General features: G+C 66.7%; 55 protein-coding genes, 2 tRNA genes and 1 pseudogene (1 of these 58 cut by a window edge). 28 read left to right on the top strand and 30 right to left on the bottom strand.

Going from position 1 to position 54964, the window contains the following annotated elements; translation table 11 throughout:
• The first annotated feature begins 41 nt into the window (after positions 1-41).
• The gene (locus M8312_RS12790; RefSeq protein ID WP_250118068.1) at positions 42-2393 is read left to right on the top strand and encodes a PAS domain-containing protein; all 2352 of its coding nucleotides are present in this window, start codon (positions 42-44) and stop codon (positions 2391-2393) included.
• Positions 2394-2443: 50 nt separating this feature from the next.
• Positions 2444-3178, top strand: a complete 735-nt coding sequence (gene aat / locus M8312_RS12785) for a leucyl/phenylalanyl-tRNA--protein transferase (RefSeq protein ID WP_250118067.1) — start codon at positions 2444-2446, stop codon at positions 3176-3178.
• A gap of 35 nt (positions 3179-3213) precedes the next feature.
• Here aat and M8312_RS12780 read toward each other — a convergent pair.
• The 5 genes and pseudogenes from M8312_RS12780 to M8312_RS12760 form a co-directional block, all read right to left on the bottom strand.
• Positions 3214-3429, bottom strand: a pseudogene (locus M8312_RS12780) (DUF2155 domain-containing protein); the annotation flags it as partial.
• Between the two features lie 172 nt (positions 3430-3601).
• Positions 3602-3976, bottom strand: coding sequence for an NADH:ubiquinone oxidoreductase subunit NDUFA12 (locus M8312_RS12775; RefSeq protein WP_250118066.1), 375 nt, complete (start codon positions 3974-3976; stop codon positions 3602-3604).
• A gap of 53 nt (positions 3977-4029) precedes the next feature.
• Positions 4030-4455: a DUF192 domain-containing protein gene (locus tag M8312_RS12770; protein ID WP_250118065.1), complete on the bottom strand. Its 426-nt coding sequence runs from the start codon at positions 4453-4455 to the stop codon at positions 4030-4032.
• A gap of 32 nt (positions 4456-4487) precedes the next feature.
• Positions 4488-5108 carry a cold-shock protein gene (locus M8312_RS12765; RefSeq protein WP_250118064.1) on the bottom strand — a complete coding sequence of 207 codons (621 nt, stop codon included), beginning with the start codon at positions 5106-5108 and terminating at the stop codon, positions 4488-4490.
• Positions 5109-5142: 34 nt separating this feature from the next.
• Complete coding sequence (locus M8312_RS12760) at positions 5143-5694, bottom strand: regulatory protein RecX (protein WP_250118063.1); 552 nt, start codon at positions 5692-5694, stop codon at positions 5143-5145.
• A 96-nt stretch (positions 5695-5790) separates the two neighbouring features.
• Here M8312_RS12760 and M8312_RS12755 point away from each other — a divergent pair, with 96 nt between their 5' ends.
• The 6 genes from M8312_RS12755 (at position 5791) to M8312_RS12730 (ending at position 9629) form a co-directional block, all read left to right on the top strand.
• A complete protein-coding gene (locus M8312_RS12755; RefSeq protein ID WP_250118062.1) occupies positions 5791-7569 on the top strand; it encodes a fatty acyl-AMP ligase in 1779 nt (592 codons plus the stop codon).
• The gene (locus tag M8312_RS12750; RefSeq protein WP_250118061.1) at positions 7569-8285 is read left to right on the top strand and encodes a GNAT family N-acetyltransferase; all 717 of its coding nucleotides are present in this window, start codon (positions 7569-7571) and stop codon (positions 8283-8285) included. Before M8312_RS12755 ends, M8312_RS12750 begins: the two co-directional genes overlap by 1 nt.
• A gap of 15 nt (positions 8286-8300) precedes the next feature.
• Positions 8301-8376, top strand: a tRNA-Trp gene (locus M8312_RS12745).
• Positions 8377-8537: 161 nt separating this feature from the next.
• Entirely contained in the window at positions 8538-8735 is a 198-nt protein-coding gene (gene secE / locus M8312_RS12740; RefSeq protein WP_250118060.1) for a preprotein translocase subunit SecE, read from the top strand.
• 26 nt (positions 8736-8761) lie between these two features.
• Positions 8762-9301: a transcription termination/antitermination protein NusG gene (gene nusG / locus M8312_RS12735; protein ID WP_250118059.1), complete on the top strand. Its 540-nt coding sequence runs from the start codon at positions 8762-8764 to the stop codon at positions 9299-9301.
• A gap of 139 nt (positions 9302-9440) precedes the next feature.
• Positions 9441-9629 (top strand): hypothetical protein, encoded by a 189-nt coding sequence (locus M8312_RS12730; RefSeq protein ID WP_250118058.1) that lies wholly within the window; start codon positions 9441-9443, stop codon positions 9627-9629.
• Positions 9630-9688: 59 nt separating this feature from the next.
• Here the strand turns inward: M8312_RS12730 and rplQ are convergent, their stop codons facing one another.
• Together rplQ and M8312_RS14465 are read right to left on the bottom strand one after the other, a co-directional pair.
• A complete protein-coding gene (gene rplQ, locus M8312_RS12725; protein WP_250118057.1) occupies positions 9689-10114 on the bottom strand; it encodes a 50S ribosomal protein L17 in 426 nt (141 codons plus the stop codon).
• Between the two features lie 203 nt (positions 10115-10317).
• On the bottom strand, positions 10318-11331 hold the full coding sequence (locus M8312_RS14465) for an outer membrane beta-barrel protein (protein ID WP_284070181.1): 1014 nt from the start codon (positions 11329-11331) through the stop codon (positions 10318-10320).
• A 176-nt stretch (positions 11332-11507) separates the two neighbouring features.
• Here M8312_RS14465 and pip point away from each other — a divergent pair, with 176 nt between their 5' ends.
• Complete coding sequence (gene pip, locus M8312_RS12715) at positions 11508-12464, top strand: prolyl aminopeptidase (RefSeq protein WP_250118056.1); 957 nt, start codon at positions 11508-11510, stop codon at positions 12462-12464.
• Here the strand turns inward: pip and ligD are convergent.
• Both ligD and ku read right to left on the bottom strand, forming a co-directional pair.
• On the bottom strand, positions 12461-14965 hold the full coding sequence (gene ligD, locus M8312_RS12710; protein WP_250118055.1) for a DNA ligase D: 2505 nt from the start codon (positions 14963-14965) through the stop codon (positions 12461-12463). The two genes, pip and ligD, sit on opposite strands and share 4 nt — an antisense overlap.
• A gap of 6 nt (positions 14966-14971) precedes the next feature.
• A complete protein-coding gene (ku, locus tag M8312_RS12705; RefSeq protein ID WP_250118054.1) occupies positions 14972-15871 on the bottom strand; it encodes a non-homologous end joining protein Ku in 900 nt (299 codons plus the stop codon).
• Positions 15872-15950: 79 nt separating this feature from the next.
• On the opposite strand from ku, the gene M8312_RS12700 reads away from it, so the two are divergent.
• Positions 15951-17933 carry a TonB-dependent receptor gene (locus M8312_RS12700; protein ID WP_250118053.1) on the top strand — a complete coding sequence of 661 codons (1983 nt, stop codon included), beginning with the start codon at positions 15951-15953 and terminating at the stop codon, positions 17931-17933.
• Between the two features lie 91 nt (positions 17934-18024).
• On the opposite strand, the gene M8312_RS12695 is transcribed toward M8312_RS12700, so the two are convergent.
• The 4 genes from M8312_RS12695 to M8312_RS12680 all read right to left on the bottom strand — a co-directional run bounded on the left by M8312_RS12695 (position 18025) and on the right by M8312_RS12680 (position 22640).
• Positions 18025-18095: transfer RNA gene (locus M8312_RS12695), tRNA-Gly, on the bottom strand.
• Between the two features lie 57 nt (positions 18096-18152).
• The gene (locus M8312_RS12690; protein ID WP_250118052.1) at positions 18153-19604 is read right to left on the bottom strand and encodes a helicase HerA domain-containing protein; all 1452 of its coding nucleotides are present in this window, start codon (positions 19602-19604) and stop codon (positions 18153-18155) included.
• Between the two features lie 1211 nt (positions 19605-20815).
• Complete coding sequence (locus tag M8312_RS12685) at positions 20816-21049, bottom strand: hypothetical protein (RefSeq protein ID WP_250118051.1); 234 nt, start codon at positions 21047-21049, stop codon at positions 20816-20818.
• 352 nt (positions 21050-21401) lie between these two features.
• Positions 21402-22640 carry a chymotrypsin family serine protease gene (locus tag M8312_RS12680; RefSeq protein ID WP_250118050.1) on the bottom strand — a complete coding sequence of 413 codons (1239 nt, stop codon included), beginning with the start codon at positions 22638-22640 and terminating at the stop codon, positions 21402-21404.
• A 72-nt stretch (positions 22641-22712) separates the two neighbouring features.
• Between M8312_RS12680 and M8312_RS12675 the strand changes: the two genes are divergently transcribed.
• Positions 22713-24668 (top strand): ATP-binding protein, encoded by a 1956-nt coding sequence (locus tag M8312_RS12675; RefSeq protein WP_250118049.1) that lies wholly within the window; start codon positions 22713-22715, stop codon positions 24666-24668.
• A gap of 28 nt (positions 24669-24696) precedes the next feature.
• Here M8312_RS12675 and M8312_RS12670 read toward each other — a convergent pair whose 3' ends face one another.
• Complete coding sequence (locus M8312_RS12670) at positions 24697-25830, bottom strand: GNAT family N-acetyltransferase (protein WP_250118048.1); 1134 nt, start codon at positions 25828-25830, stop codon at positions 24697-24699.
• 32 nt (positions 25831-25862) lie between these two features.
• Positions 25863-26219, bottom strand: a complete 357-nt coding sequence (locus M8312_RS12665; protein WP_250118047.1) for a winged helix-turn-helix domain-containing protein — start codon at positions 26217-26219, stop codon at positions 25863-25865.
• Between the two features lie 229 nt (positions 26220-26448).
• Between M8312_RS12665 and M8312_RS12660 the strand changes: the two genes are divergently transcribed.
• Together M8312_RS12660 and M8312_RS12655 are read left to right on the top strand one after the other, a co-directional pair.
• Positions 26449-29202 carry a TonB-dependent receptor gene (locus M8312_RS12660; RefSeq protein WP_250118046.1) on the top strand — a complete coding sequence of 918 codons (2754 nt, stop codon included), beginning with the start codon at positions 26449-26451 and terminating at the stop codon, positions 29200-29202.
• Positions 29203-29384: 182 nt separating this feature from the next.
• Positions 29385-30479 carry a fatty acid desaturase family protein gene (locus M8312_RS12655; protein ID WP_250118045.1) on the top strand — a complete coding sequence of 365 codons (1095 nt, stop codon included), beginning with the start codon at positions 29385-29387 and terminating at the stop codon, positions 30477-30479.
• Positions 30480-30490: 11 nt separating this feature from the next.
• Here the strand turns inward: M8312_RS12655 and M8312_RS12650 are convergent, their stop codons facing one another.
• Genes M8312_RS12650 through lptF form a run of 3 tightly spaced genes read right to left on the bottom strand, consistent with a single transcriptional unit; the run spans position 30491 to position 33419 of the window.
• The gene (locus M8312_RS12650; protein ID WP_250118044.1) at positions 30491-31111 is read right to left on the bottom strand and encodes a DsbA family protein; all 621 of its coding nucleotides are present in this window, start codon (positions 31109-31111) and stop codon (positions 30491-30493) included.
• A gap of 2 nt (positions 31112-31113) precedes the next feature.
• The gene (lptG, locus tag M8312_RS12645; RefSeq protein ID WP_250118043.1) at positions 31114-32211 is read right to left on the bottom strand and encodes an LPS export ABC transporter permease LptG; all 1098 of its coding nucleotides are present in this window, start codon (positions 32209-32211) and stop codon (positions 31114-31116) included.
• Positions 32208-33419: an LPS export ABC transporter permease LptF gene (gene lptF, locus M8312_RS12640; protein ID WP_250118042.1), complete on the bottom strand. Its 1212-nt coding sequence runs from the start codon at positions 33417-33419 to the stop codon at positions 32208-32210. Before lptF ends, lptG begins: the two co-directional genes overlap by 4 nt.
• Before the next feature lie 204 nt (positions 33420-33623).
• Here lptF and M8312_RS12635 point away from each other — a divergent pair, with 204 nt between their 5' ends.
• Positions 33624-34595: a diacylglycerol/lipid kinase family protein gene (locus tag M8312_RS12635; protein ID WP_250118041.1), complete on the top strand. Its 972-nt coding sequence runs from the start codon at positions 33624-33626 to the stop codon at positions 34593-34595.
• 4 nt (positions 34596-34599) lie between these two features.
• Positions 34600-35472 carry a hypothetical protein gene (locus M8312_RS12630; RefSeq protein WP_250118040.1) on the top strand — a complete coding sequence of 291 codons (873 nt, stop codon included), beginning with the start codon at positions 34600-34602 and terminating at the stop codon, positions 35470-35472.
• Here M8312_RS12630 and xth read toward each other — a convergent pair whose 3' ends face one another.
• The 3 genes from xth to M8312_RS12615 are packed head-to-tail and all read right to left on the bottom strand — an operon-like array spanning position 35473 to position 37727.
• The gene (gene xth / locus M8312_RS12625; protein ID WP_250118039.1) at positions 35473-36246 is read right to left on the bottom strand and encodes an exodeoxyribonuclease III; all 774 of its coding nucleotides are present in this window, start codon (positions 36244-36246) and stop codon (positions 35473-35475) included.
• Positions 36247-36292: 46 nt separating this feature from the next.
• A complete protein-coding gene (gene erpA / locus M8312_RS12620) occupies positions 36293-36619 on the bottom strand; it encodes an iron-sulfur cluster insertion protein ErpA (RefSeq protein WP_250118038.1) in 327 nt (108 codons plus the stop codon).
• 37 nt (positions 36620-36656) lie between these two features.
• The gene (locus tag M8312_RS12615) at positions 36657-37727 is read right to left on the bottom strand and encodes a M23 family metallopeptidase (protein WP_250118037.1); all 1071 of its coding nucleotides are present in this window, start codon (positions 37725-37727) and stop codon (positions 36657-36659) included.
• A 388-nt stretch (positions 37728-38115) separates the two neighbouring features.
• Here M8312_RS12615 and M8312_RS12610 point away from each other — a divergent pair, with 388 nt between their 5' ends.
• The 3 genes from M8312_RS12610 to M8312_RS12600 all read left to right on the top strand — a co-directional run bounded on the left by M8312_RS12610 (position 38116) and on the right by M8312_RS12600 (position 41821).
• Entirely contained in the window at positions 38116-39240 is a 1125-nt protein-coding gene (locus M8312_RS12610; RefSeq protein ID WP_250118036.1) for a phosphoserine transaminase, read from the top strand.
• 94 nt (positions 39241-39334) lie between these two features.
• On the top strand, positions 39335-40918 hold the full coding sequence (gene serA, locus M8312_RS12605; protein ID WP_250118035.1) for a phosphoglycerate dehydrogenase: 1584 nt from the start codon (positions 39335-39337) through the stop codon (positions 40916-40918).
• Between the two features lie 63 nt (positions 40919-40981).
• Entirely contained in the window at positions 40982-41821 is an 840-nt protein-coding gene (locus M8312_RS12600; protein WP_250118034.1) for an FkbM family methyltransferase, read from the top strand.
• 10 nt (positions 41822-41831) lie between these two features.
• On the opposite strand, the gene ygiD is transcribed toward M8312_RS12600, so the two are convergent.
• Positions 41832-42689, bottom strand: a complete 858-nt coding sequence (gene ygiD, locus M8312_RS12595; protein WP_250118033.1) for a 4,5-DOPA-extradiol-dioxygenase — start codon at positions 42687-42689, stop codon at positions 41832-41834.
• Positions 42690-42853: 164 nt separating this feature from the next.
• Here ygiD and M8312_RS12590 point away from each other — a divergent pair, with 164 nt between their 5' ends.
• Positions 42854-43354, top strand: a complete 501-nt coding sequence (locus M8312_RS12590) for a PilZ domain-containing protein (RefSeq protein WP_250118032.1) — start codon at positions 42854-42856, stop codon at positions 43352-43354.
• A 16-nt stretch (positions 43355-43370) separates the two neighbouring features.
• Here the strand turns inward: M8312_RS12590 and M8312_RS12585 are convergent, their stop codons facing one another.
• The gene (locus tag M8312_RS12585) at positions 43371-44363 is read right to left on the bottom strand and encodes an alpha/beta hydrolase (protein WP_250118031.1); all 993 of its coding nucleotides are present in this window, start codon (positions 44361-44363) and stop codon (positions 43371-43373) included.
• Between the two features lie 98 nt (positions 44364-44461).
• On the opposite strand from M8312_RS12585, the gene M8312_RS12580 reads away from it, so the two are divergent.
• Both M8312_RS12580 and M8312_RS12575 read left to right on the top strand, forming a co-directional pair.
• Positions 44462-45751 carry an adenylosuccinate synthase gene (locus tag M8312_RS12580; RefSeq protein ID WP_250118030.1) on the top strand — a complete coding sequence of 430 codons (1290 nt, stop codon included), beginning with the start codon at positions 44462-44464 and terminating at the stop codon, positions 45749-45751.
• 3 nt (positions 45752-45754) lie between these two features.
• Positions 45755-45910 (top strand): DUF2256 domain-containing protein, encoded by a 156-nt coding sequence (locus M8312_RS12575; RefSeq protein WP_250118029.1) that lies wholly within the window; start codon positions 45755-45757, stop codon positions 45908-45910.
• Between the two features lies 1 nt (position 45911).
• Here M8312_RS12575 and M8312_RS12570 read toward each other — a convergent pair whose 3' ends face one another.
• From M8312_RS12570 to M8312_RS12555, 4 genes are all read right to left on the bottom strand, one after another.
• Positions 45912-46382, bottom strand: a complete 471-nt coding sequence (locus M8312_RS12570; RefSeq protein WP_250118028.1) for a hypothetical protein — start codon at positions 46380-46382, stop codon at positions 45912-45914.
• A gap of 118 nt (positions 46383-46500) precedes the next feature.
• Positions 46501-47307, bottom strand: a complete 807-nt coding sequence (gene fabI, locus M8312_RS12565) for an enoyl-ACP reductase FabI (RefSeq protein WP_250118027.1) — start codon at positions 47305-47307, stop codon at positions 46501-46503.
• Positions 47304-48362 carry a YihY/virulence factor BrkB family protein gene (locus M8312_RS12560; RefSeq protein WP_250118026.1) on the bottom strand — a complete coding sequence of 353 codons (1059 nt, stop codon included), beginning with the start codon at positions 48360-48362 and terminating at the stop codon, positions 47304-47306. Before M8312_RS12560 ends, fabI begins: the two co-directional genes overlap by 4 nt.
• Before the next feature lie 9 nt (positions 48363-48371).
• A complete protein-coding gene (locus M8312_RS12555) occupies positions 48372-49325 on the bottom strand; it encodes a DnaJ C-terminal domain-containing protein (RefSeq protein ID WP_250118025.1) in 954 nt (317 codons plus the stop codon).
• 90 nt (positions 49326-49415) lie between these two features.
• Between M8312_RS12555 and pdxH the strand changes: the two genes are divergently transcribed.
• The 3 genes from pdxH to M8312_RS12540 are packed head-to-tail and all read left to right on the top strand — an operon-like array spanning position 49416 to position 51693.
• Positions 49416-49997, top strand: coding sequence for a pyridoxamine 5'-phosphate oxidase (gene pdxH, locus M8312_RS12550; protein ID WP_250118024.1), 582 nt, complete (start codon positions 49416-49418; stop codon positions 49995-49997).
• Complete coding sequence (locus M8312_RS12545; RefSeq protein WP_250118023.1) at positions 49994-50920, top strand: cation diffusion facilitator family transporter; 927 nt, start codon at positions 49994-49996, stop codon at positions 50918-50920. Before pdxH ends, M8312_RS12545 begins: the two co-directional genes overlap by 4 nt.
• Entirely contained in the window at positions 50917-51693 is a 777-nt protein-coding gene (locus tag M8312_RS12540; RefSeq protein WP_250118022.1) for a PhzF family phenazine biosynthesis protein, read from the top strand. Before M8312_RS12545 ends, M8312_RS12540 begins: the two co-directional genes overlap by 4 nt.
• Here the strand turns inward: M8312_RS12540 and M8312_RS12535 are convergent.
• Together M8312_RS12535 and mnmA are read right to left on the bottom strand one after the other, a co-directional pair.
• Complete coding sequence (locus M8312_RS12535) at positions 51690-52169, bottom strand: NUDIX hydrolase (protein ID WP_250118021.1); 480 nt, start codon at positions 52167-52169, stop codon at positions 51690-51692. The two genes, M8312_RS12540 and M8312_RS12535, sit on opposite strands and share 4 nt — an antisense overlap.
• Before the next feature lie 30 nt (positions 52170-52199).
• On the bottom strand, positions 52200-53312 hold the full coding sequence (gene mnmA, locus M8312_RS12530) for a tRNA 2-thiouridine(34) synthase MnmA (RefSeq protein ID WP_250118020.1): 1113 nt from the start codon (positions 53310-53312) through the stop codon (positions 52200-52202).
• Positions 53313-53385: 73 nt separating this feature from the next.
• Here mnmA and M8312_RS12525 point away from each other — a divergent pair, with 73 nt between their 5' ends.
• The 4 genes from M8312_RS12525 (at position 53386) to M8312_RS12510 (ending at position 54686) form a co-directional block, all read left to right on the top strand.
• Entirely contained in the window at positions 53386-53559 is a 174-nt protein-coding gene (locus tag M8312_RS12525; RefSeq protein ID WP_250118019.1) for a hypothetical protein, read from the top strand.
• Between the two features lie 89 nt (positions 53560-53648).
• Positions 53649-53948, top strand: a complete 300-nt coding sequence (sciP, locus tag M8312_RS12520; protein ID WP_250118018.1) for a CtrA inhibitor SciP — start codon at positions 53649-53651, stop codon at positions 53946-53948.
• 122 nt (positions 53949-54070) lie between these two features.
• Positions 54071-54328 (top strand): GlsB/YeaQ/YmgE family stress response membrane protein, encoded by a 258-nt coding sequence (locus M8312_RS12515; protein ID WP_250118017.1) that lies wholly within the window; start codon positions 54071-54073, stop codon positions 54326-54328.
• A 76-nt stretch (positions 54329-54404) separates the two neighbouring features.
• Entirely contained in the window at positions 54405-54686 is a 282-nt protein-coding gene (locus M8312_RS12510; RefSeq protein WP_250118016.1) for a hypothetical protein, read from the top strand.
• Between the two features lie 10 nt (positions 54687-54696).
• On the opposite strand, the gene M8312_RS12505 is transcribed toward M8312_RS12510, so the two are convergent.
• Positions 54697-54964, bottom strand: partial view of an SIMPL domain-containing protein gene (locus M8312_RS12505; RefSeq protein ID WP_250118015.1) — the 3' portion only. It continues 446 nt past the right edge of the window; 268 of the gene's 714 nt are visible here — the last part of the coding sequence; the start codon falls outside the window, past its right edge — the gene reads right to left on this strand; the stop codon is at positions 54697-54699.

The raw sequence follows: 54964 nt of genomic DNA, 5'->3' as shown, positions 1-54964 counted from the left end.
CGCATTGCGGCGCGCCGGTTCCGGCATACACTGACGTCACTGTGAACCAAGCCTCGCTTGTTGCGGCCGATCGGGGGCCCGCGCAGCGCGACGGGACGGCTGGGGGTGGTCGGTACCCCTACCCGATTGCCTTCGCCCTGCTGTTCACGAGCTATGCCGTCGCCGCATGGGGCGGGCTTCACTGGGCGACCATAGCCGGCGCCGCCTCGCCGATCTGGCCGGCGTCGGGGATCGCCGTCGCCGGTCTGCTGCTGGCCGGTCGGCGCCTGTTCCCGGCTATCTTCCTGGCCGTGCTTGTGGCGATCCAGGTGAGCGGCGCCCAGCATTCCTGGTTGAGCCAGTTGATCATCGCGGCCGGCAATGCGGCCGGGGCAGTCGCGGCGGTGACACTGATCCGGCGCGTCGCCGAGCCGGGCTTTGACCGCCTGGCGACCATCCGCGACGTTCTGCTCCTCATTGCCGCCGCCGCCCTCGCCAGCGCCATCTCGACTTTCGCGGGGGTGGGCGCATTGCTCGGCACCGGCGTGCTTGCCCCGCCGGAGCTGTTTGCAGCGAGCGAAACCTGGTTCTTCGGCGATGCGGTCGGGATACTAACGGTCACGGCGCTGGTCCTGAGCACGCTTGGCACCAGCGACGACGACCTCCCCGGGAGAGCCTCGTTCATTCACTTGTGCGCCGCCCTGCTGATCCTCGCGGCACTCTGCGTAATGGTCTTCTTTGGGGACTCGACCTCGCGTTCCTGGGCCGTCTACCCGGCCCTGGTCTGGCTGGCGCTGGCCTTTCGGGTGCGGGGCGCGGCGTTGGCCCTGCTGCTGCTCAGCACCCTTGCCTGCGTGGGGACGATCAAGGGTTATGGCCCGTTCGTTCCCGAACCGGAGAAAGGGGGCCTCATCCTCCTTCAGCAATATCTGGCGGTAACGGCGGTCACGACCTTGCTGCTGGCCGCGGCGATGGACGAGCGGAACACGCAGAGCCGCCTCCGCCAGATCGCCGCCGAAGAGCTCGCCACCCGTCGCAAGCTCCAGCGGACGACCTCGCTCCTCAACCTGATCGGCGATGCCGCGCCCAGCCTCATCTATGCCAAGGACCTTGAGGGGCGGTTCATCTATGGCAATCGCGCCCTGCTCACCCTCTATGAGCGGACGGCTGAGGAAGTGCTCGGCCGGACCGATCTGGAATTGACGTCCACCGAACAGGCGGAAAATTTCCGCGCCAACGACCGCATGGTCGTGGCGACGGGCGAGCCGACGGAGGTCGAGGAAGATCTCACCGTCGATGGCAAGGTCCGGACCTACTTCTCGGTCAAGGCGCCGCTGCGGCAGAGCGACGGCGAGATCGCGGGCATCGTCGGCATCTCTACCGACGTCACTGAACGGCGCGAGCAGGAGAAGGAGCTGCAGCGGCTCGCCCGACGGGCGGAGATCGCCCAGCGCGGGGCGCGCTCGTCCCTATACGAATTTGACCTCGTCACCGGCGAGGTCGTGCGCGATCCCGTGATGTCCGAGCTGTGTGGCCTCAAGCCGGACGGTCTGGCCCCCACCAAGGAAGGCTGGGAGACGCACCTCCACCCCGCCGACCTGCCCCAGTTCCGCCAGACGATTGCCAGCGCGCTTGCCGGCTATGAGCGATTTGCGCTGGAATATCGCGTCGTCGGGGACGACGGGCGGATCACCTGGGTGTCGGACACCGGCACCATCCTGCGCGACGAGGCTGGACAGCCGATAGAGGTCATCGGGCTGGTCACCGACGTCACTGCCCAGAAGATCGCGGAGGAGCGGGAGCGCCTGCTGGCGCGCGAGGTCGACCATCGCGCCAAGAACCTGCTGGCCGTGGTGCAATCCGTGGTTCAGCTGACCCGGGCTGAGGACAGTGAACAGCTCAAGGCGGGCATCATCGGCCGCATCCAGTCGCTGGCACGCGCCCACAGCCTGCTTGCCGACGCGCGCTGGGAGGGCGTCGAGCTCACTGGCCTCGCCCGTGAGGAGGTCGCCCCTTATGCCGAGGAACAGGACGCGCGCGTGACGCTCGACGGCCCGCCGCTGCTGCTCCGCCCGGCGGCAGCGCAGAGTATCGCGCTGGTGCTCCACGAACTTGCCACCAACGCCGCCAAATATGGTGCCCTGGCGTCGAGCAACGGCCAGCTGGAGCTTTCCTGGTCGATCGGAGACGACGGCCGGTTGCTGCTGGTGTGGCAGGAGCGCGGCGGTTCAGCCAGTCGCGACAAGCCACCGACTCGCTCGGGCTTCGGCTCGCGGTTGATCAAGGCCAGCATCGAGCGACAGCTGCGGGGAACGGTTTCCTACGACTGGGCCGCGCCGGGGCTCACCGTCAACATGACCATCGCCCCCGAATATTTCTCACTTGGCGAGCGGGACGGCATCACCCCGGCCTGAACTTCACCGGAAGCCATCTTGTCCCGCCTGCGTTTGAGCCCAACAACTTCATGACCGTGCTCGACCTCCGCCTCGTCCTTCAGGGCTACGCCACCGGCATTTTCCCGATGGCCGAGAGCCGCGACAGCGAGGACCTGTTCTGGGTCGAGCCGCGCGAACGGGCGATCCTGCCACTGCAGCGCTTCCATGTGTCGCGATCGCTCGCGCGGCGAATGCGCTCCGGTCAATTCACGGTCACTCGCGACCGCGACTTCGCCGGCGTGCTCGAAGGTTGCGCGGACCGGCCGGAGACGTGGATCAATCCGCCGATCGCCAACGCCATGACCGACCTCCACCGGCTCGGCCGCGCCCATAGCATTGAGGTGTGGGAGGGCGGCGCACTGGTCGGCGGTGTCTATGGTGTTCGCCTGGGTCGCGCCTTCTTCGGCGAAAGCATGTTCAGTCGAACGCGGGACGCATCCAAGGTCGCGCTGGCCTGGCTGGTGGCGCGGCTTCGCGCCGGCGGCTTCACCTTGCTCGATTGCCAGTTCATCACCGACCACCTCGCCTCGCTGGGTGCGGAGGTGGTCAGCCGCGACGATTACGTCGCGTTGCTGTCGGCGGCCGTGGGCGTATCCGTGACCGGCGCGTCGTCGGCCGGCTCATCGGCTGACGGTTCAGCCGCCGCCGTGCCGCGCGAGGGCGACTTTGCAGCGCTGGAGGCATTGCTCGACGCTGCTGGGGTTGCTGGCGAGGATGGTCCTTCGGGGAAGTTCATCACGCAATTCTTGACCCAGACGTCATAGACGGGGTGTTCGACGACGTTGAGTGACGGCGACTCCTTGTAGAGCCAGCCGGAGAAGATCCGCTTCCACGTTCCACTGGGCTGCTGCACATCAAGCTGCACGAAGGCGCCGGTCAGCTTGTCGAACTCCCACGGCGGCGTCGTCTCGCACGCGCCGACCCGGACCACCGCATCCTTGATCCGAACCGCCTGGCCCGGTTTCAGCGTCAGTTCCTGGCTGATCCCGTTGCGCTTGTTGAGGAAGCCCAGCACCGCGATCCGCTCGCGCAGGGGCGTAGTGCCCGCCGGCAATTGCTCGTTCCCGCTGGTGACCACATTGGCGGTCTGGACGTTGGCGCCGTCGGCGGCGTTGCCGCCGGATGCGCCATTGCAGCCCGCGAGCAGCAGGACCAGCGAGGCCGCGGTTAGCGCTCGCCTGCTCACCTTATTCGGGGGTCCAGGCCTGATAATCGCCCGTTGCCGCCGCCCGCTTCCCGCCACGGCTCAGCGAACCGGCCGGGCGATAGGTCTCGCCCGTTCCCGTGAGGTTCGGCTGCGCCGGCGTCTGGAAAGCGCGGCGCGGCCCCAGCGCCTTCTCAGGCACGTCGTCGATCTGGCCACGCAGCCAGCTCTGCCACTCGGGCGGCACCCGGCTGGCGTCATTGCTGCCGGCGTAGATCACCATGCGGCGGGCGCCGGCGGTGAAGTAGAGGTTGCCGAGATCGTCCTTGCCGACCTGCGTGCCGTGGCGACGCATGAACAGCGACGTGCCGATCGTCGCTCCGTTCCACCAGGTGAAGATGCTGCCGAGGATTCCCATGGCGCGGCTCCTGCCCGCTCAACGCCGCCGGTGCAAGCACCGGCGATGAGCGCCTACCAGCTGACCCGGTCGCCGACCTTGATGCCCAGCTCCGCCGCGCGGCCACCGGGAATCTCGACCACCAGGGTGACCGGCTCGAGGCTCGGCACCGGCTCCAGGTTCAGCGGCACGGCGGTGTCGATCTTGGCGATCGTCCCGTCGGCGCGGACGAACAGCATGTCGAGCGGGATGAAGGTGTTCTTCATCCAGTAGCTGACCGGCTGCGGCGTCTCATACGGGAAAATCATGCCGCGATCGGGCGCCAGGCTCTGCCGGTTCATCAGGCCCTGCTGCTGCTCTTCCTCCGAGCGCGCGACCTCCACCGTGAACTTGTGCAGCTGCCCCGAAGCGGTGCGAATGGTGAGGATCTTCTGCTCAAGGCCCGAGGGCGCCTTGCCCAGGCCCTGTTCACTGGTGCTCGGCTGGCAGGCCGCGGCCATGAGCGGCAGCGGCAGCAGCAGCGCCAGGGCGATCAGTCTTGTCCGGGCTCGCGCAGACTGACGGCCGTCAGTCCCTTCTTGCCCTCCGCGATTCGGGCTTCCAGCACCTGACCCGGTTCCAGTTCGCCGAGCGCGGCCCGACGCACCGTTTCCATGTGCAGGAATATGTCGTTCGAGGAATCGCCGACGCGATTCAAGAACCCATAGCCTTTGACGCGATTGAACCACTTGACCTCCACCGGCTCGAACGGACCCGCTTCGTCGAGCAGCGCCTGCCGGTCGGCACGTTCGGCCGTGCTGACGGCGGGCACGGCCCGCGGGATCAGCGCGTCGGAGAGGTCGATCGACAGGACGCGGCTCGCCTGTAGGCCGCGGTCTTGCCGCACCACCTCGACTTCCACAAGCGCTCCTTCGGGGAGGCTCCGGCGGTTATGCTCCTTGAGCACGGTGAAATGGAGGAGGATGTCGCCTTCGAGTTCGTCGCAGACGACGAAGCCGAAGCCGCGTGTCGCATCGAACCACTTGACCCGGCCGCGCAGACGGGAGGTCCCTTCGGTCAAAGCGTGATCCGCCTCGCCGTCCTGTGACATTTCCCCTAACGCACTATCCCGTTGCACCGAGCAACCATAGCACGAGGAAGCGAACAAAGCCAAAGCTGTTCCGCCGCTGTCATGAATAAATCAAAAATTAATCTTCGAAGTTAAGTTCTTCACCTGGTTCGGCATCGACGATCTTCCGGGCCAGGGCGAATCCGTGCCCGGCGCGGATCATGCTGGCCAGAGCCTTCTCGCGGGCAGGCTGATCGGCCTTGGTGGTCGCAAAGGGGCCAATCCGCTTGCGCCTGGCGAACCGCAGGGCGCTTTCGCCGGCCTGCTCGTCCGCCAGTTGCATTCCGCCTTCGGCGTCGCCCTCGTCGACGCCGGCCTGGTGCAAGGCCTGCCGCACGCGCCGCCCACCGAGGCCACGAGCGGTGAGTGATCCCGCCTTGGCGAGCGCGAAAACCCGGTCGTCGACATAGCCCAATTCACCGATCCGCTCGACCAGTGCGGCCACATCGGGCGGGCGCTCGCCAGCCCAGCCGCGCTCCCGCAGCTTGCGCTCGCAATAGGCTTTGAGCTTGGCCCGGGTGGTCGCGAACCGGCCGACATAATGCAGCGCCAATTCGCGCAGCCGTTCCTCATCGAGCGGCTTCGCCTTTCGCCGCTCACGCCGGCCCGTTGGCTGCGCTGCCTCATCCACGCCATGTTTGTGCCACACTGTCCGGCTTGAAGCTACGATATGCCTACAGTTCGGGTTAATGCGTGACCCGGCAGCTCGGAACCAAGCTTTCATCCAATGCAGGACATCGGCGTGCTCGACCGCAATTCCGCTTCGACTCTCCTCGCCCCTCCGGGCGCGACCCCCACCATCGACGCCTTGCCGCGGCGGATCGCCGACTTCGCGACGCTCGGCGAAGCGCTCGATTATGCGGCGCAGGGCGCGCGCGGGCTCAACTTCCATGACGCCCGCGGCAATCTCGCGCGGGCGTATCCGTTCGCCGAACTGCGGGTCGATGCGCTGGCCCACGCCCGCCGCTTCCTCGCGCTTGGGCTCAGCAAGGGCGACCGGCTTGCCCTGGTGGCGGAGACCGGCGCTGATTTCGCCGCCTGCTTCTTCGGCGCCATCTACGCCGGCCTGTGGCCCGTGCCGCTGCCCCTGCCGACCAGCTTTGGCGGGCGTGAGGCCTATGTCGAACAGCTGACCGTGATGCTGACCAGCAGCGACCCCAAGCTGTTCCTCTATCCGGCCGAGCTTGCCGACTTCGCGAGCGACGCGGCAGCCAAGCGCTCGGTCGAGGCGCGTTCGTGGGAAAGCCTGGCGGACGTTGCTCCCGACGCCGACGCCGAGCTTCCGGCCGCCGATCCGCAGGAAATCGCCTACCTGCAATATTCCAGCGGTTCGACCCGCTTCCCGCACGGGGTCGCCGTCACGCACCACGCGCTGCTCGACAACCTCCACGCCCACGGCATCGGCCTGCAGGTGCTGGAAACCGACCGCTGCGTCAGCTGGCTGCCGTGGTACCATGACATGGGCCTGGTCGGCTGCCTGCTCTCGCCGCTGTCGCAGCAGATTTCGGTCGATTACATGAAGACCGAGGATTTCGCCCGCCGTCCGCTCGCCTGGCTCGACCTCATCAGCCGCAATCCCGGAACCACTGTCAGCTACTCGCCGACCTTCGGCTACGACATCTGCTCGCGGCGGATCTCATCCCAGACCCGTGCGTCCGACCGCTTCGACCTGTCGCGCTGGCGGGTGGCGGGCAATGGCGCAGACATGATCCGTCCGGACGTGATGCAGGCGTTCGTCGACGCCTTCGCCGATGCCGGCTTCAAGGCCCAGTCCTTCTGCCCCAGCTACGGCCTGGCCGAAGCGACCCTCGCGGTCAGCCTGATGCCCCCGGGCGAGGGCATCCGGGTCGAGCTGGTGGAGGAAAGCGAACTCGCCGGCGCCGGCACCCCCGCTCAGGAGCGGCCGCGCCGCTATCGGGCGATCGTCAATTGCGGCAAGCCCGTGAAGGGCATGACCATCGAGATCCGCGACGCGGATGGTGCGTTGGTGGCCGACCGCCAGATCGGCAAGGTCTGGGTCAAGGGCGCCAGCCTGATGGTCGGTTATTACCGCGACGAGGAATCGACCGACGCCTGCATGAAGGACGGTTGGCTCGACACCGGCGACATGGGTTATCTGTCCGGCGGCTACATCTTCATCGTTGGCCGAGCCAAGGACATGATCATCATCAACGGCCGCAACCACTGGCCGCAGGACATCGAGTGGGCGGTGGAGCAGCTGCCGGGCTTCAAGTCGGGCGACATCGCCGCCTTCGCCATCACCGGTCCCAGCGGTGAGGAGCAGCCGGCCGTGCTGGTCCACTGCCGCGTTTCCGACCCGCAGGAGCGCGGCCGCCTGCGCGACGACATCCGCGAGCGCGTCCGTGCCATTACCGGCATCAACCCGGTGGTGGAGCTGGTGCCGCCGCGCAGCCTGCCGCGCACCAGTTCGGGCAAGCTGTCGCGCACCAAGGCCCGCAACCTCTACCTGTCAGGGGAGATCGTCCCCTTCGACATCGCGGCCTGATGACGGCGGGCGGCGATCCGCTCGCGGCCTTGCTTGACCGGCCGATCTACTCGGCCCTGACCACGCGTCAGGCGCACTTCGCCATTGGTGAACCGCCCGCGCTGCGTTTCCGGCCTGAGGTCGAGCCGTTCATTGCGGCCGCCGACGACAGCCCGGCCGCACTCGCCGCGCTCACCGCCCTGGTGTCACCGGGCGAGCAGCTGGTGATGCTGCAGGCGAAGCCAACCTCCATCCCCGACGGGCTGGTCGAACTATCCTGCCGCGACGCCGTGCAGATGATCGCGACGGAGGTTCATCCCGCGGAACCGCCGCCCGGCGCCGTCCCCTTGGGCGAAGCCGACTCGGCCGAGATGCAGGCCTTGGCGGAGGTGACCGCTCCCGGCCCGTTCCGTGCCGAGACCTGGCGGCTGGGCGGATTCTGGGGCGTGCGCGAGCGTGGCCGGCTGATCGCCATGGCGGGCGAGCGGCTGGCACTGCCCGGCTGGACCGAGCTTAGCGGAGTCTGCACCCATCCCGACGCGCGCGGCCGCGGCCTCGCCCGCGCCCTCTCGGCCTGGAAACTTCATGACATCAGCAGCCGGGGCGAGCACGTCTTCCTGCACGCCTACGCCAACAACCTTGCCGCCATCCTGCTGTACGAGGATCTCGGCTTCACCCTGCGATCCACCATGGCTGCCCAGTTTGTCGCCCTTGCGCCGGGCGGGCCCCGGGGTTAGTGCCCCACCCGGCCTAGGGGTATAGCTCAGTTGGTAGAGCATCGGTCTCCAAAACCGAGGGTCGTGGGTTCGAGTCCCTCTGCCCCTGCCAGGCCGGAGCAAGGCGCGTAGCAGCGACTGACGTCACGGGACTCGCTCCCGTGACGGCCGCCTTGAACCTTCTGCACCACCGCGCTACATCGCCGGTCGTATCGAGGTCCGGCGGGGTGTCCGCGGACCTCGTTTTTCTATCGCGAAGAGGTGTTCACGCCCGTGGCCAAGACGTCCCCCGGAGAATTCGCCCGCCAGGTCCGGGCCGAAGCCCGCAAGGTGGTGTGGCCGACCGGCAAGGAAACCTGGATGACCGCCGTGATGGTGGCCATCATGACCAGCATCCTTGCCATCTTCTTCTTCGGCGTCGACAGCGTCTTCGCCTTCATTGTCCAGAGGCTGCTCGGCCTTCTCGGCTGACCCTCCGCCCGAACAAGGTACGCCCCATGTCCCGCTGGTACATCATTCACGCTTACTCCGGCTTCGAGAACAAGGTCCGCGAGTCGATCATGTCCGAAGCGAAGCGCCTCGGCCTCGAGCAGCTCGTCGAATCGGTTGAGGTTCCGACCGAGAAGGTGACCGAGATCCGCCGCGGGAAGAAGGTCACCAGCGACCGCAAGTTCTTCCCCGGCTACGTGCTCGCCAAGCTGGGCATGAACGACGACGTCTATCACCTGGTGAAGAACACCCCCAAGGTGACCGGCTTCCTCGGCCCCAACGGCAAGCCGCAGGCGATCAGCGAGGCGGAAGCCGCCCGCATCCTCAACACCAAGGAAGAAGCCGCCGCCGCTGCGCCCAAGCAGAAGGTCAGCGTCGACTATGAGATCGGCGATGCGGTGAAGGTGCTGGACGGTCCGTTCGCCAGCTTCAACGGCGTGGTCGAGGAACTCGATTTCGACCGCGGCCGGGTCAAGGTGGGCGTTTCCATCTTCGGTCGCGCCACCCCGGTCGAGCTCGAATTCGAGCAAGTTGAACTGGTTAAGTAACGCGCTGGTCCGCGCCTGACGCGGACTCCCCCTGTGGTTAAGCTTGACGTATCCTGCGTGCCGCGACTCGGGTGGCGGCGGGCTTCCGTCCTCGTGGTCGCGCTCGCTGCACAGCGCCACCTGGGGAGGGGCTATAAGCATGGAAGCGGATATTCGTTACTACTGGCGCCGGGCGGTTGAGGAGTTCGCCGCCACTCGCCGGTCGATCACCGGCCCCGCGCGCGAGCGGCACCGGAACTTCGCCTTGCTCTACCTCGAAAAGCTGAGCGAACTGGGCGCGAACTTGCCGTTCGAGCCGACCGAACTGGCTGACGCCAAGGCGGCCTGACACAAAGAAAAAGGCCGCCCGCAGCGCGGACGGCCCTTTCTTTACCCAGTCGAGACCGCTTACGCGGCCTGCTGATCGTCCTCGTCGTCGACCATCACCGGACCCGAGTCCTGACCCTTGGCCGAGACGTCACGGTCGACGAATTCGATGATCGCCATCGGCGCCGCGTCCGAGAAGCGGATGCCGGCCTTGACGACGCGGGTGTAGCCGCCGTTGCGGCCGGCGTAACGCTCGGCCAGCACGTCAAACAGCTTGGTCAGCTGCGCGTCGTCGAGCAGCCGGCCGTGCGCCAGGCGGCGGTTCGACAGGCCGCCCTTCTTGGCGAGCGTGATCAGCTTCTCGGTGTAGGGCCGCAGTTCCTTGGCCTTGGCGAGGGTGGTGGTGATCTGCTCGTGCTTGATGAGCGCGGCGGCCATGTTCCGGAACAGGGCGGCGCGGTGAGCCGAGGTGCGCTGAAGCTTACGTCCGCCAACACGATGGCGCATGAGACATTCCTTTCGTTCGTCGGGGACCCGTATGAGGTAGTCCCAGCCAGGCAGCGGTAAGGGGTGCTGCCCATCCCCCAATGGAAACGGCGAGCCGAAGCCCGCCGAGGTCGTGCGCTCTCAAGCGGATGCGCACGCCAGAGTCAAGAAAAAGGGCCGCTCCCGCAGGAGCGACCCTCTTCCTTCAGCTTGAGGCCTTCGCCTTAGCCACGCTCGGGAGCGGGCGGCGGCGGGGGCGGCGGCGGCGGGGGCGCCGGGCAGGTGTCCGTCGCAAGCACCACCGACCCATCCGGGCAGGTCTGAGTCGCCGGAGCCGGGGGCGGCGGGGGCGGCGGCGGCGGCGGGGGCGGCGGCGGCGGAGCGGCTTCGCGCGGCGCGCCGAAGTTGAAGATCAACGACGCCAGGAGCGAGTGGCTGACGAACCGGTTGTTGAAGTCCGTCGTCACGACCGCATTGGTGGTGCGCACGATCGGCGTCGCAACGCCGTTCACGAGAACCGTGGTCGCGTCGGCGTTACCGGCGAGCGCGGCCGTCGTGTCGTCGACGATGTTCAGGCGACCGGTCCGGAAGTAGCGATACTTCAGGCCCAGATCGATGTTGTCGCTAAGCGCGAAACGCACGCCCGCGATGCCCTGGAACGCCCAGGCCGAGTCCTTGATGCCCGCGAACTTCACGCGCGCCCGGCCAGCACCACCGCCAACGTAGAAGTTGACGTTGTCGCTGCCGAAATCGACCAGCCCGTTGACCATGCCCGAGAGCACCCGGGTGCGCTCGTTCAGCGAGAAGCTGCCGGCGGTCAGGGCGGGGTTGCCCGGAACGACGGGATCGCCGGCGGTGGCCGGGCGGTTCAGCGCGGTGTTGAGGCCGGTGACAAACGCCGGATCAACGTTCAGGCTCTTCACCCGGGTGCGCTTGTAGCCAAGCTCACCTTCGAGGCGGAACATGCCGAAGTCGTAACCGACGATGGCGTCGGCATCGATGCCGCGCTTGTTCTTGAACGAATAAGCGTTGTTGTAGGTGACGTCGGCCGGGCCAACGAACAGCGGGTTCGTGATCGGCGTCTGCGTCGTGGTGTAGTCGACGAAGGTGTTGGCATGAGCCTTCTTCGCGAACAGCACGCCGCCTTCGATGCCGACGTATGGGCTGCCGTCGCGAGCTGCGGCCGGGCTGGCCAGGAACGCCGCACCGAGTGCGGTCGCCAATAGGATGCGCTTCATAGATGTCCCCTTCTGTGTGGGTTTGCGCGTTGGTAAGGTGACCTGAAGTCCCGAACCCCTGCTGCGGTTGCGAACAAAACGCACTGTGGACCCCGGTGAGTGTTAATGTGTGTCTTCCACGCCACACTTCACCGACCCGGCTGGACGCCGCTGCTCGTGTGATTAGGATCATCGGCATGACGGACCTTCGAACGCTTTACGCGCCGATCGAACCCTATGAGAGCGGCATGCTGCCGGTCGGTAACGGCCACCAGCTATACTGGGAAAAGTGCGGAAATCCCAGCGGAAAGCCGGTCGTCTTCCTGCATGGCGGACCTGGCGGGGGTGCCGGCCCGAACCATCGCCGGCAGTTTGATCCCGAACGCTACAACATCCTTGTCTTCGACCAGCGTGGCTGCGGACGCTCGACACCGTTCGCCAGCCTGGAAGCGAACACCACGCAGCACCTCGTCGCCGATATCGAGCGGCTGCGCACGGAAGTGATGGGCTGCGAGCGCTGGCAGGTGTTCGGCGGGAGCTGGGGATCGACCCTGTCGCTGGCCTATGCCGAAGCCCATCCCGACCGCGTTACCGAGCTCGTGCTGCGCGGCGTGTTCCTGTTCGGCCAGTCCGAGGTGGACTGGCTTTATCGAGAGGGCGGCGCGTCGAGCATCTATCCCGACGGCTGGGAGGAGTTCGTTTCCGTCATCCCCGAAGGCGAGCGCGGCGACCTTCTCGAAGCCTATCACCGCCGCCTGACCAGCGAGGACGAAGCCGTCCAGCTGCAGGCCGCGAAGGCGTGGAGCAAGTGGGAGGGCGTCACCGTCACCCTCCTCCCCAGCCCCGAGACGCTGGAAGACTTCACCGAACCCAGGAAGGCAATCGCGGTGGCGCGGATCGAGAACCACTACATGCGCCACGGCGGCTGGCTCGAGGAAGGGCAGCTGCTCCGGGGCGTCGAGCGCATCCGCCACATCCCCTGCATCATCGTTCAGGGCCGCCACGACAGCTGCACGCCGCCGGTCGCGGCCTGGGCGCTCCATCGCGCCTGGCCGGAAGCCGAGCTGCAGATCATGGCCGACGGCGGCCACCTGTACAGTGAACCCGGCATCCTCGATGGCCTGATCCGCGCCACCGACCGGTTCGCAAGCTAGAAGTCCGGCAGCGCCTGCTTGGCACGGCCCCATCCGGCCAGCAGCTTGCCGCCAGCCCGCTCCAGCAAGACCGACGCATCCCGGATCGAATAGATGTTGGCCGCGTCGATACCGTCCAGCTCTTCCCACGCGACGGGCACTGCCACGGGCGCCCCCTCCCGCGCGCGCGCCGAATAGGGCATCACCGCCGTCGCGCCGCGCTGGTTGCGCAGCCAGTCGAGGAAGATCCGCCCCTTGCGCTGGACCTTGCGGATGTTGGCGGTGAACAGCTCCGGCTCGGCCTCGCCGATCGCCCGGCTGAACCGCTCGGCGAAGCTCTTCACCGCGGGCCAGTCGCGGCTCTGGTCCAGCGGCGCTATGACGTGAATGCCCTTGCCGCCCGACAGCATCGGAAAGGTTTCAAGGCCCAGGTCGCCAAGCAGCGCGCGAAGCCGCAGTGCCGCCTCCTTCACTTTCGCGAAGTCGAGGCCGACGTCGGGATCGAGGTCGAACACCAGCCGGTCGGGCTTCTCCAGCGGATCGATCCGGCTGCCCCAGCCGTGGAATTCGATCGTGTTCATCTGAACGCATTCGAGCGCGCCGATGGCATCGGACACGTAGAGATAGTCCTGCGTCTCGCCCTTGTTTTCGGTGACCGGCACATGGTGGACGTGCTCGCCCATCGTGCCGCTGTCATGCTTCTGGAAGAAGCAATGCTTGGCCCGGCCCTGTGGACAGCGGATCAGGGTCATCGGCCGATCGCGCAGGTCGATCAGCAGCAGCTCGGCGACCGCCGCATAATAATTGGCAAGATCGCCCTTGGTCAGCTCATCGCCCGGAAACACCACGCGCTCGGGTGAGGTGAGCTTGAGTCCGAGGCTCTCGTAAGTGGCGAGGTCGGCTTTCTTGCCCTTGGGCTTGGGCGCGGCCGCGGTCCTGGCTGGAGTCTCCCGCACCACATCCTTCGCGCTCTTGTCCGACCGCAAGCCGATGAAGCTCGGATGCCGCAGCACGCCGTCGCTGGTGAACTCGGTGAAGGCGACCTCGGCGACCAGCGTCGGCTCGATCCAGGTCGAGCCCCGCCGCATCGCGCGGGGCACTTCCAGTGCCGGCTCGTCGCGCGCCAGCGGCGCCATGGTCGCGCTCAATTCCTCGATCATCTTGGTGTCGAAGCCGGTCCCGACCTTCCCGACATAGCGCAGCTGCCCGTCTTCCCGAACTGCCAGGTGCAGCGAGCGAAAGCCGCGCCGCTTGTCGCTCGCCTGCCAGCCGACGATCACGAACTCCTGCCGCTGGATGCACTTGATCTTCAGCCAACAGCGGCTGCGGGTGCCCCGATAGGGCGCGCTGGCCTTCTTGGAGATGATCCCCTCGCCGCCATCCTTGCAGATCGCCTCGAACAGTTTCTCGCCGCGCCCGACGACATGATCGCCGTAGATCAGTGGTGCCGGCACGCCCTTGAGCAGCGCCGCCAGCCGCTCCTTCCGCTCCAGGTTGGGCAGCCCGCGAATGTCCTCACCGCGGTCCACCAGCAGGTCGAACGCGTAATAAGCAAGCTCAGGCTTGCCACCCTTCAGAGTGGACTGGAGCAGCTGAAAGTTGGGCTTGCCCTTGTCATCCAGCGCCACCGCCTCGCCATCGAGCAGGCATCCGGGCGGCAGCTTGGCGGCGGCTTTCACCAGCGGCGCGAAATGATCGCTCCAATCCTTGCCGTTGCGCGTCCAGGCCAGCACGCTGCCGTCGCCCACGCTGAGCAGCAGCCGGTAGCCATCATATTTATACTCGTGCAGCCAATCGTTGCCGGTCGGAACCGTGTCGACCAGCGTCGCCAGTTGCGGTTCCGCGAAGGGCGGCGGCGGCGTAGCCACCTTGCGCTTGGTCCGCCCACCCTTTTTCCCGCCCCGGTTCGACTCCCACACATCCTCGCCGGCGGCGATCTCGGCCATGGTCCGCGCCGTCGTGACACTGGTCAGGCAGTCGTCCACCAGCGCATCGCCCTGGTCGGGCTTGGCCTGCTCGTCGGTCACCTTCTTGAGCATCCAGGCTTCCCCCTTGTCGCCCGGCTTGCCCTTCAGGCGGAACATCACCCACTCACCCTTCATCCGCTCACCCTCGAGCGTGAAGTGCAGATGTCCCTCCTCGATTGTCTTGCGCGGATCCTTGCCGGGGTGCGGAATCCAGCGGCCGCGATCCCACAGCATCACCGTGCCGCCGCCATATTCGCCCTTGGGGATGATCCCCTCGAACGTGCCGTAGTCGAGCGGATGGTCCTCGGTCCGCATGGCCAGCCGATTGGTCCTGGGATCAAGGCTCGGGCCCCGCGGGACCGCCCAGCTCTTCAGCACGCCGTCCAACTCAAGCCGAAAGTCCCAGTGCAGCCGGGTCGCGTCATGCTTCTGCACCACGAAGCTGTCGCCCTTGCCCTTGAGCTTGCGTCCCTTGGGCTCGGCGGTCTTCGCGAAGTCGCGCTTGGCATTGTAGGTCTCGATGTCGTGACCCTTGGGGCGGGGTGTCCTCGCCACCGGCGACTACCGCTTCCGCCCGCCGGCGGCCGCCTTCTTCGGCGCTGCCTCGGCCTTCTTCGGCGCGGCCTTCTTCGCCGCCGGCTTCTTGGCCGGGGCGGCGGCATTGTCGTTGCCGGCATCGTCGCCAAGGCTCTTCTTGAGCGCCGCCATCAGGTCGATGACGTTGCTCTTCTGCGGCTTGTCGCCTTCCGGATCCTGGATGACCAGCTCGCCCTTGTTCTTGCGCTTCTCCTCGATGAGGCTGCGAAGCGCATCGACGTAGCGGTTGTGGAACTCTTCCGGCGCGAACTCGCCGCTCTTCTTCTCGATCAGCGTTCCGGCAAGGTCGAGCAGGTCGGGGTCGGGCTTCGCGTCCTCGATCTCGCGGAAGTAACTCGCCGCCTTGTTGACCTCGTCGGCGTAGCGCAGTGTCTCCAGCAGCATGCCCCGTCCGCACGGCTTCAGCGCGACGACATATTCCTGGCCGCGCATGGCCAGCTGCCCGATGCCGATCTTGCGCGCCGCCCGAAGCGCGTCGCGCACCACGATGTAGGCTTCTTCGGCGAGGTCGTCGGCCGGGACCACGAAGTAGGGCTTGTCATAGTAGATGGCGTCCACGTCGCCGATGTCGACGAACTGGACGAGGTCCAGCGTCTTGCGGCTCTCCAGCTTGACGCTCTCGATCTCCTCGGGCTCCAGCAGGACATATTCGCCCTTGCTGACCTCATAGCCTTTGACGACGTCGTCGGTGTTCACCGGGCCGATGCCGGGTACCACTTTCTCATATTTGATCCTTTTGCCGCTCGGCTCATGGATCTGGTGAAAGGCGATGGCCGCGCCGGACTTGGTCGCCGGGTAGATTTCCACCGGGATGGACACCAGCGCCAGCTTGATCTGTCCGCGCCAGGCGGGGCGTGCGGCCATTGAAGGGCTCCTGCTCGTTTCGTTGCTACACCGATTCAATCACTGGGCGGGCCAAGCGTTCCGGACTAGGGAGCCGCCGATGATCGATCAGCCACCTGCCCCCGTCGAGATTGTCGTGACAGGCCGATCGCTCGAAGCCACCCGCGGGGAGCGGCTGCTGCGGCCGACGGTGATCGGCCCGGCCGAGCTTGCCCAGACTCCGGTCAGCGGGCTCGACCAGCTGCTGACGGCCGAGGCTGGTGTGCAGCTTTTCCGCCGCTCGGACGCGCGCTCGGCCAATCCGACCAGCCAGGGCATCACCCTGCGTGCGCTGGGCGGCAACGCCGCCAGCCGCACCTTGCTGATCCTCGACGGCGTTCCGCAGACCGATCCGTTCGGCGGCTGGGCGCCGTGGCCGGCCTTCGACCCGGCAGGCCTGGCCGAAGTGCGGATCACGCGCGGGGGCGGCAGCGTGACCGCCGGCCCGGGTGCCCTCGCCGGCGTGATCGACCTCACCAGCCGGAGCGATGAGCGCCTGCGCGCCGAGGTCGAGGGCGGCAGCCGGGGTTCGCTGCAGGGAGCGCTTGGGGTGGGCGCAGCGGTCGGCGGCGGTCGGCTCGCCCTGTCCGGAAACGCCGCACGCGGTGACGGCTTCGTACCGATCGTGGCCCAGGACCGTGGCCCGGCCGATCGCGCCGCCCCCTACCGCAATGCCGCCGCCCGCCTGCGTTATCTCGTCCCCGTCGGAAGTGCGGAGCTTCAGGCCAGCGTGTCGGGCTTCACCGACCGGCGCGACCGGGGGGTCGACTATAGCGCCAACCTGTCGCGCGGCGCCGACGCCTCGCTGCGACTGGTCGGCCGTGGTGCCCTGCCCTTCGTCCTGCTCGGCTACGGCCAGTGGCGCGGGTTCGAGAATGGCTCGGCGGCAGTCAGCCGAGGACGCACCGTCGCCACGCCCGCCGCCCTGCAATATGACGTGCCCTCGCACGCCTTTGGCGGAAGCGCCGAACTGCGGCCCCGCCTGCTGCCCGGAGTGGAAGTGCGCGTCGGTACCGACCTGCGCGCCATGGCGGGCCGGTCGCTTGAATATGGCAGCTACACGGCCGCGCTCACCCCGACGCGCGACCGCCGCTCGGGCGGGCACAGCGGCACCGCCGGCCTGTTCGGCGAGGCCAGCACCACGCTCGGGCCGATCGACCTCAGCGCCGCCGCCCGCCTCGACCGCTGGTGGATCGGCGGCGGCTTCTTCCAGGACCGCACGATCACCACGGCCATGCTCAACCAGGACCTCCGCTACGCCGGGCGCCGCGGCTGGCGCCCGACCGCCCGGGTTGCCGGTGCCCTCGCCCTTGGGTCCGGCGTGACCCTCAGCAGCGCCGCCTACCTTGGCTGGCGCCTGCCCACGCTCAACGAACTCTTCCGCCCCTTCCGGGCCGGCAGTGACGCCACCGCCGCCAATCCCATGCTCAAGCCAGAGCGGCTGCGCGGCGCCGAAGCGGCGCTGGCATGGCAGCGGGGCGGCTGGTCGGCATCGGCCACCGCCTTCACCAACCGCCTGCTCGATCCCGTCGCCAACGTCACGCTCGCGACCGGTCCCGGCACCTTTCCGCAAGTCGGCTTCGTCGCAGCCGGCGGAGCCTATCGCCAGCGCCAGAACCTTCCGGCCATCCGCAGCCAGGGCGTCGAACTGGCCGGCGGCTGGAGCGGCGGACCATGGCGGGCGCGCCTGTCGGCCAGCGTCACGGACGCCCGCGTACGTGCGCCCGGGCTGGACGGCCTCCGCCCGGCCCAGACGCCCCGCACCGCCGTCGGCGCCAGCGTCGGCTGGAGCGACCGCGACCGCTTCGCCGCCCTCACCCTCACCCGCACGGGCGCGCAGTATGAGGACGATCTCAATACCCAGCGCCTGCCAGCCGCTACGGTCGTGGGCCTGAGCGGCGGAGTGCCCATCAGCCCGCATCTCGCGGTGACCGCACGCGCCGAGAACCTGCTCAATGAGACGGTGCTGGCAGGCATCAGTGGTAATGGCGTGCGGGAACGGGCGACGCCACGGACGCTGTGGGTGGGGTTGCGGTGGCGGTGAGAGGTTGCGCCACCCAGTCGCCGCACGGCTGAACTGCCCCCGGCAGTTCAGCTTATCGTGCGCGCTCCAATTTGCGCCTTGCGCAAAACGGAGCGGGTGAAGGGAATCGAACCCTCGTCGTAAGCTTGGAAGGCTTCTGCTCTACCATTGAGCTACACCCGCACGCCTTGCGCGCGCTGGCCGCTTGCCACGGTCGCCGCCCGCCGGTCAACCGCCTCGTCAGGCCGCGGTCGGCGCCGTGCTCAGCCCCAGCGCCGGAATGCCGATCGACCGGCGCCCGCCGAAATCGGTCCGCAGAACGATCAGCCCGAGCTTCTCCAGATGCTCGATCAGACGCCGGATCCGTCCGGGCGAGCTGGTGCCGTAGATCTGCGCCAGGCGCCCGTCGTCGGGGCAATCCTCTCCCAGCTGCGCCGCCCGCGCGATCAGCAGATAAGGGCCGAGCAGGTCGTCCGGCACCGCCGCCGCCGAGCGCAACACCGCGTCCCACTGCGGATCCGCCGGGTCGGCGATCCCCGCCGCCGCCATGGCGAAGCGGCGCCGGAATGCGTCAAGGTCGAGCTCGCGCCCGGTCAGCCCCTTCATCCGCGCCCGCACGGAAAAGTCCTGGTACAGCGACGGCAGCGGCTGAAAGGTGCTCCCCTCCTCCGCCGCCATGTCGGCGAGGATGGCGGCCAGCGCTTCGCCATGGTCGGGCGCGAACAGGTCGGGCTCGGGCTCGACAGTCGCCGGAACGGCCTGCCCGGCAATCTGCTCGATCAGCACTTCCGCGGAGGGCGGCGGTGGGTCGGGAGCCCGGATGACCGGCTCAGCCTCTGGCTCGGCCGCCAGCAGCAGCGCCTGCATGTCATTCTTCGCGACGTCGGGCAGCGGCATCAGCGCATGGGCCCCGCCCCTTGTCGCCGTTCTCACCGTCCCGATCCGCACTGCGACCGGGCGCCGGCTGACCGCCGGACCCAGTCCCAGGAAGTGGCCCCGCTCAAGATCGCGGATCTGCTCCGCCTGGCGCCGCTCCATGCCGAGCAGGTCGGCCGCCCGCGCCATGTCGATGTCGAGGAAGGTCCGGCCCATCAGGAAGTTGGAGGCCTCGGCGGCGACATTCTTGGCGAGCTTCGCCAGCCGCTGGGTCGCGATCACGCCGGCCAGCCCGCGCTTGCGGCCCCGGCACATCAGGTTGGTCATCGCCGCCAGCGAGACCCGCCGCGCATCGTCGCTGACCTCGCCCGCCGCCGCCGGCGCGAACAGCTGCGCCTCGTCGACCACCACCATGGCGGGATACCATTGCTCGCGCGGGGCATCGAACAGCCCCGCCAGGAACCGCGCGGCGCAGCGCATCTGGTTGTCGACTTCCAGCCCGTCGAGCGCCAGCACCACCGACACGCGATGCTGCCGAACGCGCGCGGCGATGCTGCTGACCTCCGCATCGCTGAGGCCCGCGCCGTCGACCACCACATGGCCGAACGGCTCGGCCAGGGTAACGAAATCGCCCTCCGGATCGATCACGATCTGTTGCACCAGCCCGGCGCTCTCCTCGAGCAGCCGGCGCAGCAGGTGCGACTTGCCCGACCCGCTATTGCCCTGGACGAGCAAGCGGGTGGCCAGCAGTTCCTCGATGTCGACGGTGACGTCGGCGCCGCTGGGCGTCGCCCCGATCACGATGGATGCACTCACCGGCCAAGCTCATACCCGCACCGGCCCAACCCGCAACCCGCCCCGCCGAACTTCTGGCGGTCGCCCGCCCAGCCATGCGCGCGACCTCGTTCAAGCCAGGAGCCTTAATGTCTGCTATCGACCCATTGCGGACATTCACGCGACGAAAGTAGCCCCGTTCCAGACCAGGAGGCGGGGCTTCTTCGATCTGCACAAAACCTGTGGCAATGCGCTGTGTTGATGATCTGAATACAAGTCATTGCGAAGCTTTAACGATTGAGGGATAGTCGCGCCTAGTTGCCGGAGTCGCACGTAGGGTACCTCACTCTTCAAAGGGAGATGGATCATGACGTTTACGCGGGTCAGGGTTGCTATCGGAGCATCGATAGCTCTTAGCGTTCTGCCACTAGGATTAGCTTTAAGCGCGCCTGTCATTGCTCAGCCGCTCCCTAGTGGACCGTACACCTGCAAAGCAGGACTAGTTTGGCGAGAGGCATTTCCGCAGGACTTTGTTTGCGTCTCACTTAAGAGACGACAAGCCGTCAAAACGGAAAACGATCTACAAGCTACGCGTAGGCAACCGGGTGGCGGAAACTACGGGGCCGACACCTGCCGCTCCCCCTTCGTCTGGCGTGAAGCGAGACCTTCCGATCACGTCTGCGTCTCTGGCACCAGCCGAGACACGGCACGCGACGAAAATGGCAAAGCCGTGCTCGGGTTAGTCAAACCGTCGGGACTTCCGACGGGCGAAGTAGATGTTTGGACCGATAGGGCTAATCAACTCGAGAAGCGGATGCGCGCTCAACTTCGCGGCTTCTCTCCTAATGCCCTTGTTTCATTCTGGGTGTCGAGCCCTGACTATTACAATTCTCATCCGATCCGACTGGGCGATCTCACGACGAATTCAGCGGGAGCCATACCCGCGATGACTCAGGTGGCGCAGCTCACCTGCCTTAGCCCGAACGCTCCAACGATTGTCGTTGCCCAAGATCACAAGTCGGGGAGAGTGGTCCGCGCAGCTCAGGAGAGCGACATCATCCGGTGCTGACGCTACTGTCTTCGAAGTATTCGACACGGGAAGCGATAAGCCTGTCAGTCAAAAGCCGCTGAGCTTCAAGCGCAAGACTGTCAGCTTGCCAGCAAAAAGCCCCCGCTTCCAGATCAAGGACGCGGGGGCTTTTCCTTATCACAGCGCGCCACAGCGAATGTCTGCTTTCGACCCATTGCGGACATTAGCGCGTCGTTGGATCAGCCCTCAGCTTAGTAAGCAGAAAATCGCACGCTTCAGTTTCGCTACCGAACGTCCGCGTGTCCTGCTCCATCCCGCGCTCGCTGTAGAACACGGACCAGCCGAACGGCTCCTCTCGAAGCACGTAGGCCTCGCTCTTGCCTTCGCCCGACAAGTCGCAGGCATCGGGTCGGATGCCCTCCGCTTGCAACGCCGCCCGAAGTTCTGATCCATCCATCTCGCGACCGTCGCATACCGAACGTCTGCTTTCCACCCAAAGCAGACATTCAAATAGCCCTTGAACAATAGGATTACGGTTGCTTCGCTGCCGTTGCGGGCCGTCCGGGTCTTTGACAATCGCATTCCCCTGAAGGGCCGCAAACGAGCACTCGCGGCGCTCCGGGCGAGGGTCACAGGAGGGAAACTTGGAAACTTCGGCGCTGAGGCGCGCGATTGGCGCAAATCAGGCGAAAAGTTCCTTGCCGTCGTCCCCGGAAACGGGCCTCACCATGGAAACTTCGTGACCCGGACCATCCGCCTTTTCATCTGACGCCGGCAGGTGCCCCCTTCCGGCCAGACTGTCGCAACGACTACGGAGTCGTCCCGCCGCTCGCCACTGCCGGCGTGAGCGCGTCGGGCGCGTCGGGCGCGCTGCGCACCACGCGCCACTCGCCGGGCAGATAATCCAGGCTCATGTAATAATAGAAGGCGCAGCCGTTGTTCTCGACAAAGGCGCCGCCCTTGAGCAGGCCCAGGGCGGTGGTGCCGATGAATACCGGCGCGCCGCTGTCGCCCTTGCTGCACACCGGCCCCTGCACGGTTACCCAGCTGGCGGAGCAGAGCCCGCCGCACAGCTCCCCGGGCGGCGCGAAGTCGGTCAGCTCGACCTCGGCGCAGCTCGCGCCCGACAATTCGCCGCGCTTGCACACCCAGTCGCCCGCGCGAGTCATCGGCCGGGTCAGCCACCCGCTCACCGGCCGGGCGATCGTCTTGGCGGTGTCGGCGAAGAACAGGGCCGAGCCGGGTCCGCTGCCGGCCATCACCTGCACGTCGCGGGCGCCGGCGCCCCAGCTGCCGACCATGGTCAGCAACCGCTCCTCGCCGTCCGGTCCGCGATAGGTCAACTGGTCGGGGCAGTGCGCCGCCGTGGTGATGGCGCGGTTGTTGCCCGCAGTGACCACGAAGCCGGTGGTGCAGACGTAATTGTGCCCGCCCTGAGGACCGACCACCCGCCCGCCGCCGTTGGCCGAGGCGTTGGCGATGGTCCCGCTGATCAGCCTGACCCGCACCGGAACGCCGGCGATGGCAGTCAGCCGCGCTTCCGTCGCCGCCACGGGCTCGACCGCATTCGCGGCGCGCTGGAACACCAGCAGCGTGCCGTTGCGCGGATCCGCGCCCATTCCGCGAATGCCTGGAACCGCCGTCGACAGGGCGCTGCGGTGGGCATCGAGCGCCGCCAGCACTGCCGCGCGGGTCGCGCCAGCGCCGCCACGCAGCTCGACGGGGACCTGCATTCCTCCCGACGGCATCAGCAGCCGGGTCGACGGCATCTCTCCGGTCAGCAGCACCACCAGGTGCCAGTCGGGCTGGTGCTCGACGAACAGGCCCGCCAGACGGTCGGCAAACTGGACCCGCAGGCGGTCGGCTGCTCCAATGCTCGCCAATTGCAGCCGCAGTCGGCGCAATCCTTCGTCAGGACTGACCTGGTGCGCAGTGGCGTAGCTCGCCGCATCGAACGCAAGTGCCTCTGCCGGGCTTTGCACGTGCGGGTCGGCGGCAAGCGCCGGCACCGCCAGCATCGCCAGGATCAGTAGCAAAATCGTGCGCATCGCCGCTGTTTAGCACCTTCTGGCTGAACGGAGGGGTAGCGCAGGCGAGTCGTGCCGCCTAGAGTCGGCTGCATGACGCCTGAGGGGAATGGCTTCGACTGGCGCCGGGGCGGTATCGCGGCGGGAGCACTGATCGCCACGCTGATCCTGCTCGGCATGGTGCTGCTCGTCACTCTCGCCAACCAGGCGCGCGACACGGCCCTTGCCGGTGAGCGCCACGCCTATGACGTGACCCTGCTGGTCCGCTCGCTCGACGCGACCCTTTCGCGGTCGGAGGCCGCGCTTGGCCGGTTCGTGCTCGACGAAGACACGTCCGACCAGGGCACGGGCGCCATCTACGCCGACCAGTGGCGACTTGCGGGCTATCAGCTCAGCCAGCTTCACAGCCTGGTGAAGCGGGACCCCGAGCAACGGATCCGAGTGACGGAGCTGGAGGCGCTGTACAATGAGCGCGGACTGGAACTGGGCGCCGCCGCCAAGGCCGCCTCTGCCAAGCAGGAGCAGGGCGGCGTTCCGCTTTATTATGCGGCCAGCCGCTCCGCCACCGGCCCCGAACTGCGCGCCAAGCTGGCCGAAATCGCCACGGCGGAGCGCAACGTCCTCCGCAGGTCGATGCGCCAGACCCAGATCTTCTCTGGCCGCGCCGACCGGCTGACCGACTATCTGTCATGGCTCGGGATTTTCGGCGGGATCATGGCGATCACGCTGGGGCTGCTCGCCACCCAGATCTGGCGCGAGAACCTGCGGGCCCGCCGCGAAGCCGACACGCTCGAGGACGCGGTCGCGCTGCGCACGCAGGAGTTGAGCGCGGCCTATCAGGCACTGAAAGCCGAGGCTGAAGAGCGCGAAGCCGCCGAGGCCCAGCTTCGCCAAGTGCAAAAGATGGAGGCGGTCGGCCAGCTCACGGGCGGGATCGCGCACGACTTCAACAACATGCTCGCGGTGGTGGTCGGCGGCCTCGACCTCGCGCGGCGCCGGCTGAACGGCCCTCGCAGCGAGGTGCTGCTGCACCTCACCAACGCCATGGAAGGCGCCACCCGCGCCGCCGCATTGACCCGCCGCCTGCTGTCCTTCGCCCGCGCCGAGCCGTTGCTGCCGGTCCGGGTCGACGCGGGCGAGCTGGTGTCCGGGATGTCCGACCTGCTCGACCGCACGCTTGGCGAGCGCATCCGGGTGAAGGTCGAAACCGTGGCGGGCGGCTCGCCCGTTTTCGTCGACCCGCACCAGCTGGAGAATGCGATCCTCAATCTCGCGGTCAATGGCCGTGATGCGATGGAGGGTGTCGGAGACCTCACCATCAGGACGGAGAATGTCTCGCTTGGCGCCGGGGAAGTCGGTGAACTCCCGGCGGGCGACTATGTCCGTTTCTCCGTCACGGACACCGGCAGCGGCATGACACCCGAGGTGATCGAGCGCGCGTTCGAGCCCTTTTTCACGACGAAAGAAGTTGGAAAGGGTACCGGCCTAGGCTTGTCGCAGATCTTCGGCTTTGCCCATCAGTCGGGCGGGGAAGTGACGATCGACAGCGTCGTAGGCGTGGGCACGACCGTCGCCATCCTCCTGCCCAGGGCAGCCGGAGCGTCGGCCGAGGTAAGGATGCACCCGGCGATGAACCAGCGCGACTCGGTCGATCCCAGCGTTCCGGGCGCTCGCATCCTGCTGGTAGAGGACGACCCACGGGTGCGCGCCGCGACCATGGGCGCGCTCGAGGACCTGGGTTACGAACCGGTGGCCTGCGAGGGCGGGGCCGACGCCATTCGCCTGTTCGACAGCCAGCCGTTCGACCTCGTCATCTCCGACGTGATCATGCCCGAGATGACCGGGCCCGAACTGGTCCGCGAGATCAAATCGCGCTGCCAGCGGACCGCCATCCTGTTCGTCACGGGATACGTTGGTGAGGGCGAGAGCGAGGACCTCGTCGGCCATGAGCTGCTGCGCAAGCCGTTCACCGTCAGCGGCCTCGCGCAGGCGGTTGCCACCGCCCTCCAGCGCAACCCGCCGCAGCACGATCAGGGTCAGGCAGCGTAAGCTAAGGAGGCCGGGTCTACGCCGGCACCTACAGCGCCTTTTCGTAGATCCGGTAGATCTTGTTGACCCATGCGCCCGGCAACTGCGCGATCGAGATCATGCCCTGGTTGTCATCCAGCACCCAGCCGAACTCGCCGTGTGTCGCGCCATAGACGTTGACGCTGGCCTGGCGGCAGTGCTCGATCATCATGAAGGCCAGCTGGCCGGCCTGGCGGCTGCCCTGCAGGTCCCGGGTCACGCCCATCAACGGAACGCGCATCCGCTTCACTCGCGGCTTTCTGAGGCGCCACAGCAGCTTGGCCCAACCGAACGGGAACAGCCGGCCGTCCAGGTCGCGGATCAGCTCGTTGATGTCGGGGATGGTGATCATGAACGCCTTGGGCACGCCGTCCACCTCCGCCACCACCACCAGGTCCTCGAAGATGATCGGCTTCAATTTCTTGCCGGCGTAGGCGATCTCGGCCGGGGTGAGGGGCACGAAGCCCCAATTGTCCGACCAGGCGTCGTTCAGAAGATTGAGGATCAGCCTAGCCTCCTCGTCGAACCGACTCTTGTCGACTTGGCGCAGCCGGATCCGCGGATTGCGCTTCCCGCTGTCGATCAGGCGATTGAGGATCGGCGGATATTCGATCCGGATGTCGAGCTCGTAGGTGTAGAGGTCCTTGGCCTTCCCGTAGCCGGCCGCTTCCCACCAGCCCTTATACTCGCGACGGTGATGGCCCATCATCGCGGTCGGCGCCTCGTCATAGCCCTCGACCAGCAGGCCAGGCTGGTCCCAGATTGACAGGCTGATCGGGCCCAGCGCGCGGGTCATGCCCTTGTCGCGCAGCCACTGCTCCGCCGTTTGCAGAAGCTTGGCCCCAGCCTCTTGCTCCAGCGTCTCGTACATCCCGATCTGGCCGGTGCCCGCGCCCATATGGTCGAGCACCAGCTGGTCGACCTGGGCGCTCACCCGCCCGACCACCTTGCCGTCGCGTTCCGCCAGCCACAACGCGGCTTCGGCATGCTCGAACCAGGGGTTCTTCTTGGGGTCGATCAGCCCGAGTTCCTCGTCCTTGAGGGGCGGCACCCAGAAAGGGTCGTCCTTGTAGACGTCCCACAGGAAGTCGACGAAGCGGCGGCGGTCGGCGGTAGTGGTCACCGGACGGATGGCAAGGGTCATTGCGCCTGCGTAGCGGGCGCGTGCGCAGTCGCCTAGAGCGCGCTCTCGGCGGCGCTCAGCGCGTAGCCCTGCTGACGAACATTACAAATGAGCTCGCTTTCCCCCGGTGCGTTGAGCGCGTGTCGCAGGCGGCGAAAGCAGGTCCGCAGGTTCGCCATCTCCAGCGTACGGCCCTGCCACAGTGTCTGCTCCAGTTCCTCGCGGCTGAAGACATGGGTTGGCCGCGCCATCATCAACGTCAGCAATTGCACCTGCAGTGCGCTAAGCAGGATCGTTCGTCCGTTGCGCCAGGCCTTGAAGCGGGTGGGATCCATCAACAGGTCGCCATAGCGGAGCATCGCCGGCGAATCATCATGATCATTGTCGGGCGCGAAATCGGAGGTCGACATGGGGGCGGCTTGAAGCAAGCCGTCAAGTCAACCGCGCTTCCGCAGCATGATGTTTTTATGACAGACCGGTCCACTCATTTACCGTGACTTGATTATGACGAGACTATTACTTGCATGACGCAAGTTCGATTCTCTTTCTCTTCGCGCAACTGCAACATTTCTGACGCGACTCCTTTCTAAAGGGCTTTCAACCACCGCACAGTGGTGGGGGGTCAAGGAAAGCTATAACATGTCGAAATTCGCTCGGGCCGGCGCCAGCGCTCCGTCCGCCCTTCGCCACACCATGGTCGCGTTGCTGCTCGCCGGGACGGCCACTCCCGTGTTCGCGCAGGCCGATCAGACCACCGCCCCGGGCTCGGGTACTCCGGCCGGCATTCCCTCCACTTCCGGCGAGGCTCCGCGCAGCGATGCAGCGCTGGCCGACCAGGCGAGCCGTGACCGCGCTTCGCGACCGGCCAACGGCGGCCTGACCGAGATCGTGGTCACCGCGACCAAGCGCGAGACCAATCTCCAGAAGACCCCGATCGCCATCTCGGTCGTCGACACCAAGGCGATCCAGGACCGCCACATCCAGAGCCTGATCAACCTGGCCGACGGCTCGGTTCCGAGCCTCCGGGTGGCAACCTTCGAAGCGCGGCAGTCCGCGCTGACCATCGGCATCCGCGGCATCGTTCCTTTCGACCAGAACCAGACCGCCCGCGAACCGGGCGTCGGCGTCTACGTGGACGGCGTTTACCTCGGTCGCTCGCAGGGCCTCAACGCCGCGCTGTTCGACGTCGAGCGCATCGAGGTCCTTCGTGGTCCTCAAGGAACGCTTTTCGGTCGCAACACCGAAGGCGGCGCGCTGAGCATCGTCACCGCCGCCCCAACCGGGGTATTCTCCGGGAGGGTCCTCGCCGGTGTCGGCAATTACGGCGGACGCGAGGGAGAGATGCACATCAATCTCCCGTCATTCGCCAATATCGCGATCAAGGTGGATGCGGTTTACCAGCACCAGGATCCGACCACCAGGAACCCGGCGTCAGGCCAATATGGCTGGAACTATTACAACCGGGTCGGCGGGCGGGTCGCGGCCCGTTGGAAGCCGGTCGATGGGCTGACCGTGGATCTCGCCTACGATCAGGCAAAGGACGAGAACACGCCCTTCTACAGCCAGCTGATCGACTATAACCCGCTTGGCCGGACGGTAGGCCAATATGTGCTCAATCCCACCACCAACCGCTATGTGCTGGTAGCCCCGGGCACTCCGGCCGGAACGTTCACCGCCTGCACCAGCTGCATCGCACCCTTGTCACCGCTGGTGCAGGTCAGCGGCGACCACCGCATGTCGGAAGCCGATCTGGGCGTCATCCAGCAGCCGAGCGTCGACCAGACGCACGGCTTTACCGGCGCGATCCGCTACAAGCTGACGCCCGGCCTCGAACTTCGCTCGATCACCGCATGGCGCGGCGTCGAGACCCACCAGTGGGACGGTTCGGCCGGTGCCCACCGCAGCGCGTTCGTGCCGAACGGTCAATTCGGCCGCTACAGCCTGTCGGAACTGTTCCAGCATCAGTTCAGTCAGGAATTCCAGATCGTCGGCAGCCTGCCGCAGCTCGATTACGTGCTCGGCGCCAACTACTTCAACGAGCATGTCTCGGAAGCGGCCGCCACTCCGAACCCGCAACAGTGGAACGCCACTGGCACGGCCTACACCTTCGTCAACCAGGTCGCGCCCAACCCGCTCGCGCCGATCACGTCCAGCAATCAGGGCTGGGACCGTCGCGACTGGTTCATCCAGCGTGACAGCCAGGCCGTCGGCAAGAGCTGGGGCGTGTTCGGTCAGGCGACCTACACGCCCGCCGGCCTCGACATCCTCCACATCACCGCCGGTGGCCGCTACTCGCACGACAAGCGTGACGGCTCACTCTTCGTCCTGAATGGCACGCCGGTTCCCTACCAGCTTCACTACAAGAACGGTCGGTTCGATCCGCTCGCGATCGTCTCTCTGGATGCGGCGCCCAGCGTCAACCTGTACGCCAAATACTCGAGCGGCTTCCGGGCCGGCGGCGCGAATGCCCGTTCGGCGACGTTCCGGGCCTTCGACCCTGAGTCGGTCAAAGCTTATGAGGTCGGCGCCAAGGCCGACTTCTTCGATCATCGAGCCCGGCTCAACGTCGCGGCTTACCTGATGAACCGCAAGAACACGCAGATCGACTTCGACTTCGTCGACACCACTCAGTTCCTGCCGAACGGCACGCCCAGCCCGACTTTCAACCTCCACACGGAGGAAACGGTCAACGTTCCGGGCAAGTCGAAGATCAAGGGGGTTGAGGTCGAACTCACCGTCAAGCCAGTCGAGGGCGTGACCCTCGGAGCGTCCTACTCCTACACCGACATCAAGGTGCCGGCGACGCCCAACCCGCTGGCAGGTCCGAACTTCGGCCAGATCACGCAGGTGTTCACTGTCTATACCCCGAAGCACGCGGGCTCGGCCTACGCCAATTGGGATCTGCCGCTGACTCCGGGCGACTATCGCGGTGCCAAGGTCCGGCTGCACCTCGACGGCAACTGGGCTGGCCCGCAGTACAGCTTCCAGGCCGAGAACGTGAAGACCGACAAGAGCTTCATCATGAACGGCAGCCTGGCGCTGGCGGATGTTCCGCTCTCGCCGGGGGTCAAGGGCACCTTGAACCTGTGGGCCCGCAACCTGCTCAACGAAGATCACATCTATCGCCGTTCAAACGCCAATGCGGCCGTGATCGGCGACTATGCGAACTTCAATGCGCCGAGGACCTTCGGCCTGCAGGGCATCGTCAGCTTCGCGCCGCCGCCGCCCATGCCGGTGGTCGCTGCCCCGCCGCCGCCGCCACCGCCGTCGCCCCCCGCACCGGCTCCGGCGACCCAGACCTGCGCTGACGGCTCGGTGATCCTGGCGACCGAGGCCTGCCCGTCGCCGCCGCCTCCGCCTCTGCCGCCGCCGCCCGCTCCCGAGCGCGGCTAAGCGAACGGGCTGGGCGCCGGTCCAGCCAACCAGGACAAGGGCTCCGAAGCACCGCTTTGGAGCCCTTTTCATGTACGCCGCGGCTTGTGCCCGGCTGCAATTGATCTGCATCATTCATTGTCGCGCCACATGCCGGCCACTATTTCCCACTATGTCCTTTCTCCAAGGACCCGGGATTTCACATGACCAACGCGACACTCAGCACTGGCGGCTTCGCCCGCGCCACCGACAGCGTTTCGGGCGCGCGCCGCTCCGTGCCCGCCGACGACAAGGCGATGCTCAAGGCAGCCGCCAACCTGACGCGCGATCTCAACACGCCGGACGCGCGGATCTACTGGGCCGACCTGATCGGCTCCGCTCTGCTGGGCTATCTGACGCTGGCCGGTGCCCTCATTGCGCATGGGTGGGAAGCATGGGCCAGCGGCCTCGTCGCCATTCTCGCGCTCTATCGCGCCGGCAGCTTCATTCACGAAGTCAGCCATATCAAGCACAGCCAGCTGCCCGGCTTCCGCACCGCCTGGAATGCCGTCGTCGGCGTGCCGCTACTGGCGCCCTCATTCCTGTACGAAGGCGTCCACAACCAGCATCACGCCAAGACTTATTACGGCACGGTCGACGATCCTGAATATCTGCCGCTTGCGCTGATGAAGCCCTGGACCCTGCCGGTCTTCCTCATCGTCGCCGCGCTCGCGCCGATCGGAATGCTGATCCGCTTCGGCATTCTCGCGCCGCTGTCACTGCTCTCGCCGAGGCTCCGCGACCTTGTCGTGGGCCGGCTATCCGGCCTGCAGATCAACCCCGAATTCCGGCGCAAGCGCCCGGAAGGCGACTTCGCGCGCCTGTGGGCCCGGCTCGAGATCGCCAGCAGCATCTGGGCGCTCACCCTCATCGCGCTGGCTGCCACCGGCGTCATTCCGGTCCGCGCTTTCCTGATCGTGCTGGGCGTGATGAGCGGGGTCATGTTCCTGAACCAGGTCCGCACCCTCGTCGCGCACCTGTGGGAGAATGACGGCGAGCCGATGAGCGTCACCGCCCAATATCTCGACAGCGTCAACGTCCCGCCGCCGGGCACCCTCCCGGCGCTGTGGGCGCCGGTTGGCCTGCGCTACCATGCGCTTCACCATCTGCTTCCGGGCGTGCCCTACCACAATCTGGGGGAGGCACACCGGCGGCTGGCCGCGGCGCTGGACGGCGATAGCGCCTATCATGTGACCAATCATTGCGGTCTGTTCCCGCTGGTCGCGCGGCTTGCCCGCTCGACCATGCGCCACCGCTAGGATCGCATTTCCTACTTCAGCTTGTCGGCCACGTCGTCGAAGCTGGTGAACTGAACACGCTGGCCATTGAGCTCGAACGTCGGGGTGCCCGTCACCCCGGCGCCCTGCGCCTTTTCCAGCGCGGCGTTCACCCACGCCATGCCCTTGGCGTCCGACACACAGCGATCCACCGCGGCGCCGGTCAGCCCGAAGCGCGCGGCCAGCGGCTTCATGCCGGTGACTGCCACCAGCTGACGGTTGAGCTCCGCATCGCCCTTCTGGCCGGCGGCCTCCAGCGCCGTCCGGTCCGCCGCCTGCAGCTTGTCGGTGAAGCCGCGCGTCGCTTGGTAATAGGCATCCACGAACTGGAAGCGCCGGCTCACCGGCACGCAGCGGGCGATCAGCGTGGCGGCGACATCGTGCGGAAAGATGATGAACGGGCGATATTCGAATCGGACCCGCCCGGCCCTCACCGCCTTCATGATCGTGGGCCCGGCCAGCTTGTTGAATTCGGCGCAATGGGGGCAGTTCAGCGCGCCATATTCGACCAGCGTCTTGGGCGCGTTGCGGCGGCCGATCTGCCAGCCGACGGGCGTGTCGTTGACCGGCATCATCGCCGGTGCGGCAGCCGCCGCCATCAGGGTCAGGATCATGATCACTCCTCGGAGCGGACCAGCACGGTCTCGCCAATCAACAGAAACAGCAGGAATGGTGCCCAGGCGGCGAGCAGCGGCGGGTATGCGCCGACATTACCCATCGCCAGGGCGAAATTGTCCGCGACGAAATAGGCAAAGCCCAGCGCCATGCCGATCGCCGCGCGGGCAAGCACCTGGCCCGATCGCGCAAGCCCGAACGCCGCCACCGCGGCCAGCAACGGCATGAGGATCGTCGACAGCGGCTCGGAAATCTTGTGCCACAGGCCCGTCTCGACTGCGTCGGTCTGCCTCCCGGCGGCCCGCAGTTCGGCGATATTGTCCCGCAGCCGACCGAGGCTGCGGGTCTCGGGATCGATCTTGGCCAAGGTAAAGCGGCCCGGCTCGACCCCAACCAGTTCACGCAGAGTGGGCAGCTTGCGGATCATGTTCTGGCCCGAATCGTAGACGGTCACATTCTGCAGCTGCCATGCGCCGGGCACCTGCACCGCACGCTCGGCCTTGATGATGCGCGCGATGCTGTTGCCCTGCCGGTCGTAAAGCCTGACGCCCTGCAGGCGGGTTGCTGCGCCGCGTCCGATCACGAGGTCGGCGCGGACCATGTCATCGCCGTTGGTGACCCACACGTTGCTGGTCACCAGGCTTTCCGGCGGCAATGGCTTGTAGTCGTTGCCGTCCCACGCCGACAGTTCGGCCGTCGCCTTGGTCACCACATATTCGTCGAACGCGAACGAAACGCCGGCCAGCACCACGCTGACCAGGATCAGGGGAGCAATCACCTGATGCGCCGACAGCCCTGCGGCCTTCATTGCGATCACTTCGCTGTTCTGGTTTAGCGTGACGAACACGATCAACGTGCCCAGCAGGAACGAGAAGGGGAAAGCGAAGGCCACGATCTGCGGCAGTCGAAGCGCGACATAGTGCCACACTTCGGCGTTGGTATTGCCGGGCACCGCCAGGATCTTGCTGCTTTCGCTGAGCAGGTTCAGCATCATCAGCACGAGGCTGAGGCTGAACAGCACCGCGATCCCGCGGGTGAGGAACAGCTTGCCGGTATAGAACGCCAGCCGCCTGGACGGGAAGAAGTTGAAGTTGATCATGCCGCCGCCTCGGTCTCGCGCCCGAACTGCGGCAGCAGCCGCCGGATGGACGAGGCGAGCTTGGCGAAGGCACGTTCCAGCGCGCCGATCGGCTGGCCGCCAGGCTTGCTCGACAGGGTCCGATACATCCAGATGATCAGCGCGGCGAACAGGACGAACGGGATCCACAACGCCACTTCAGGGATCAGCCGTCCCTGCGACCCCGCGCCCTGGGCCCATTGATTGATCTTGTGGTAGCTGACCACGATCACGATCCCGATGAAGATGCCGAGCGACGATGACGAGCGCTTGGGCGGGACCGCCAGCGACACCGCCAGCAACGGCAGCAGCAGCATCATCACCACCTCGACCATCCGGAACTGCAAGTTGGCGCGCGCCGCCAGGTTCGCCTGCCCGCTGGTTCCGCCGCCATAAGCGTCGTGCGACAGCTCGGGCAGCGTCTTTTCCTCCACCGAATTGCCCTCGGCGCCGCGGGCGCGGAAGCTGTCCACCCGGGGCAGGGCGATTGGCAGGTCGTAGCTCTGGAACGCCAGGGTGCGTGGCGTGATGAATTTGGGATTGTCCTGGATGAGCTTGCCCCGCTCCAGCCGGAACAGGATGGTGTCGGGGTCGTCGGTCGACAGGAATCGGCCATGCTCGGCGGTGGCGACGACGCTGTTGCCCTTCTTGTCGTCGACCTGGACGAAGATGCCGTGAAGCTGCGTGCCATTCCGCTCCGACCGGTCGATGCGCAGCGTCAGCCGCCGCGACAGGGTGTTGAACTCCCCGACCTTGAGGCTCGCCCCCAGCGCGCCCGACCGCAAGTCGAAGCGCAGGCGCTCATAGCCATAATGTGTCCAGGGCTGCAGCCAGCCGACAATGAACAGGTTCAGCAGCAGCAGGCCGACCGCATAGGCATAAGGCACCCTCAGCAGCCGCCCGAACCCCGCGCCGATCCCGCGCAGGGCATCCAGCTCGCTGCTGGTCGCCAGCTTGCGAAAGGCGAGCAGGATGCCGAGCAGCAGGCCAATCGGGATCCCCAGCGCGAAATATTCCGGAAGCAGGTTGGCAAGCATCCGCCACACCACGCTGACCGGCCCGCCCGCGTTCACCACGAAGTCGAACAAGCGCAGCATCTTGTCGAGGACGAGCAGCATGGCGGCGAGCAGCAGCGTGCCGAGCAGCGGTACCGCCACCGAACGGCTGATGTAGCGATCAATCAGGGACATTCGCTGCGCACGCCGTTTATCTGCCTGGCACCATTATTTGGCCGCAAAGCCGCGCCATAACGGCATTGTTGGTCTGGGGCTATTCCCGGCCGCGTCTGAATGCCAGCTTATCATGCACGCACGAGACAAGGGTAAGAGCAGCTCGCGGCACCCGATTTCGGGTCGCATGATCGTGCGCGCCGGATGTGGGTGGGCGGAGTAGATATGGCTGTCCGCATCGCCCTCCTGTCCAACCCCAAGTCGACCGGCAACCTCAGCAAGCTGCCGCGCATCCGCGCCTTCTGCGCCGAGCATCCCGACATCTTCCATTACGAGGTCGAGCAGGCCAGCCAGATCGGTGAGGCGATGAAGACCATTGCCCGGGTCCGGCCCTGCCTGCTGGTCATCAACGGCGGCGATGGCACTGTCCAGGCCGCCCTCACCGAACTGCACAATGGTGGCCACTTCGGCACGGATGTTCCGCCCGTCGCGGTGCTGCCCAACGGCAAGACCAACCTCATCGCTCTCGACCTCGGCGCGCACGGCGATCCGGTAGTCGCGCTCGGCCGGCTCCTTGAAATTGCGCGCAACGATCTTGCGGGCCACGTCGTGGCGCGCGAGCTCATCGCCCTTCGCTGCGGCACCGGCGAGCAGCGTCCGGTGATCGGAATGTTCCTGGGCGGCGCCGGCCTGGCCGACACCATGCTCTACTGCCGCAACCGCATCTACCCGCTGGGTCTGCCCAATGGGATCAGCCACGGCATCACGGCTGCCGCCGTCATCTTCCGGGCCTTGTTCGGTCTCAAGGCAGGCTTTCTCCCGCCCGAGCCCTCGCCGCTCCAGGTGTCGGTCTCGCGCGACGGCAAGATCAGCGGCCGCTTCGCGCTGCTGGCGGTCACCACGCTCGAAAAGTTGCTGCTCGGCACCGGCATGCGCACCGAGGGTGCCGGCCGGCTCAAGCTGCTGGCGATCGAGCAGCGCCCTGCGTCCATGCTTCGCGGCATCTTCGCAATGCTTTCCAGCACCCTCGTCAAGGGCAAGCTAAGGGGCGTCCATGTTGAGCAGGCGGACGAGATTCAGATCGACGGCGATCGCTCCAGCGTCATCCTCGATGGCGAGACCTTCGAGGCGCGCACCGGTCGCCCCATCCACCTCAGCCGGGCGCAGCCGCTCTCCTTCGTCCGGCTCGCCGCCTGATTCCTTGAGCCAGCTGTTCGAACTGGTTCGGGCCGAGCTCGAACAGCCGGTCGACCCGCGCGTGTCCGCCATGGCCGCGGCGATTGCCGGGCGGCACGGCAAGGCTGCCCGCGCCGTGCTCTTTTACGGCTCGTGCCTGCGGGAAAGTCAGCTCGATGGGCTGATGCTCGACTTCTACCTGATCGTGTCGGACTATCGCGCGGCCTACGACCGGCGCTGGCTGGCGACCGCTAACCGGCTGATCCCGCCCAACGTCTTTCCGTTCGAGCATGACGGCCTCACCGCCAAATATGCGGTGCTGAGCGAGGCCGACTTCCACCGCCTCAACGGCCCGGAAACCCGCAATCCGTCCGTCTGGGCGCGCTTTGCCCAGCCTTCGCGCCTCGTATGGTCTTCCGACGTCGCCGCGGCCGGGCGGGCCGTCGCGGCCGTCGCCCGCGCTGCCCCCACCCTGCTCAGCGCCGCGCTGGCCGAATTGCCCAACGACCAGCCGCCGCTGGACCTGTGGCGCGGCGCTTTTGCTCTGACCTACTCGGCTGAGCTCCGGGCCGAGAAGAAGAGCAAGGGCGTGTCGGTCGTTGACGCCGACCGCGCGCGCTACGAGCGGTTCACCGCGCCCGCGCTTGCCGCCGCCCGCGCCGAGGGCCGCCGCCGCCACGCCAGCTGGCGCCGCCGCCGGCTGGAGGGAAAGGCCCTGTCCGTCCTCCGCCTCGCCAAGGCCAGCGCCACCTTCGCCGGCGGCGCCGAATATATCGCATGGAAGATCAATCGCCATGCGGGCACGGACATTGTGCTCAAGCCGTGGCAACGGCGGCATCCCCTGCTGGCCGCGATCAGCCTCGCGCCCAAGCTCCTGCGCAGCAAGGCGATCCGCTAGCTAATCGAGCACCACCCAGGTGGGCGCATGGTCGCTGGCCTTCTCCTCCCCGCGCACCCACTTGTCGACGCCGGCAGCGACCAGCCGATCGGTCGCCGCCGGGCTCAGAAGCAGGTGGTCGATCCGGAAGCCCGCGTCGCGCTGCCAGCAGCCGGCCGTATAGTCCCAGAAGGTCCAGAGCTTATCTTCGCGGGGGTGAAGCGCGCGCAGAGCGTCGGTCCAGCCCTGGAACAGCAGCTTGCGCCACGCGACCCGCGTGTCAGGCTGAAGCAGCGCGTCATGCGCCATCCTCTCCGCCGACCAGACGTCGCGGTCCTCGGCCACGACGTTATAATCTCCCGCCATCACCACCGACCGCTCACTGGTCAGCAGCTCGGCCGCATGGTCGCGCAGCCGCTCCATCCAACGCAGCTTGTAGTCGAACTTCTCGGTTCCGATCGGATTGCCGTTGGGGAGGTAAAGCGACGCGATCACCACGCCGCCGACGTCCGCCTCGATATAGCGGCTGTGGCTGTCGTCGGGATCGCCCGGCAGGCCAACCCGCCGCAATTCCGGAGTCGCGCCCCGGGCCAGGATGGCGACTCCGTTGAAGCCCTTCTGCCCGTGCCAGACGGCGCCATAACCGGCCGCCTCGATGTCCCCCACGGGCAGCGCTTCGTCGGCGCATTTGAGCTCCTGCAGGCAGGCGACGTCCGGCTGCTCACGCTGCAGCCACTCGATCAGGCGCGGCAGCCGGGCGCGGATGCCGTTGATGTTGAACGTCGCGATCTTCATGGGGCCGGCTTAGCCAAGCCTGTTCAGCATTGCGAGCGCAGCGCAGCTAGACCGAGAAGCTGCTTCCGCACCCGCACCCGCTGGCCGCGTTGGGGTTGAGTACCTTGAACGCCGATCCGCCAAGGTCCTCAACGAAATCGACCTCGCTTCCATCGAGCAAACCCAGGCTCACACTATCGACCACCAATTTGACGCCCTCCGTCTCGGCCACGGTATCGTCGGCCTCGACGCTCTCGGCCAAGCCGAACTTATAGGAGAAACCGGCACAACCGCCGCCATCGACCGAGAGCCGCAGAACCGCGGGCTTGGCTTGGCGCTCGGCAATCCAGGCGACACGCTTCGCGGCGGAAGGGGTAAGGGTCAGGCTGGTCACGGTGGCGAGATAAGAAGCCTCGCCCGGGCTCACAAGCTTAGCGGGCGCGGCTGTTGGCCGGTCCGCCCAGAGCGACCTGGTCCATCGACGAGCCGCCGCCGCTGCTGCGCAGGGCCATGATGTAGTCGGTCGACTTCATGAAGGGGATCGGGTTGACCGCACGGCCGTCGATCCGGACTTCATAGTGAAGGTGACTGCCGGTGGAGCGGCCGGTCGAACCCATGCGGGCGATGAGGTCGCCGCGCTTCACTCGCTGGCCGTCGTGCACGAGCACTTGGCTCAAGTGGCCGTAGCGGGTCTCGATGCCGCGGCCGTGGTCGATCTTGATGAGGTTGCCGTAGCCGCCGTTGTTCCAGCCGGCCGTCTCGACCGTTCCGTCGGCGGTGGCATAGATTGGCGTCCCGATCGGCCCGGCCAGGTCGATCCCAGCGTGCATCGCCGCGCGGCCCTGGAACGGGTCGGAGCGGACGCCATAGCTGGAGGTAAAGGCGGCGGTCCGGACCGGCTTGTCACTCGGCACCGCGAACACGCCGTCCTGCAAGGTGTCGAGGCGCTTCCAGCTGGTAAACAGCGCCTTGAACGTCGGGTCGGCCCCGCCCCGCAGGGAGTCCAGCGGGCCACCGCGGCCTTCGGCGCCCACGCGCGCCGGCGTGAGGCCAAGCTTCTTCAACTCGCCGGCGGTGACCTGGTAGCGGACGTCCAGCGCCTTGGCGACGAGTGCCGCCTGCTCGGCCTGCAGGCTCTCGAGCTTGGCAAGCTCACCTTTCACGGCCGGCCCCGCAGCCTTGGTCACGGTGGCGAGCAAGGCCGGATCGACATTGCGACCGACCAGCAACGCCTCGATCACGGCCTGCCGCTGCTCGATCAGCCGGGCGCGGGCTTCGATCGTGCTCGACGGCGCCGACGGCGAGGCGGCGATCACGGCCGGCTTGGCACTCATCAGGCGGGTGGTGGCGAACGCCGACCAACCCACCAGCAATGCTGCAAGGGCAAGAAGGATCAACTGGAACGGAGCGGAAAGGCGAATACGACGGAGGCGGGCACCATCATGGACGAACAGGTCGCGGCTGCGCAGCAGTCCGTTCGTCATCGTCAGGGCATGCGCCATCGGCTCGTTCGCTCCACGTCTCGACAGTTTCGGACCACGCCCGATCTGGCGCAGTCCGTGGCTGCAATACTAAGGTTCGGGAGCTCCCCAGCCCCGTCGCCGCACGCCCGGATTGCCCCTCCGGCCATGTTGCAATCGGGAAAAGACCTAGGTTGGTTAAGCAATTCAACCTTTGTTGCCGCTCCACGGGACGAGTTGCGACGGTTCAGCGACGAAACGATGATTGGTGCTGATCTTTGTTTCGGGTGGCGGTTTCATCCGCCGACTTCTCCACAGCTTAGCTCCGATTCGATTTTTCCGGCTTGCGCCCGTCGCAATGCTCGCTACAGCCGCCGACGGGCCACGCCGTCCCAACGCGGCGCGTGCTCTCTGCAAGGAGAGTTTTGTGATGACGACCCCAATGCCCGACGTGCGTCCCGCGCGTCCGTTCTTCTCCTCCGGTCCTTGCGCCAAGCCGCCGGGCTGGAATCCCGACAAACTCGCTGTTCACAGCCTCGGCCGCTCGCATCGCAGCAAGCTGGGCAAGCAGCGCCTTAGCTATTGCATCGACCTGATGCGTGAGCTTCTGCAGCTTCCCGACACTCACCGCATCGGCATCGTTCCCGGCTCCGACACCGGCGCCTTCGAGATGGCGATGTGGACCATGCTCGGGGCACGCGGCGTCACCACTTTAGCCTGGGAAAGCTTCGGCGAGGGCTGGGTCACCGACGCGGTCAAGCAGCTGAAGCTCGATCCCACCGTCATCCGTGCCAACTATGGCCAACTGCCCGACCTCACCCAGGTCGACTGGTCCAATGACGTCCTGTTCACCTGGAACGGGACCACCAGCGGCGTCCGAGTGCCCGATGGCGACTGGATCGCGGCCGATCGCGAGGGCCTGAGCTTCGCCGACGCGACCAGCGCGGTCTTCGCCTACGACATTCCCTGGGAAAAGGTCGATGTCGCCACCTTCAGCTGGCAGAAGGTGCTCGGCGGCGAAGGCGCGCACGGGGTTCTGATCCTGGGGCCCCGAGCGGTCGAGCGGCTGGAGAGCTACACTCCCGCTTGGCCCCTGCCCAAGCTGTTCCGTCTCGTCTCCAAGGGCAAGCTCAGCGAAGGCATCTTCAAGGGCGAGACCATCAACACGCCCTCCATGCTGGCCGTGGAAGACGCGATCTTCAGCCTCGAATGGGCCAGGGGCATCGGTGGTCTCGCTGGAATGATCGCGCGCACCCAGGCCAACGCCGCCGCGCTCGACCGTATCGTCGAACAGCGCGACTGGCTCCACCACCTGGCCGCCGACCCGGCCTGCCGGTCGACGACCAGCGTCTGCCTGACCCTGGACAACGCCGACGAGGCCCGGATCAAGGCGATGACCGCGTTGCTCGAGAAGGAGGGCGCGGCCTTCGACATCGCCGGGTACCGCGACGCCCCGCCTGGCCTGCGTATCTGGTGCGGCGCCACGGTCGACGCCGCGGATATCGAGGCGCTCGGCCCCTGGCTCGACTGGGCCTGGGCGCAAACCTCCGCCTGATCCGCGTGCGCTCCCGCGAAGGCGGGTGCCCCATCCTTCTTAAGAACCCCTAGGCTCCCGCCTTCGCGCGAGCACAGCCCCAGGACCAAGCTCCATGACCCAACCCAAAGTTCTCATCTCCGACAAGATGGACCCGAAGGCCGCCGCCATCTTCCGCGAGCGCGGGATCCAGGTGGATGAAATCACCGGCAAGACGCCTGACGAACTCGCCGCCATCATCGGCGACTATGACGGGCTCGCCATCCGCAGCTCGACCAAGGTCACGCCCAAGATCCTGGCGGCCGCAACCAGGCTCAAGGTGGTCGGCCGGGCTGGAATCGGGGTCGACAATGTCGATATCCCCGCTGCCACCGCGCGCGGCGTGGTCGTGATGAACACCCCCTTCGGCAATTCCATCACCACCGCCGAGCATGCCATCGCCCTGATGTTCGCTCTCGCCCGCCAGCTGCCCGAGGCCGACGCCTCCACCCAGGCCGGCAAGTGGGAAAAGAACCGCTTCATGGGCGTGGAGCTGACGGCCAAGACCCTCGGCCTGATCGGCGCCGGCAACATCGGCTCCATCGTCGCCAGCCGGGCGCTCGGCCTTAAGATGAAGGTCATCGCCTTCGATCCCTTCCTCACCCCCGAGCGTGCGCTCGAAATGGGGGTCGAGAAGGTCGAACTCGACGACCTGCTCCGCCGCGCCGACTTCATCACCCTTCACACGCCGCTGACCGACCAGACCCGCAACATTCTCAGCCGCGAGGCACTGGCCAAGACCAAGCACGGCGTCCGAATCATCAACTGCGCGCGCGGCGGCCTGATCGACGAAGCCGCGCTCAAGGACGCGCTCGACAGCGGCCAGGTCGCCGGCGCGGCGCTCGACGTGTTCGAGACGGAGCCCGCCACCGCTTCGCCCCTGTTCGGCACGCCCGGCTTCATCTCGACGCCGCACCTCGGCGCCTCGACCAGCGAAGCGCAGGTCAACGTCGCCATCCAGGTGGCCGAGCAGATGAGCGACTTCCTGATCGCGGGCGGCGTCACCAACGCCATCAACATGCCCTCGCTCAGCGCCGAGGAAGCGCCGCGCCTGAAGCCATACATGACGCTGGCCGAGAAGCTGGGCCGGCTGGTCGGCCAGGTGCTTGGGGACACGGTCCGGAGCGTCGCCATTGAAGTGGAGGGCGCGGCCGCCGAACTGAACCAGAAGCCGATCACCGGCGCCGTGCTCGCCGGCCTGATGGGTACCTACAGCCAGACGGTGAACATGGTGAACGCGCCGTTCCTCGCGAAGGAACGCGGGCTCGACGTGCGCGAGGTCAGGCACGAGCGCGAGGGCGACTATCATACCCTCGTTCGCGTGACGGTCGGCACCGACGCCGGCGAGCGGACCGTCGCGGGCACCCTGTTCGGCAACAGCGGGCCGCGCCTGGTCGACATCTTCGGCGTTCCGGTCGAGGCCGAGCTCAGCGGTGCGATGCTCTACATCGTCAACAACGACGCGCCCGGCTTCATCGGCAAGCTCGGCACGACGCTGGGCAGCGCGGGCCTCAACATCGCGACCTTCAACCTGGGGCGCCGCGCCGCTGGCGGTGAAGCGGTGGCGCTGGTCGCCGTTGACGAGCCGGTACCCGCGCCCGTGGTGCAGCAGCTGTGCGCGCTGGAAGGCGTTCGCGAGGTGGTGCCGCTGACGTTTTGAGAGCCGTTCGGACGGGCAGAGTTGGTCGTTGAAGTGATTCCGCGGCCGACCTAAGCGCCGTCGATGGAAGAGACCGCCATGGATATCACCGGCCGAACCTTTACCGCCAAGGAGGTCGTTGCAGCCCTGTATCGCGCTGCGCTTGGCAGGGATGCCGATGCGTCTGGCCTTGCCTACTTCAGCGACATGCTGGCTCGAGCAAGCAACGAGCCGGCGTTCGTCGCCGACTATTTGTTTCAGTCGCCAGAGCGCAAGAGTTTGAGCGCATCGGGCCTTTCCGACCACACCCAGTTCGGAGAGCTGAAGCTGTTACTGCGGCACCTGGTCAGGTCGGGCTCCCGTCACCAGCTCATTGTCGACGTCGGCGCGCGGGGCAGGGAGCGGTCGAACTCCTTCGACCTGCTTTCCGACTTCGGCTGGCGGGGGCTGCTGGTCGAGGCCAATCCGCAGCTGATCGATGGGATCAACGCCGAATTCCAGGGTCTGGATTACGCGCTGGAGAGTTGTGCCGTCGGGCCGGTGGAAGGCACGCTGCCCTTCTACATCGGCGCCAATGACGATGTGTCGTCCCTCAAGCGCTCGGCCGCGGCCGGGTGGGGCGAACTGAAGGGAGAGATTGAGGTTCCCGTCTTCCGACTGGTGTCGCTGCTCGAGAAACACCAGGTACCCGCCGACTTCGATCTGCTGAGCCTCGACATCGAAGGGCTGGACGTGGACGTTCTCAACGACCTCATCGACAATTCGCCCTACCGGCCCGCGATCATCATCATCGAAGCATCCTACGGCGGACAGACCAAGCGGCTGGAAGAGGTGAACTGCTCGGAAGCGGTATGCCGCGACTATGAGATCGCCGACACAACCTACGCCAACCTGATCCTCACTCGCCGCCAGTCCGGGAGCTGACGGGCCGCCGTCAGATGTTGCTCTGGTCCGCCGGGACTGCCGCCGGGATGCCGGCCGCCCCTTCCGCCTCGACCGGGCATTCCTCCTCGACGCCCACCCCGTAGCAGGTCATGGACAGCGACCCCATCGCATAGCCGCGGACCATTGCCCGCGCGCCTTCGCCTGCGGCCGCCAGCCCCGCCGTGTAGAGCAACGGCACGAAGTGGTCCGGGGTCGGGACCGCACGCGCGTAATCCGGATGGTCGAGCAGCCGCAGCACCGCTCCGGGATCCTCCACCAATTGCTGCTCGGTCGCCTCGTCGAACCGCTGGTTCCAGTCGAACGCGTGCGTGGGATCGCGCCACTGCACCTCGCGCAGGTTATGCACCACATTGCCGCTCGACAGGATCATCACGCCCCGCTCGCGCAATCCGGCCAGCTTCGCGCCAAGCTCCAGGTGATAGTCCAGCGGCTTCAGCGCGTTGATCGACAATTGAACCACCGGCACGTCCGCCTCCGGATAAAGGTGCGCCAGCACGCTCCACGTTCCATGGTCCAGCCCCCACTGGTCGTGATCCAGCCCGACCCACGTCGGCTTGACCTCCTCGGCCACCTCCGCCGCCAACTCCGGCAGGCCGGGCGCCGGATAGTCGAATTCGTTGAGGGCCGGTGGGAAGCCATAGAAGTCGTGGATCGTCCGGGGACGCGCCATCGCGGTCACTGCCGTCGCACCGATGAACCAGTGCGCCGAGACCACCAGCACCGCCCTCGGGCGCGGCAGCTCGCGCCCCATCCCGGCCCAAGCGCGGGTGAAACCGTTGCTCTCCAGCGTGTTCATCGGGCTTCCATGACCGATGAACAGGGCGGGCGTGCGATCGGACTGGGTCATGTCGGCTCCTGGAGACTCGAACGACGCCGTCCTAGCACGCTGGCGGGAGTTCGGCCTGCTCCATACCCTGCAGCGGTTGGTGCAGACCCCGTTTCCGCAGCGTGCTTGACCAACTGTTAACACCTTGCCGCCACGGTCTCAGCAAAGAGGGGACGAAAGCTTTCATGCCAACCGCCGTACAGACCGCCCTGCCCCTGGAGAGCGACAATCGACGCTATGCGTCCCGTCGTGCGCTTCGGCTCGGCTCCACGCTGACGGACTCCGGGGTCGAGGTACTGATCCACGACCTCTCGCCAACCGGCCTGCTGATAGAGACCGCTCAGTCGCTCGCCGCCGGAGAGACGCTGTTCGTCGATCTGCCAGAACGCGGGCCCACGGCGGCGACCGTGGTGTGGAGCGGAGGCAACTTCCATGGCTGCGCGTTCGAGCTGAGCATCCCCGCCGCCGCCGTCAGTGCGGCCCTGCTACGCAGCCCGGCTCTTGCCCGCAAGCAGGCGCCGGACGGGCAAATGGACGTTGCGCAGTTGCAGGCACTTGCCGCCGAGGCCGACTCCTTTCAGCCGGCAGACGAGCGTTATTCGCTGCGCACTCGCGGCCTGGTGCTCGTCGCGCTCCTCGGCCTGAGCTGGGGCGCGATCGCCTGGGCGGTCTCCGCCATCCTCTGACCCGCTCGGCGGGCACTCAGCGGAGGCCCGCGAGGAAGCGATCGACCACGACCGTGCTGGGATCGCCGGCATCGCCCAGTTCGCGGTTCAGGGTCATGTGCGTCTTGGCTGGCTGCGGCACCACCTGCACGGTGGCACCCGCCGCCTTCAGCTTGGCGGCCAGTTCCTGGCTCTGCGCGACTGAATCAGCTCGCCGCTCAACCGGCAGGATCAGCCAGTTCGAGGCATTGGGTGCTGCCGCATGGCGGGTGGGCGACAGCGCCTCCTGCCGCGCCCGATCGCTTCCGAACGCCTGCACGTACATGCTCTGAACGGGATTGCGGGGCGCCGCCATTTGCTGCGCCACGTCATAGCCAGCGCCGTCCAGCAGCACGACGCCCTGCACCGCCGACAGCGGCACGCCAGCGGCCTTCAGGTAGGTTGGGTCGGTCCCGACCAGCGCCGCCAGATGTGCTCCGGCGCTATGCCCCATCAGCACGATGCGGTCGGGATCGACGTCCGGCTGCCGCCGCGCCCAGGCGATGGCGCTGGCGACGTCCTGCGCCTGCTGCTCGACCGTCGCCTGCGGCACCAGCCGATAGTTGGCACTGGCAAAGGCCCAGCCCTCACCCACGAAATGCGCGCCCTTCTTGCCGGCATCCATTCGCTTGTCGCCGATCGACCAGCCGCCGCCATGGACGAAGAGCACAAGCGGCGCCTTTCGCACTCCCGGGGGTGCCACCCAGTCCACCTTCTGCAGCGGGTCCGGGCCATAGGCGTCCTCGCGCCACCCGGCCGGCAAGGCACCGGCCCTGCTCGCCGCCCGCGCACTGATTGCCTTGCGGCAGCTGTCCGGCATCCCCTGCATGGCGCCCAACACGCACAGTTGTCGGTCCGCGCTCAGCAGGCACTGCCGCAGCGCCGTCGTCCGGCATTCGGAGGGCAATTGCTGCGCCAGCACGCCATGCCCCGCCACCAGCGCACTTGCCGCCAGCAGTCCAAGCCCCAGCCCGGTTCGGCTGATCCCCATTGTTCGTCTCCAACTGGACGTTGCGGGCGGCAATCAATAGGAGCGCCGCTGAACCGCGACTGATCGCGCCGTTCAGCCAAACAGCAGGATTGTTTCGGATGGGTAACGTCACCGTCATCGGCGGGCAGTGGGGCGACGAGGGCAAGGGCAAGATCGTCGACTGGCTCGCCAGCCGGGCCGACCTGGTCGTGCGCTTTCAGGGTGGCCACAACGCGGGCCACACGCTGGTCGTCGGGGGCGAGGTCTACAAGCTTTCGCTGCTCCCGTCCGGCATCGTGCGGGGCACGCCGTCCATCATCGGCAACGGCGTGGTGCTCGACCCCTGGGCGCTGCGCGACGAGGTGGAGCGGATCCGGGCGCAGGGCGTGGCGGTCACGCCCGACGTGCTTCGGCTTGCCGAAACCTGCCCGCTGATCCTCCCTATCCACCGCGACCTCGACGCCCTGCGCGAAGATGCCAGCGGCGCATCGAAGATCGGCACCACCCGCCGCGGCATCGGCCCGGCCTATGAAGACAAGGTCGGCCGCCGCGCGATCCGCGTCTGCGACCTAGCGCACCTGTCCGAGCTTGACCCCTTGCTAGACCGGCTCTGCGCTCACCACGATGCGCTGCGCGCCGGCTTCGGCCAGCCGCCGGTCGATCGCGCCGCGCTCAAGGCGGACTTGGCCGAGATCGCCGACTTTGTCCTCCAGTTCGCCCGGCCCGTGTGGGTGGACCTCGACGAAGCGCGCGGGCGGGGCCGCCGTATCCTGTTCGAGGGCGCGCAGGGCGTGCTGCTCGACGTCGATCACGGCACCTATCCATTCGTCACCTCGTCCAACACCGTCGCCGGCACCACCGGCAGCGGCAGCGGCACCGGCCCGTCCGCGGCCGGCTTCGTCCTTGGCATCGTCAAGGCCTACACCACCCGCGTCGGCGCCGGGCCCTTCCCGACCGAGCTGTTCGACGAGATCGGTGAGCGTATCGGCGAACGCGGTCGCGAATTCGGCACCGTCACCGGCCGCCGCCGCCGCTGCGGCTGGTTCGACAGCGTTCTCGTCCGTCAGGCGGTGGCGGTCAGCGGCATCACCGGCGTCGCCTTGACCAAGCTCGACGTCCTCGACGGGCTGGACACCATCCGCATCTGCACCGGCTACCGGATCGACGGCCGCGACTTCACCTACCTGCCGCCGCATGCCGCCGATCAGGCGCGGGTCGAGCCGGTCTATGAGGACATGCCCGGCTGGTCCGAAAGCACCGCCGGCGCGCGCAGCTGGGCGGAGCTTCCGGCCCAGGCGATCAAGTACATCCGCCGGGTCGAGGAACTCATCCGCTGCCCGGTCGCGCTCGTCTCCACTTCACCGGAACGCGACGACACGATCCTGGTCAGGGACCCGTTCGCCAGCTGACCGATGACTGGCAAGATGGTCCGCAAGGGCGACCTGCCCACCAAGACCTGCGCGGCCTGCGGACGCCCGTTCGCATGGCGCAAGAAGTGGGCGCGCGACTGGGACCAGGTGCGCTACTGCTCCGATCGCTGCCGCTCGACGGGCAGCGCGACGAGCTGACCTACTCGGCGACCGGGGTCGCGCCCGAATAGGTCCAGCTGGCGATCTTCCAGTCGGGGCCGCTCTTCACCATGACGAAGGTCATGCTGCCCTTGCCGACCATCGCCTTGCCGTTCTGTTTGAAGCGATAAGTGGTCGGAAGCACGACATAAGCGCGGCTCGCGTTTCCATTGGCGGCAAGGGGAGCGCCATGGTCGACCCGCCCGCCAGTGATCCCGCGCGCAGCAGAGTCCTTGGCATAGTCATCCAGCCAGCGCTGGACCGACCGCGCCCCGCCCCACTGGAACGGCGCGAATTCATCGGTGATCAGCGCCCCGTCCGCATGTGCCGCGACAAACGCCGCCGAGTCGCCACCGTTGAACTTGTCGAGGACCGCGCCGACCGCCGCGGCCGCATCATCGGCTGGAGCCGCTGCGGCCGGTGCCGCGGCAAGCAGGAGGAAGACGGAACAGAGGATTGGTGCCATGCGCATGATGAGGGTGCCCCTTGTTCGAGTGGAACGCGCACCTGTGGCCGTCGCCGGACACCATTCATGGCTGCCCCGTGCCACGGGCGAGGTCAATCCCGCGAAACCTGGCAGCCGTCGGCCGTCAGACCGTGGCGATGTCCGGCGCGTCCTCGGCCTTCATGCCGACCACGTTGTAGCCGGCGTCCACATGGTGGATCTCGCCAGTGACGCCACTTGCCAGGTCGCTGAGCAGGTAGAGCCCGGCCCCGCCGACATCCTCGATCGTCACGTTGCGGCGAAGGGGGCTGTTCAGCTCGTTCCACTTGAGGATGTAGCGGAAGTCACCGATGCCGCTCGCCGCCAGTGTCTTGATCGGCCCGGCCGAAATGGCATTGACCCGGATGTTCTCCTTGCCGAGGTCGGCGGCGAGATACTTGGTCGCCGTCTCCAGTCCCGCCTTGGCGACGCCCATCACGTTGTAATGGGGGATGACCTTCTCGGCGCCATAATAGGTCAGTGTCAGCAGCGACCCCCCATTAGGCATCAAACGCGCCGCCCGCTGCGCCACCGCGACGAAGCTGTAGACTGAGATGTTCATGGTCAGGAGGAAGTTGTCGAGGGTGGTGTCGACAAACCGGCCGCGAAGCTCGTTCTTGTCGGAAAAGCCGATCGCGTGAACCAGGAAATCGATGGTTCCCCAGTGCTGCTCGATCTCGGCGAACAGCCGGTCGAGTGCCGCCATGTCGCTGACGTCGCAGTCGATCAGGAAGGGCTCGTGGCCCAACTGCGCCGCCAGCGGGCGGACCCGCTTCTCCAAGGCCTCGCCCTGGTAGGAAAACGCCATTTCGGCACCATGGTCGGCCAGCTGGCGGGCGATTCCCCACGCCAGCGAGCGATCGTTGGCGAGGCCCATGATCAGCCCGCGTTTACCCTGCATCAATCCCGTCATGTGGAAGGCCCGTCCCCTTTGTCCGTCAACATCACCTTGTCCGCGAGCGCTTCGAGCGGCTCTGGTCCGGCACTGGGTTCCTCTACCGGCAGCTGGTCGGCAAAGGGTCCAGAATAACGCTCGCCCTCTAGCGCCACTGCCTCCGTTTCGGCCAGTGCCGCGTTTAATTCGGCGCCCATCACGACGCCGAGGCCGATGACGAAGAAGAACAGGAGGGCGATCATCACGCCCGCCAGGCTGCCGTAAGTCAGGCTGTAGCCTCCGACCAAGCGCATCGCCTGGGGCAGCAACTCGGCCGTGGCGAGCCACCACAAGGTTACCAGCAAGGCGCCCGGCCATTTGCGGCATTCGATCCGGCGATAGCGGCGCGGGGTCAGCACCACGAAGATCACGTAGATGGAAACGTAGAGCGCACCCGCCGGGATCATCTTGTAGAAAGAAAATGAGCCGATGAGGGGCGCCAGCCGGGGAAAGACGTGAAGGATCAGCGCCTCGATTGAACTCAGCGCCACCGACGCTGCGAAGGCGGTCATCAGCAGCAGCACGGACCCCAGGATGAAGCCGATGGAGATCAGCCGATATTCCCAGAACGGCGCGTTATACTTCACGCCATAGGCGCGGCGCAGGATATCGCGAAGGGTCTCGATAAAGCTGGCGGCGGTCCACAGCCCGACGATCCCGCCGAACCACAGCAGCGGCCCGGTTCGTGCGGTGAGGACTTCCTGCACGGGTCCGACCAGCAACTTGCGGATATCGGGCGGCACCTGCAGCAACACGACGTTGACGGTGCGCATGGCATCCTCGCTCCGCCCCAGCAGGGAGGCGAGCGCGGCGGCAGTGATGAAGAAGGGGAACATCGCCACCAGGGACAGGTAGGCAAGGTTGCCGGCGTGAATGAAGCCGTCGCTGTAGACGCCGACCAGCACGCGCTTGATGATCTCAAATGGGCGCTGCCCCGGACGAAGGCGGTCGACGACGCTAGTCCCGAACCGCGCCTGGAGGCTCGCGAGACGCTTGCGCCGGGCTTCCGGCGATTCGGGTGACAGGCCCAGCACGGCGGTAGGCTAGACGCCCAGCCCAGCCCGCGGGTTGCCGCCGCCGTCCCACTCACTGGCGAAGCGCTCCAGCGCCGCGTCACCGGACGGCAGGTCGATGCTGAGCGTCACGAGCTGGTCGCCGCGCACGCCATTGCGTCCGGAGAACCCGCGTCCCTTGATCCGCAGCACCTTGCCCGAGCTGGCACCTTTGGGGACGGTCAGCATGACTGGCCCGTCGGCGGTCGGCACCTTCACCTTCGCGCCAAGCACCGCTTCCTTCAGCGTCACTGGCAGGGTCACCCTGACGTCATCTCCGTCGCGAGTGAAGAAGCGATGGGGCTCGATCGCGATGGTGATGATCGCATCCCCGTTGCCGCCCGTCCCGGGCTCCCCGCGGCCGGCCAGGCGGATTCTGGTGCCGTCCTCGACTCCGGCGGGCAGCTTGAGGTCAATTGCCTTGCCGTCCCGCAAGGTGATGCGCTGGGGCGTTTGCGTTGCGGCATCGGTGAAAGGCACAGTCAGCCGGTAGGCGACGTCGGGTCCCTTCTGCGGAGCGGAGCGCCGGCCGAACCCGCCAAAGCCCCCGCCCGCGCCGGCACGGCCGCCGCCGCCGCCGCCACGATTGAAGATGCCTTCGAACAGATCCGACAGATCAACGCCCTCGGCGTCGCCAAAGCCCTCGAACCCGCCGGCACCCGGCCGCGCTCCGGCATAGCCGCTGCCGGCCCCGCCACCGAACCCGCCGCCGAACGGCATCTTGGGATTACCATCCTCATCGATCTCGCCACGGTCGTAACGCGCCCTTTTGTCCTTGTCGGACAGGAGGTCGTAGGCAGAGGTCACCTGCGAGAAGCGCTCGGCCGCCTTGGGATTATCCTTGTTGGCGTCGGGATGAAGTTGCTTGGCGAGGCTGCGATAGGCCTTCTTGATCTCGGCTTCGCTGGCGCCGCGCTTGATCCCAAGCCGTGCGTAGAGGTCCATGGGTCGGTGTCTTAGGCGGAAACAACAGTGCCGCGCTAGGTAGTTCGCCGTGCTTGCCTCGCAAGGTCCGGCACGCCTAGAGCCGCCGGCATGGCCGAGGACCCCTTCCAACTGTTCGAAAGCTGGTTCGCGCAAGCGGAAGCAAGCGAGCCCAACGACCCCGACGCGATGGCGCTTGCGACCTCCACGCCCAACGGTCGGCCCTCCGTCCGGATGGTGCTGATGCGGCTGCATGGACCGCAGGGTTTCGGCTTCTTCACCAACCTTGAAAGCCGCAAGGGCGAAGAGATCGCCGCCAATCGGCAGGCGGCGCTCTGCATCCACTGGAAGTCGCTGCGCAAGCAGGTCCGTGCCGAAGGCCGGCTTGAGCAGGTCAGCGATGCCGATGCGGATGCTTATTTCGCCAGCCGCTCGCGCAGCAGTCGAATCGGCGCCTGGGCGAGTGACCAGTCCCGCCCACTCGACAGCCGCGCCACCTTCCTCAACCGGATCGAGCAGGAAAAGGCGCGGGTCGGCGAGGGGGAGGTTCCGCGTCCTCCCCACTGGTCGGGCTTCCGTCTGGTGCCTGAGCGCATCGAATTCTGGGAAGATGGCGAGTTCCGGCTGCACCATCGCCGCTTGTTCACCCGCCGCGCCGACGGCGGCTGGGACGAAGGCCTGCTCTATCCATGAGGGTGACGGGCGCGGAGCGCGCGAAGTTGTCCACCCGGGCGGCGCTGGCGAGCGTGGCGATGGCAGGTTTCCTGCTGCTGGCGAAAAGCTGGGCGGCGATCGCGACCGACTCCACCGCCATGCTCGGCAGCCTGGCCGACACCGCGCTTGACCTGGTCGCAAGCCTGGTGACGCTGGCCGGCGTACGCATCGCCGCGATCCCGGCCGACCATGACCATCGGTTCGGTCACGGCAAGGCCGAGGCCCTTGTGGCCCTTGCCCAGGTCGTACTGATTTCCGTCAGTGCGGTCGGGATCGCCTGGCGCGCCGTCGACCGCCTGATCCACCACGCACCCACTGAGAATGCGGAGTTGGGGGTGGGCGTATCGGTGCTGGCGATGGCCGCGACCGTGCTTCTGCTGACCTACCAGAAGCGCGTGATCGGCCGGACCGGCTCAATCGCGATCCAGACCGACAACCTTCATTACAAGTCCGACCTGTTCCTCAACGCCGCGGTGATCGCGGCGCTGGTGCTCGATCAGTGGCTCGGCCTGTCGGGCGCCGACGCGCTGTTCGGGATCGGCATCGCTCTCTGGCTGCTGTGGGGCGCATGGTCGGCGGCTGGCGAAAGCGTCAATCAGCTGATGGACGCCGAATGGCCGCTCGCCAAGCGCGAAGCCTTTCTCGCCGCCTGCGCCGAATATCCGGAACTCAAGGGTATTCACGATGTCCGCACCCGCACCTCTGGCGCGCACGACTTCGTGCAATTCCACGTCTGGGTCCCGGAGGAATGGACCGTCCGTGAGGCGCACGATCGGCTCGACCCGATCGAGGAACAGTTGCAGGCCCGCTTCCCCGGCATCGAGATGCTGATGCACCTCGATCCGGAAGGGCATATCGACCGCGAGGGCCTGTTGCCCCACCATCTGACGGAACGCCGATGATCCTTCCCTTCTTCCAGGTCGATGCTTTCGCGCCGACGCCGCTGACCGGCAATCCGGCGGCCATCATGCCGCTGGAGGAATGGCTGCCCGACCTGCTGCTGCAGGCGATCGCCGCCGAGAACAACCTCAGCGAAACCGCCTTCACCGTGCCGCTCGACGGCAAGGACGCCGACTATCATCTGCGCTGGTTCACGCCCGCCGTCGAAGTGGACATGTGCGGTCACGCAACGCTGGCCGCCGGGCATGTGCTGCTGACCGGCGCGCAGGTCCGCTTCCAGACGCGCTCGGGCGTACTGACGGTTGAACGCGATGGTGAGCAGCTGCGCCTGAGCCTGCCGACATCCCGGATCGAAGAGGCGGAGGCTCCTGACGCCTTGAGCGCCCTTGGCGTGTCCGGGACCGTTCACCGAGGCAGCGGCGGGAATGGCGCCATCATCGTCACCCTGGAAGATGAGCTCGCCGTGCGGGCGGTTCGACCCGATTTCGCCGCACTTCGCGCCATTCCGTCGCTGGTCATGGTGACCGCACCGGGCACGGACACCGACATCGCGAGCCGCGTGTTTGCTGCCTATCACGGGATCGACGAAGACCCGGTCACCGGCTCGGCCCATGCGGCCCTGGTGCCTTACTGGGCCGAACGGCTTGGACGGACACGCTTCAGCGCGGCGCAGGTCGGGCCGCGCGGCGGGCTGCTCGATTGCGAACTGGCCGATGACCGCGTGCTGCTATCGGGCCGCTGCTGGACGGTGGTCGAGGGCAGCTTCCAGATCTAGCTGGGCGAAGAAACGTCCAGCGCGTCGATGATCGGCAGCTGGCTCTTGAGCATGCACTCGCGCGCCTCCTCCAGCGTGAACCAGCGCGCTTCGATCACTTCGGGAAAGCGCTCCCGCCGGCCTGAGCGCGGCGGCCATTCCATCTCGAACTCGATGCTCGTGAGCCGCGCCGGATCGAAGTCGCCCTCAACCGTGAAAGCCTCGACCAGCTTTCCGCCGGCCTGGCGAACCGTGCACAGGGGCCTTGGCATGCCGCTGATCGTCATCCCGGTTTCCTCGCAGAATTCGCGCAGTGCAGCCTCAAGCGCACTCTCGCCAGGTTCGATCATCCCCTTGGGGATCATCCACGCCCCGGTCTGCTTGCGCCGCCAATAAGGTCCGCCAGGCTTGACCAGCAGCACCTCGAGCGGCGGCCCGGATCGGTAGAGCAACACCCCCGCGCTGTGCAGCGATCGGCGGGAAGAGCGCTCAGCCATGGCGATGAAACGCTCCGCGTTGGAAAGCGGTCAAGCCGCGCTGGCCATCTCGAAGGGTGCTGCCACCGTCTTCATGATCCACCCGCCGCCGAGCACTCGACTTCCGTCGTAGATGACTGCGGCCTGGCCGGGTGCAACTCCATATTCCGGCTTGGCGAAGCGGATGTGGTCACCAATCAACGTTGCGGCGACTGGCGGCGCCAGAGACCGGACCTTCACGCTGATCTCGCGCTGGTCTTCGCCCAGCCAGTTCAGCTGGTCGATGTGCACTTCCTGTACCGCCAATGCTCGGCGAGGGCCGACCACCAAGCGACGGGTCGCGGGTTCGATCCGGATCACATAGAGCGGTTCGGCCTGCCCACCGATCTCGATCCCGCGCCGCTGACCAACGGTGAAGTGGATCACTCCGGGATGATGCCCGATCACTCGGCCCGTCAAATCGACGATCTCACCCGGGGCGTCCGTCGCCGGGCGCAGCCGCTTGACCAGCCCCGCATAGTCGCCGTCGGGCACGAAGCAGATGTCCTGACTGTCGGGCTTGGCCGCGACCGCCAGTTCCAACTGCGTGGCCTGCTCTCGAACGGCGGACTTGGGCAGGTCACCCAATGGGAAGCGAAGGAAGTCCAGTTGTTCGCGCGTGGTGCCGTATAGGAAATAGCTCTGGTCGCGGCGAGGATCGGCACCGCGGTGCAGCTCGGCCTGTCCGCTGCGAACCAGCCGCCGCACATAATGTCCCGTAGCTAGACAGTCTGCGCCCAGTTCACGCGCGAATGCGATCAGGTCCGTGAACTTTACGCCCTGGTTGCACAGCGAGCAGGGCACGGGAGTACGACCCTGCGCATATTCGTCGGCGAAGCGGTCAATGACGCCCGTCCGAAAACGACTTTCGTAATCCAGCACGTAATGCGGGATGCCAAGCTTCTCGCAGACTTGTGCCGCATCATAGATGTCCTGCCCCGCGCAGCAGCTGCCGCTGCGCTTCACCGCCTCGCCATGATCGTAGAGCTGGAGTGTCACGCCGATCACCTCGGCGCCGGTGCTTGCGGCAAGCCCGGCCACGACCGAACTGTCGACCCCGCCCGACATGGCGACGACGATACGAGCCGCGGAAGCGGGCTTTGACAGGGCGAAATCGATGTTCATGGACGGGCCTTCTTTACGCGAAGTTCACCCTCCTTCGCTAGGGCGGCAGAATGTTAGGTAAGGAAGCCACTCGTTGACCCACCAGCCGAGGAGCTTTGTCCCGGCGATGCCGCTTGGCCGCGATGGTCAGGAGACGCTGGTCCGCTTCCTTGCCGGGCGGGAGACCTCTCCGGCCGAGCAAAGCCATTGGACCGGTGGCTTCGCCGCGGTGGCAGCGTTGCGGTCACGAACCAAAAGCAAGGAGTAAGCGTGACGTTTACCAGCAGATTTCAGCTTTCCTTCAACGGGGCGCCGGTAAACCGCCGGCAGAACCACTAAGCGGGCTTTGAGGAAGTAATGCTAGAAAATCAGAAGTTCCGTCCGCATCAGGTGATCGGCCCGCTTGGCGAGCCGCTGACGCTGGACAAGCTTCCGCCCGCGAGCACCACCCGCTGGGTCGTGCGGCGTAAGGCCGAAGTCGTTGCCGCGGTTGCCGGGGGGCTGCTGACGGTCGACGAGGTATGCCAGCGCTATGGCCTCAGCCTTGAGGAGTTCGCCAGCTGGCAGCGCGCGGTGGACCGCAGTGGCATGCCTGGCCTGCGGGTCACGCGCATCCAGCACTATCGTTCGGTATACGAGCGACAGCAACGCTATTGACATAGTCGTTACGGAACCGTTCCCTCCCCCGGCTGTTGCTGGGGCGGAACAAGATGCACGTGAGTGCGTCTTGTCGCCATAAGGTCCGCAGCAACAAGCGGACGATACAGGAGGGAACGCACATGGGTTTTATTATCTGGCTCGTGGTCGGCGGCATTTGCGGTTGGCTTGCTAGCATTGTCATGCGCACCGACGGTCAGCAGGGCATCCTGCTTAACGTGATCGTCGGCATTATCGGTGCGGCAATTGCCGGCTTCCTGCTCGGCGGTGGCGCCAGCCTGAACAATGGCATCACGCTGCAGAGCTTCCTCTACTCCCTGCTGGGCGCCATCGTCCTGCTCGCGATCGTGAACCTGGTTCGTCGCGGTAGCGTTCGCTAAGCTGCGAAACTGACACACAACAGGAAGGCCGCGCTTCATCATTGAAGCGCGGCCTTCTTGCGTTTAGGCCCCGCCAATGCCCTGGACCTGGTTGCTTCTTCTTGTTGGCGGCGCCGCCATTGGCTGGCTTTCGAGCGTGGTTGGAGCCTTCGAACGGCCGCGCACCATCGTCTTGCTGGTCATCCTTGGAATGGTCGGTGCTGCCTTGGGCGCCCTTCTGATCGCACCACTGTTCGGCACCAAGGTCGACCTGGCGGGCTTTTCCCTGCCGAACCTGCTGATCGGCTTGCTCGGCGCCAACTTCGTACTCGGTGGTGTCATCGTCGCCCGGCGCATCAGGCCGGGCTTGGGTCGATGAAGCCCGCGCTCTAGCGTAGCTCAAAACTCATCTGCAGCGTGACCGAAAGCTGCTGTTCGCCAGGGACGATCGCCGTATCGGATGAGCGTTCGGCCCGCATCGCTGCCATCGGGATCGGACCTTGCGAGGGTGAACCGCCCTCGCTCACCGACACCAGCCGCACCACCTGCATCCCGAGCGTTCGGGCGTAGAGTTCCGCGCGCGCGCGGCCCACCGCAAGAGCTTTCGTCCGCGCTTCGTCGAGCGCGGCTTCGGGCTTGTCGATGGTCAGCGTCGGG

Source organism: Sphingomonas sp. KRR8, assembly GCF_023559245.1.
Classification (GTDB): Bacteria; Pseudomonadota; Alphaproteobacteria; order Sphingomonadales; family Sphingomonadaceae; genus Sphingomicrobium.
The sequence above is the reverse complement of the archived record's forward strand: the minus strand, read 5'-3'. Positions and strand labels throughout refer to the sequence as shown.

Coding starts and splice junctions, on each gene's coding strand:
- aat (WP_250118067.1), top strand. CDS start 2,444: ATGACCGTGCTCGACCTCCGCCTCGTCCTTCAGGGCTACGCCACCGGC.
- M8312_RS12775 (WP_250118066.1), bottom strand. CDS start 3,976: ATGGGAATCCTCGGCAGCATCTTCACCTGGTGGAACGGAGCGACGATC.
- M8312_RS12770 (WP_250118065.1), bottom strand. CDS start 4,455: ATGGCCGCGGCCTGCCAGCCGAGCACCAGTGAACAGGGCCTGGGCAAG.
- M8312_RS12755 (WP_250118062.1), top strand. CDS start 5,791: ATGCAGGACATCGGCGTGCTCGACCGCAATTCCGCTTCGACTCTCCTC.
- M8312_RS12750 (WP_250118061.1), top strand. CDS start 7,569: ATGACGGCGGGCGGCGATCCGCTCGCGGCCTTGCTTGACCGGCCGATC.
- nusG (WP_250118059.1), top strand. CDS start 8,762: ATGTCCCGCTGGTACATCATTCACGCTTACTCCGGCTTCGAGAACAAG.
- M8312_RS12730 (WP_250118058.1), top strand. CDS start 9,441: ATGGAAGCGGATATTCGTTACTACTGGCGCCGGGCGGTTGAGGAGTTC.
- rplQ (WP_250118057.1), bottom strand. CDS start 10,114: ATGCGCCATCGTGTTGGCGGACGTAAGCTTCAGCGCACCTCGGCTCAC.
- M8312_RS14465 (WP_284070181.1), bottom strand. CDS start 11,331: ATGAAGCGCATCCTATTGGCGACCGCACTCGGTGCGGCGTTCCTGGCC.
- pip (WP_250118056.1), top strand. CDS start 11,508: ATGACGGACCTTCGAACGCTTTACGCGCCGATCGAACCCTATGAGAGC.
- ku (WP_250118054.1), bottom strand. CDS start 15,871: ATGGCCGCACGCCCCGCCTGGCGCGGACAGATCAAGCTGGCGCTGGTG.
- M8312_RS12700 (WP_250118053.1), top strand. CDS start 15,951: ATGATCGATCAGCCACCTGCCCCCGTCGAGATTGTCGTGACAGGCCGA.
- M8312_RS12685 (WP_250118051.1), bottom strand. CDS start 21,049: ATGGATGGATCAGAACTTCGGGCGGCGTTGCAAGCGGAGGGCATCCGA.
- M8312_RS12680 (WP_250118050.1), bottom strand. CDS start 22,640: ATGCGCACGATTTTGCTACTGATCCTGGCGATGCTGGCGGTGCCGGCG.
- M8312_RS12675 (WP_250118049.1), top strand. CDS start 22,713: ATGACGCCTGAGGGGAATGGCTTCGACTGGCGCCGGGGCGGTATCGCG.
- M8312_RS12670 (WP_250118048.1), bottom strand. CDS start 25,830: ATGACCCTTGCCATCCGTCCGGTGACCACTACCGCCGACCGCCGCCGC.
- M8312_RS12665 (WP_250118047.1), bottom strand. CDS start 26,219: ATGTCGACCTCCGATTTCGCGCCCGACAATGATCATGATGATTCGCCG.
- M8312_RS12660 (WP_250118046.1), top strand. CDS start 26,449: ATGTCGAAATTCGCTCGGGCCGGCGCCAGCGCTCCGTCCGCCCTTCGC.
- M8312_RS12655 (WP_250118045.1), top strand. CDS start 29,385: ATGACCAACGCGACACTCAGCACTGGCGGCTTCGCCCGCGCCACCGAC.
- M8312_RS12650 (WP_250118044.1), bottom strand. CDS start 31,111: ATGATCCTGACCCTGATGGCGGCGGCTGCCGCACCGGCGATGATGCCG.
- lptG (WP_250118043.1), bottom strand. CDS start 32,211: ATGATCAACTTCAACTTCTTCCCGTCCAGGCGGCTGGCGTTCTATACC.
- lptF (WP_250118042.1), bottom strand. CDS start 33,419: ATGTCCCTGATTGATCGCTACATCAGCCGTTCGGTGGCGGTACCGCTG.
- M8312_RS12635 (WP_250118041.1), top strand. CDS start 33,624: ATGGCTGTCCGCATCGCCCTCCTGTCCAACCCCAAGTCGACCGGCAAC.
- xth (WP_250118039.1), bottom strand. CDS start 36,246: ATGAAGATCGCGACGTTCAACATCAACGGCATCCGCGCCCGGCTGCCG.
- M8312_RS12615 (WP_250118037.1), bottom strand. CDS start 37,727: ATGGCGCATGCCCTGACGATGACGAACGGACTGCTGCGCAGCCGCGAC.
- M8312_RS12610 (WP_250118036.1), top strand. CDS start 38,116: ATGACGACCCCAATGCCCGACGTGCGTCCCGCGCGTCCGTTCTTCTCC.
- serA (WP_250118035.1), top strand. CDS start 39,335: ATGACCCAACCCAAAGTTCTCATCTCCGACAAGATGGACCCGAAGGCC.
- M8312_RS12600 (WP_250118034.1), top strand. CDS start 40,982: ATGGAAGAGACCGCCATGGATATCACCGGCCGAACCTTTACCGCCAAG.
- ygiD (WP_250118033.1), bottom strand. CDS start 42,689: ATGACCCAGTCCGATCGCACGCCCGCCCTGTTCATCGGTCATGGAAGC.
- M8312_RS12590 (WP_250118032.1), top strand. CDS start 42,854: ATGCCAACCGCCGTACAGACCGCCCTGCCCCTGGAGAGCGACAATCGA.
- M8312_RS12585 (WP_250118031.1), bottom strand. CDS start 44,363: ATGGGGATCAGCCGAACCGGGCTGGGGCTTGGACTGCTGGCGGCAAGT.
- M8312_RS12580 (WP_250118030.1), top strand. CDS start 44,462: ATGGGTAACGTCACCGTCATCGGCGGGCAGTGGGGCGACGAGGGCAAG.
- M8312_RS12575 (WP_250118029.1), top strand. CDS start 45,755: ATGACTGGCAAGATGGTCCGCAAGGGCGACCTGCCCACCAAGACCTGC.
- M8312_RS12570 (WP_250118028.1), bottom strand. CDS start 46,382: ATGCGCATGGCACCAATCCTCTGTTCCGTCTTCCTCCTGCTTGCCGCG.
- fabI (WP_250118027.1), bottom strand. CDS start 47,307: ATGACGGGATTGATGCAGGGTAAACGCGGGCTGATCATGGGCCTCGCC.
- M8312_RS12555 (WP_250118025.1), bottom strand. CDS start 49,325: ATGGACCTCTACGCACGGCTTGGGATCAAGCGCGGCGCCAGCGAAGCC.
- pdxH (WP_250118024.1), top strand. CDS start 49,416: ATGGCCGAGGACCCCTTCCAACTGTTCGAAAGCTGGTTCGCGCAAGCG.
- M8312_RS12545 (WP_250118023.1), top strand. CDS start 49,994: ATGAGGGTGACGGGCGCGGAGCGCGCGAAGTTGTCCACCCGGGCGGCG.
- M8312_RS12540 (WP_250118022.1), top strand. CDS start 50,917: ATGATCCTTCCCTTCTTCCAGGTCGATGCTTTCGCGCCGACGCCGCTG.
- M8312_RS12535 (WP_250118021.1), bottom strand. CDS start 52,169: ATGGCTGAGCGCTCTTCCCGCCGATCGCTGCACAGCGCGGGGGTGTTG.
- mnmA (WP_250118020.1), bottom strand. CDS start 53,312: ATGAACATCGATTTCGCCCTGTCAAAGCCCGCTTCCGCGGCTCGTATC.
- sciP (WP_250118018.1), top strand. CDS start 53,649: ATGCTAGAAAATCAGAAGTTCCGTCCGCATCAGGTGATCGGCCCGCTT.
- M8312_RS12515 (WP_250118017.1), top strand. CDS start 54,071: ATGGGTTTTATTATCTGGCTCGTGGTCGGCGGCATTTGCGGTTGGCTT.
- M8312_RS12510 (WP_250118016.1), top strand. CDS start 54,405: ATGCCCTGGACCTGGTTGCTTCTTCTTGTTGGCGGCGCCGCCATTGGC.